We start from the raw sequence: 56,687 nt of genomic DNA, 5'->3' as shown, positions 1-56,687 counted from the left end.
AGGTCGAGGGCCCTTCGGCATTCAAAGATCACCTCGCGTCCGTCGCCACTCTGTTCACGGCGGCTAGCATCGGGCCGTGAGCACCTATGTCGCGGCCGAGGGCCGATACGAGAGCATCCCCTACCGCCGCACCGGGCGCAGCGGCCTGAAGCTGCCCGCGATCTCGCTGGGCCTGTGGCACAACTTCGGGAACGACAAGCCGCTGGGCACCCAGCGGGACATCGCGCGGCGCGCGTTCGACCTGGGCATCACCCACTTCGACCTCGCCAACAACTACGGCCCGCCCTACGGCTCGGCCGAGGAGAACTTCGGCAGGCTGCTGGCTTCGGACTTCAAGCCGTACCGCGACGAACTGGTCGTTTCGACCAAGGCGGGCTACGACATGTGGCCGGGCCCGTACGGCGAATGGGGTTCGCGCAAATACCTGCTGTCCTCTTTGGACCAGTCGCTCGGCCGGATGGGCCTGGACTACGTCGACATCTTCTACTCGCACCGCTTCGACCCCGAGACGCCGCTCGAAGAGACGGTCGGCGCGCTCGACACCGCCGTCCGCTCGGGGCGCGCGCTGTACGTCGGCATCTCGTCGTACTCGTCGGAGAAGACCGCCGAGGCCGCGCGGCTGCTGCGGGAACTGGGCACGCCGCTGCTGATTCACCAGCCGTCGTACTCGATGTTCAACCGCTGGCTCGAAGGCGACAAACTGCTCGACACGCTCGAAACAGAAGGCGCGGGCTGCATCGCCTTCTCGCCGCTGGCGCAGGGCCTGCTGACCAGCCGCTACCTCGACGGCGTCCCCGACAATTCCCGTGCGGCGCAAGGGAAGTCGCTCAACCCGGACACGATCACCGAGAACACCCTCGGCAAGATCCGGGCGCTGAACGAGATCGCCCGGCGGCGCGGCCAGACGCTGGCGCAGCTCGCCCTGGCGTGGGGTCTGCGCGACCCGCGGATGACCTCGGTGCTGATCGGCGCGAGCAGCGTCGCCCAGCTGGAGGACAACGTCGGCGCGCTGAAGAACCTGCACTTCACCAACGAAGAGCTGGCCGAGATCGACCGTTACGCCACCGAGGCCGACATCAACCTGTGGAAGCGTTCGACCGACGCCGGATAGGGGCCGGCGGACGCCTGAGGTCAGCGCATGACCGTGAAAGCCTCCTTACCTACCCTGACGGTAGCGAAGGGGCCCTTCACCACCCTGCGGTGTGATCTTGGGACGGCGGCGACCAGTCGCGGCCCGAAATCGCGTTGCCCCATCCGGCGGCGGGACCGAGACTGCGGACATGACGTTCGAAGAGCTGCTCGCCGAAGGAGAGGCCGTCCCGGTCGAAGGCTGGGACTTCTCGTGGTTCGAAGGCCGGGCCACGGAGGAACGGCCGCCGTGGGGTTACTCGCGGCTGCTCGGCGAACGCATGGCGGCGGCTTCGGCGGGGCTGGACCTGCAGACCGGCGGCGGTGAGGTGCTCGCGGGCATCCCGAAACCGCCGCCGGTCCTCGCCGCCACCGAAGGCTGGCCGCCGAACGTCGAGGTGGCGCGGAAAACCCTCGCGCCCCTTGGTGGCCAGGTAGTGGAGGCGGAGTACGACGCGCCTTTGCCCTTCCCGGACGAATCCTTCGATCTGGTGAGCAGCCGCCATCCGATCGAGAACCCGTGGCGGGAGATCGCCCGGGTGCTGCGACCGGGCGGAACCTTTCTGTCGCAACAGATCGGCGCCGGCACCGTCCGCGAACTGAAGGAGTTCTTCCTCGGTCCGCAGGACTACGGCGACTGGACGCCGGAGGTGCTGCGCGTCGAAGCGGAGGCCGTCGGGCTGCGGGTGGAGCGGCTCGAACCGGCGAAACTGCGGATGGAGTTCTTCGACCTCGCCGCGATCGTCCACTTCCTCCGTAAGGTGATCTGGATCGTGCCGGGGTTCGAAGTCGACAAATATCGCGACAAGCTCGCGGAACTCCATCGGATCATCGAGACCGACGGGATGTTCGTCGCGCATTCGCGGCGTGTGCTCGTGGAAGCGGTCAAGCCCGGCCACACGTTCGAGTGATCACCGGCTCGATGTCTTGAGCGGACGCGCTCGCGGGTGCGATACCTGCGGGCGTGTCCAGCTCCGCACCGCGCCAGCTGGCGCTCACCTCCGCCGCCCAGATCCTCGCCATGGGCTTGTGGTTCTCCGCTTCGAGCGTCGTCCCCGCCCTGCGCGCCGAATGGGCACTGTCCACTCAGGGCACCGTGCTGCTCACCGCGTCGGTGCAGGTCGGCTTCGCGGCGGGCGCGCTGGTCTCGGCCGTCGCCAACCTCGCGGACCGGCTCCGGCCCGAGCGACTGCTGGCCGCGAGCGCTGCGGCCGGTGCCCTGTTGACGTTGCTCTTTCCTTTGTGCGGCGACCAGTTCTGGCTCGCGGTACTGCTGCGGTTCGGCACCGGGATGGCGCTGGCCGGGGTCTATCCGGTCGGGATGAAGATCGTCGTCTCGTGGTTCCCGAACAGCCGTGGGCTCGCGCTCGGTGTCTTGCTGGCCGCGCTCGCGCTCGGCTCGGCGTCACCCCATCTGCTGGCCGGGAGCCTCCCGGAGTGGCGGACGGTGCTCGTCGTCGCGGCCCTTCTGGCTCTCGGCGCGGCGACATTGGCCGTGCTCTTCGTCCGCGTCGGGCCTGCCGCCCGGCGTTCGCCGCCGTGGGAACCGCGGTACCTGCTCACGATGGCGCGCGATCGGCGCCAGCGGCTGATCGCGTTCGGCTACTTCGGTCACATGTGGGAGCTCTACGCGTTCTGGACGTGGATCCCCGCCTACGCGGCGGCCGCGTCACAGCGTTCGGTGAGCCTGCTCGCGTTCACCGTCATCGGCGTCGGCGGGGCGATCGGCTGTCTGCTCGGCGGCGCGCTCTCGGACCGGTTCGGGCGGATCGACGTCGCGCTCGCGGCGCTGGCCGTCAGCGGGACGTGCTGCCTGATTTCGGCGGCCGTCTTCGGTGCGCACCCAGCGGTGCTGGGCACGCTGCTGTTCGTCTGGGGCCTCGCCGCGATCGCCGACTCCGGCCAGTTCTCCGCCGCGTTGAGCGAAGCCGCGGACGCTCGCTACGTCGGCACCGCGCTCACCGCGCAGACCGCGATCGGGTTCCTGCTCAGCGCGCTGACCATCCAGGGCCTGCCGGTGCTCGCCGACGCCGTGGGCTGGCGGGCCGCGGCTCCCGCGCTGGCCGTCGGGCCACTGCTGGGCGTGATCGCCATGGTGAGACTCCGCCGGACATCACTTGACCAGATTTCAAAATCAGTCATAAACTAGCCCAGTGACCGAAGACCGGCGGGAACGCGCCGAACGCATCCTCGACGCCGCCGCCGACCTGCTCCTGCGGCACGGCTACCGGCGGGTGACCGTGGAGGACGTCGCGGAGCACGCCGGCGTCGGCAAGGGAACCCTGTACCTGCACTGGAAGACCCGTGAACAGCTGTTCCTCGCGGTGATGCTGCGCGAGGCGGCCCGGTCCATCGAAGACCTGACACAGGCGTTCGAAGACGATCCAGAACTCACGTTGCTGCACCGCATGACCCGCACCCAGTTCCTCAACGTCGTGCGCAGGCCCCTGCTCCACGCGCCGTACCTCGCCGACTCCGGCGTGCTGGGCAAGCTCGCGGCGAAGCTCCACGACAACCAGGATCCCCGGCACCACGAGGCGTTCCTGGACTATCTGCGGTCGCAGGCCGAGCACGGGCTGATCCGCACCGATCTGAAGGTCGAAGACCTGGCGACGGCGTATCAAGCCGTCCTGCACGGTTTCCTGCTCGCCCCAGCGGCCGCGGATCCCGAAGCCGCGGCCGGACTGCTGGCCGACACCGTCGCTCGCGCGTTCCAGCCGACAGCCTCTCCGCCTGCCGCGAAGGTGCGCGCGGCGGCACCGGACGCCATCGCCCTCTTCCGCGCGACCGCGGAAATCGACCGCGCCAACCTCCGGCGCGCCTACTGACGGGAGCCGCGCATGCGGACCGGAATCCTCCTCGACGAAATCGGTGTCCCCTTAGGCGACGTCGTCGCGCAAGCGAAAGAAGCCGAGCGGCTGGGCTACGACGCGATCTGGCTCGCGCAACGCGGTGGCTGGGACGCGCTCACCGCGTTGACCGCGCTGGGCGTGGCCGCGCCGGGTCTCGCACTGGGCACTTCGGTGATCCCCACCTACCCGCGCCATCCGATCTCCTTGGCGGCACAGGCTTTGACGCTGCAAGCGGCCACCGGCGCCCCCGTCTCCCTCGGCGTCGGGCTGAGCCACCGGCCGATCATCGAAGACCAGTACGGCTACTCCTTCGACCGCCCGATCCGGCACCTGCGCGAGTACCTCCAGGCGCTGAACCCTTTGCTACACAAAGAAAAGGCCGACGTGTACGGCGAAACCCTGACCGCCGTCGGCACCATCGAGGCACCTGGCGCCGAGCCGCCTTCGGTCCTCGTCGGCGCGTTGAGCCCGCTGTCACTGAAGGTCACCGGGACCTACTCCGACGGCGTCGTGTCCACCTGGGCGGGCGCCCGTTCGCTGGCGGAGTACATCGTCCCGACGCTGCAGAAGGCCGCGTCCGACGCCGGACGCCCGGCGCCGCGGATCGTCAGCGGGCAGCTCATCTCCGTCACCGGCGATCCCGACGGACCGCGGAACTGGGTCGCCGAGAACTACGGCATGGCCGCGAACATCCCGGCTTACCAGGCTGTCTTCACTCGCGACCGGGTCGACGGCCCCGGCGGGACGGTGATCGCGGGCGACGAGGAGTTCGTGCGAGCGCGGGTCCGCGAACTCGAAGACGCCGGTGCGACGGAGCTGCTCCTGATGCCGGTGGGCACGCCCGAAGAGCAGGCGCGCACCCGGGAACTGTTCAGTTCCCCAGCAGCCGCAGGTGCTCGTCGGTCAGTTTGACCTCGACGGCGGCGAAGTTCTCCTCCAGATGCGGGATCTTCGCCGTCCCGGGGATCGGCAGGATCACCGGCGACCTCGCGAGCAACCACGCCAGCCCCACCTGCGCCGTGGTCACCCCGAGTTCCGCGGCGACGGCGGCGATCTCGTTGGTGGCGCCAGAAGCAGCGCCGAGCACCGGACGCCAAGGCAGGAAAGCGATCCCGGCCGCCTCGCACGCCTCCAGGACCGCTTCGTGCTCGCGGTCGAGAAGGCTGTAGCGGTTCTGCACGCTCGCGATGTCCACGATCTCCCGAGCCCGCGCGAGTTCGTCCACGGTGATCTCGGACAGCCCGATCCGGCCGATCTTGCCGGCGTCGCGCAGGCCCCGCAGGGCGCCGAGCTGGTCGGCCAGCGGGGTTTCCGGGTCGATGCGGTGCAGTTGCAGCAGCTCGATCCGCTCGACGCGCAGCCGCCTCAGCCCGTCGTCCACCTGCACGCGCAGGGACTCCGGTCGTGCGTCGTACTTCCAGTCGTCCCCGGTCCGCACGACGCCGACCTTCGTGGTGACCACCAGGTCGTCCGGGTACGGGTGGAGCGCTTCGGCGAGCAGTTCCTCGTTCGCTCCGCCGCCGTAGAGGTGCGCGGTGTCGATCAGCGTGACGCCGAGTTCGACAGCGCGCCGGGCGACGGCGATCGCGTTCTCGCGCGCTGGTCCGGCTTCGGTGGGCAGGTGCATGGCGCCGAAGCCGAGGCGGCGCACGGTCAGGTCTCCGCCGATGGCGAACTCGTTCATGACGGAAAACCTAGCGCAGCGGATCCCTCGGCGCGGGCAGATGCGAGGTGTCCGGGAACATGTGGAGCGCGCGCAAAGCGGCGCCGAGTTCGGCGATGTCGGACGGGTCGGTCAGCGAACGGCCCAGTTCCTCGGAGATCCGCTTCAGCCGGTGCCGGATCGTGTTGGGGTGACAGAACATCCGCTCCGACGTCAGTTTCGTGGAGCCCTGGCATTCGAACCACGCCCGCAACGTCAGCAGCAGCACGTTCCGGTCGTCGCCGGGCAGGTCCAGGATCGGCCGCAGCACGTGGTGCGCGAGCTGGACCGACGCCTCCGGCGCGCTGGCGACGAGCCCAGCGAGCGGGGATTCGTTGAACTGCACCATTCCCTTCGTCCCCGGCATCATGCTGGAGAGCGCGACCCGCGCGAGATGCAGGGCTCGGGAAGTGTTCCCGAGGCCGGTGAAGACCGGGCTGACGCCGATCCGGCCGGTCTGGTTCTCCCGCAGCAGCTCGATGATCACCTGGGAAGCCGAAGGATCCCGCATGGACACGACGCCGACCTGGAGGTCCGGGGTGAGCCGCCAGGCGGACGCGTGATGCCGGTCGCGGAGCCGGTTTTCGATCTGGGGCAACGGTTCGTGCCCGACGCGCGGGGTCTCCGCGGCGACGACCACATAGGTCCCGTCGAGCGAAAGTTCCAGCACCCGCGCGATGTCCCACAGCGTGCCCTCGGTGGCCGTGCCGCCGGCGAACAGCGCCTCGATCAACGCGGAGCGCCTGCTTTGGTGCGCCAGCAAGAGTTCGGCGGTGGTGTCGCGGTAGGTCGTCGTCAGCGCCTCGGCGTAGTCGTCGATCAGCGCCCAGATCGCCGACGTCGCGGCGACGAGACCGCGGAGGTCCTGATGGTCGTCCGAAGCGGTCAGTTCGACGAACCGGTTCCACACCTCGGTGAGCCCGATCCGGTACGCCCGCAGGAGTTCCGGCAACGGCGCGCCTTGCAGCGCCCGTGCGCGCCCGGTCGCCCGCGCCTGCGCGAGGTCGGGTTCCTCGGTGCCGCGCAGCGTCCGCATGACGTATTCGAGGTTGTTCCGCACCGACGTCCGCAGTTCGGCGAGAGTGACGAACTGCGCGTCGTGGTACACCGGCATTTCGGCGCGGATCTGCTCGACGGTGGTCTCGATGACCCCGGGCAGCTGCTTTTCGACCTCGACGGCCAGCTCGGCGACGAGCACGGCCGAGCCTTCGCGGAGCACGGTTCGATAGTGCATGGGCGCCCTCCGGGGCAGGGACACCTCGTCGAGCCCCTGGGGACGTCATCTAACACGACTTGCCCGGAAGTGGCCTGTCGAAACCGAAAGGCGCCGCCGGTGCGGCGAAAAATCGGGATTTTCGCCGCACCGGCGGGGTTTTCACATCTTCGCGGCCGCGCTCTTGATGGCTTCGCGGATCCGGAAGTAGGTGCCGCACCGGCAGACGTTCTGGATCGCGTCGATCTCGGCGTCCGTCGGGTTCTTCGTCTTCTTCAGCAACGCCACCGCGGCCATGATCTGCCCCGGCTGACAATAGCCGCACTGCGCGACGTCCTGCTCCAGCCACGCCTCCTGCACCGGGTGCAGATCCTCACCGTCGGCGAGGCCTTCGATGGTGGTGACGTCCTTGCCCGAGCAGTCGGACACCGGCGTCACGCACGGGTTGAACGCCTCGCCGTCGAGGTGACTGGTGCAGGCCTTGCAGACGTTGATCCCGCAGCCGTACTTCGGGCCGCGGACGCCGAGCTTGTCCCGCAGCGCCCACAGCATGGGCAGATCGGCGGGCGCGTCGACGGTGACGGTCTTCCCGTTCACCGTGAAGGTGTAATTGGGCATCGGAACTCCTTGGCGGGGAGGGAAAGTCAGCGGGGGAAGGGTTCGAAGTCGACCGGGAAGTTGATCGGGAAGCTGCGTGGCTTGATCCCGGTGGCCCGCGCGTAGGCGTTCCCGATCGCGCCGACCGGCGCGGGCACGCCGAGTTCCCCGGCGCCGCCGATCTCGCCCGTCTCCGGCATCACGTGCACCTTGACGTCCATCGGCGAGTTCTTCTGCCGCGCGTAGTGGAACTGCGAGTAGCTGCCCTCCAGCGGGAGCCCCTTGTCGATGTGCAGCCCGGCGGTCAGCGTCGTCGAGATGCCGTCGGTCAGGCCACCGAGCATCTGCGCCTCGATCCCGCGCGGGTTGACCGGCTTGCCGACGTCGACGGCGATGGTCGCCTTGGTGACGCGCGGGTTCTTCGGGTCGCGGGCGTCCATTTCGACCAGGCAGGCGGTGTACGACTTGTACTCGCCATGCACCGCGACACCCTGCGCGAAGCCCTTGGGCATCTTCTTGCCCCACTCGCCGAGTTCGGCGACCTTGTCCAGCACGGCGCGCTGCCGGTCGTTCTTGATGAACTCGCGCCGGAACGCCACCGGGTCCTTGCCGAGCTTCGCGGCGATCTCGTCGACCATGATCTCTTCCGCGCCGCGAGTGCTCGACGAGTACACCGACCGCCAGGCGCCGGTGTGGAAGTCCACCGGGACCTCGTTGAGCAGCTGCGTGGTGACACCGAAGTTGTACGGCGACTTCACCGTCAGCAGGAACACCGTCTGCGCGAAGCTCAGGTTGCCGCCGACCGGGAGCTCGGCGGCGAAGGCGGTCAGGACCTCGCCGAGCCCGTGGCCCCAGTCGGTCTCGACGCTGGCGACGCGGTGCTCGAAGGTGAGCACCTGGCCGAGCGCGAAGGTGGCGCGGATCTTGTGGTGGCTCGCGGCGCGGGCGCGGCCGTGGCGCATGTCGTCGATGCGGCTCCACATCAGCCGCACCGGCCGCTTCATCGCCTTCGAGATCCGCGCGGCTTCGATCGCGCCGTCGGAGAACAGGCGGCGGCCGAACGAGCCGCCCGCCTGCTGGACGTGCACGGTGACCTTGTTCGCCGGCAGCCCGAGCTCCTGCGCGATGTTCTGCTTCGCGAGGATCGGGACCTTCATACCCGACCAGATGGTCGCGCTGTCCTCACGGACGTCGGCGACCGCCGAGTTGGTCTCCAGCGGCGCGTGGCTGGCGAAGGCGAAGTCGAACTCGCCGTCGACGTACTGGGTCAGCAGCGGCGGCACGACGAACGGGAGCGCCGCGGCCTGGAGCTTCTTCTTGATCGTCGCGTTGTTCTCACCGTCGACGGTGCCGCTGTTCCAGGTGACGTCGAGGGCGTTCTTGCCGTCGAGCGCCTGGCCGAAGGTCTCGGCCAGCACCGCGACGCCGGTCTTGATGACGGCGATGTCGAGGATGCCCGGCATCGCGCGGACGGCGGCCTCGTTGTTGACCTTCTCGACCGTGCCGTTGATCGTCGGCGGGCGGCGGACCATGGCCGGCTTCGCACCGGGGATGTCCAGGTCGAGCGTGTACTTCAGCTGCCCGGTGACCATCGCGCGGGCGTCCTTGCGCGACTGCGGCGTGCCGACCAGCTTGTGCGCGGACTCGGCCTTCGGGGTGGCGGTGAGCTTCCCCAGGTCGGCGCGGGCGGCGGGCTTGGCCAGCGCGCCGTAGTCCATCCGGCGGCCGTCGGGCGCGATCACCGCGCCGTCCCTTGTGGACAGGCGGTCGGCCTTGGCGCCCCACTGCCGCGCGGCGGTGGCGACCAGGCGGGCGCGGGCGGCGGCGGCCGCGGTCCGCACCGGGGTGTAGAGCGAGCGCATCGTGTTGGAGCCGCCGGTCAGCTGGTTGAACAGCAGTTCCGGGCGGGCGTCGGAGAGCACGACGTCGACGCGGTCGAGCGGCAGGTCCAACTCCTCGGCGACCAGCATCGCGTTCGCGGTGGTGATGCCCTGGCCGACCTCGGTCCGCGGCAGCTCCAGCCGCACCCGGCCGTCTTCGCGGACCTCCAGCACGAGCAGCCCGGCGGTGGGGGCGTTCGACAGGGTCAGCACGTCGCCGAGGTCGAGGATCTCGGCCGGTCCGGGCGGGGTCGGGATGACGGCTTCGGCTTCTTCGGGCGCGACGGTGTCGATACCGATCTTCGTGGCGATCGTGAGGGTGGGCGCCGCGACGAGGAAGGTCAGGAACCGGCGGCGGCCGAGGCCGCCGGGGTCCTGCTCCTGGGTTCCAGTGGTGGGGCTGGCCATCGGGAAGATCCCTTCGAGAGCGCGCGGTGAAGGCGGGGACCCTCGCGCGGCCTGGGGTTGGATGGCGACACGCTAGGCATCGGCATTCGGCCTAGTCAACGCGGAGTAGTCGGGTCAGCCCATCTGTGTGACGAGGTGACAGCGAAGGGCCCGAAATGTGTGACGCGCCACAGTGCGCTTCGCATTTCGTCCTCTGAATGCGGTAGTTGCCAGCGCGAACCACCGCATTCAGAGGACGAAATGCGTCAGATGGAGTCGCGCTCCCGGCCCGCTTCGAGCAGGTCTTCGCGGGCGCGGGCGATCCGCGAGCGCACGGTGCCGACCGGGCAGCCGCAGATCTCGGCGGCCTCGGCGTAGGAAAGGCCCAGCACCTGGGTGAGGACGAGGACCTCGCGCCGTTCCGGGTCGAGCCCGTCGAGCAGCATCCGCAGCTCCACCAAATCCTCGAAGCCCGCGACACCCTCCGCCTGACGAGCGCCGCGACGCTCGGCGGTGGCCTCCCAGTCGACGTCGGCGAGCTTCGGGCGGGCCGAAGCAGCCCGGATGCGGTCGACGACCACCCGGCGCGCGATCGACAGGAGCCAGGTCCGCGAAGAGGACCGGCCGGCGAACCGGCGCAGGCTGCCGAACGCGCGCAGGTACGTCTCCTGGGTGAGATCGTCGGCGGCGCCGACGTCGGCGAGGTGCGCGACGAACCGCCAGACGTCCGCCTGGGTGGCGCGCACCCAGTCCTCCAGCGCCCGCCGGTCGCCGCGGGCGGCGGCGAGAGCGAGCTCGGTCACCCGCTCGTCGTCGTGGTTGCGCGGCCCGGCCATACGAGAAACGTAGCAGCGTCGCGGGAACCGGGGCAGGCCCGCGCCCGACAAGTGAGACGTGAAGTGCGAGACCTGCCGCGAGGCCCTGTCGGCCCGGCTCGACGGCGAAACCGAACCCGCTCCGCCCGAGGTGGTCGACCGGCACGTGGCAGGCTGCCCCGCCTGCCGGTCCTGGCTCGCCGGTGCCGAACGGCTGCACCGGACGATGCTGCTGCGCCCCGCTCCCCCGGTCCCGGACCTCACCGCCGTCATCCTGGAACGCACCCCCGCCCCGCCGAGCGAGGGCTGGACGGCCAGGATCGCCCTCGCCGTGGTCGCGATCGCGCAGCTCGGCCTCGCCTTCGCCCAGCTGCTGGGCGTCGAAGACCACACCGCGGGTCACGGCACGGAGTCACTGATCGGGCACCTTTCGCACGAAAGCAGCGCGTGGAACCTCGCCGTCGGCGTCGGGCTCGGCTGGGCCGCCGTCCGCACGAAGGCGGCGGCAGGGCAGCTGCCGGCGCTGACCGGTTTCGTCGCGCTGCTCCTGGCCCTGTCCGCGGGCGACCTCGTCACGGGACAGGTCAGCGCCGGTCGCGTGCTCACCCACGGCCTGGTCGTCGCCGGACTCCTGTTGCTGTACGTGGTGAACCGACAGCACCGGCTTCGCAACCGCCCCAGCCCGGCGACGACGGCGGACACCTCGGACGGCTACCCCGTGGAAGCGAGCCACGAAACCGGCGAAGCCCCCGAACGGCCCCGCCAGCACAGGGGATTCCGGCGCCCGGCGAGCCGTCACGTCGCCTGACCGGAAAGTTCACCGCCTTGGTCTAGACCATTTCCGGTCACTGGGAGCACGCGCGCGGACACCGGGTGAATCACCGGATTTCGCGCGCGCCCTGCGCGATTTGCGACCCGGACACGTTTACTGTCACCGGGAACCATCGAATGTAAACCTTCTTGCCCTTTTCGGGCCGGACCCGGCTAACTTTGGTGGAACACCTTGTTCGACAGGAGGCGAAGCTCGTGGTTGGCGCAGAAAGTCCGCCCGTCGGCACCCCCGCCGGGATGCGGAAGATCAATCAGCGCGCCGTGCTGGACCTCCTGCGCCGCAGCGGCCCCGCCACGCGGCCGCAAGTCGCCAAGGACACCGGTCTTTCCAAACCCACGGTGAGCCAAGCGTTACTGGCCCTCGAAGCGGCCGGGCTCGCCAGGGCGACCGGGCACACCTCGACCGGCACCGGCCGGTCCGCCGTCCTCTACGAAGCGGATCCCACCGCCGGTTACGTCCTGGGTGTCGACATCGGACGCGAGCACCTCCGTGTCGCCGTCTCGGATCTCGGCCACACCGTCGTCGCCCGCCGTGACGAGCGGAACACCTCGCGTTCGGGCACCGCTCTCGTCAGCGCCGTGGGCGCCCTCGCGGCGGCGACGGTACGCGAAGCGGGGCTGAGCCAGGCCGACATCGTCGTGCGCGTCCTCGGCTCGCCCGGTGTCGCGGATCCGGGCAAACGCTGCTTCCGGCACGCGCCGAACCTGCCCGGCTGGGGCAAGGCGGGCCTGCTCGACGAACTCGAAGGCGTCCTCGGCCCGGATCTGATGGTCGAGAACGACGCGAACCTCACCGCCGTCGGCGAGTGGGAACGCGGTGCCGCGCGCGGCGCGTCCGTGTTCGGCTGCATCACCATCGGCACCGGCGTCGGCATGGGCGTGATGGTCAACGGCCAGGTCTTCCGCGGCGCGACGGGCGCGGCGGGCGAGATCGGCTACCTGCCCTACGGCCAATCGCACGCGGCGGGCGAGGGCGAAGACGCCCCGCCGGTCCGCGGCCACCTCGAAGAGGCGACGGCGGCGCAGTCCGTCGTCCGCGGCGCGCGCGAACTCGGCCTCGGCACGGCGAAATCGGCCCGCGAGGTCTTCCGGCTCGCCCGCGACGGTGACGAACTCGCGATGCGCGCGGTCGAAGCGGAGGCGGACAGGCTCGCCTACACCGTGGCTTCGGTGGCGGCGGTGATCGATCCGGAACTGATCGTGCTCGGCGGCGGTATCGGCACCGCGGCCGATCTGCTGCTCGATCCGATCGACCGCGCCCTGCGTTCGTTCACCCCGCTCGTCCCTTCGGTCGTCCAGGGCGAACTGGGCGACGACGGCGTGCTGACCGGCGCGATCAGCGTCGGGCTGCGCGCCGCCGAGGGCTTGGTCTTCGAACGGAAGGTGGGCGCCTAAGAACGTCGCCAGGCCTTCCCGCCGGTGCTGACCCGCCACGGAGTCAGCCTCAGCACCGTGACGCCCGGGTCCAGCGGATCATCGCCGCCCATGATCTTCGGATCGAAACCCAGCGGCTCCGGCGTTTCCGACGCCAGCCGCCACAGGTGCCGCCGCGTTTCCTCGTCGTCGGCGTAGGCGGCTCCGCATTCGGCCACGGCGACCTCGTGCGCCGGATCCCAGTACGAGCACGAAACGAACGGCGTGCGCGCCAGATGCGCCTTCTTCAGCGGTGTCGGCCGGGTGAACAGGTGCCCGACGAGCTCGCCGTCCCGCGTCTCCCAGATCGGATGCACCACCCGTGACCTCGGCCTCCCCTGTCTGTCGACCGTCGCGAGCGTGCACCAGACCACACGGTGGGCGACGCGGACGAACTCCGCCACCAGCTCCGAAGGGACCGTGCTAGATTCCACAACCATGGTTGTGGATCCTACGCCGTCGAACCTCGACCTGTCACTCGTCTCGCTGTTCGCGGGCTGGGCGATGGGCGGTGAGGTCCAGCGGCGGCTGACCGCCGACGGGCTCGGCGAACTGCGGTTCAACGACGGCGTCGTGTTCCAGCACGTGCTCGCGGGGCCGCTGTCGATCTCCGCGCTCGCCGAACGGATGAGTGTGACTCAGCAGGCGGCTTCGAAGGCCGTCGCCGAGCTGGAAGGCCGGGGTCTGCTGCGCCGCGAACCCGACCCCGCCGACGCGCGGACCCGGCTGCTGCACCTCACGGACCAGGCGGAAAACGCGGTCGCGGCGGCACGGAAACACCGGGCCGCGCTGGAAAAGGAGCTCGCCGACGAATTCGGCGAAGAACGCGTCGCGGACGCGAAAGCCTTGCTGGCCGGGATTCTCGGCCGCTACGGCGAACCGGAAGCGATCCGCGGCCGCCGGGTATTACCTCCGCGGTAATCGACGGCGACCGGCCCTCGCGGAACGATGACCGCATGACCACAGCCAAGAAGATCGTCCTCGACTGCTTCGAGAACATGTTCGTGCACAAGGACTTCGACGCCGCGAGCACGAACGTGCACCCGGACTTCGTCACCCACAGCCCCGGCTTCCCGTCCGGCCGCGACGCTTTCGTCGAAGCGATGAAGAATTCCCCGATGGCCGGCGCGGACGTCTCCGTCAAACGCGTGATCGCCGACGAAGACCACGTCGTCGTGCACCTGCACGTCGTCCGGCCCGGCGAGGAACCGGGCGCGGCCGTCGTCGACATCGTCCGGGTGGCGGACGGGCTCATCGTCGAGCACTGGGACGTCAAGCAGCCGGTGCCGCCCGCCGCGGAAAACCCGAACGGGATGTTCTGAGGCTCGGCGATCGGGCAGGGGCGCGGGCCGGCCGGTCCGCGCCCCGAAAGCCGAGCGGCCACCGGCGAGCGGGGGTAGCGTGCGGAGGCATGATCGGTCTGCCCGACACCATCACGGCCTGCCTCTTCGACCTCGACGGCGTACTGACCGGAACCGCGGCCCAGCACCGCGAAGCGTGGAAGCGCACTTTCGACGACTTCCTGCGCGCCCGTGACGGCGACTCGTTCTCCCCCTTCACCGACACCGACTACGCGGCCTACGTCGACGGGCGGCCGAGGGCCGACGGCGTCCGCACGTTCCTCACCTCCCGCGGGATCGAACTGCCCGAGGGGAAGCCGGACGACGGCATCGACGCCGCCACCGTCAACGGCGTCGGGAACCGCAAGAACCAGCTGGTGCTGAAGATCATCGACGACGAGGGCGTCACCCGGTACCCGGGCTCAGTGCGGTACCTGGAGGCGGCGAAGGCCGCCGGGCTGCGGATCGGTGTCGTCACCTCGTCGGCCAACGGCGCGAAGGTGCTCGACGCAGCCGACCTGACGAAGTTCGTCGAGGCGCGGATCGACGGGATCGTGATCTCCGAGAAGGGTCTGCGCGGCAAGCCCGCTCCCGATTCGTTCCTCGCCGGTGCCGAGGCGTTCGACGTCGCGCCTGAGAACGCGGCCGTGTTCGAAGACGCGCTCGCGGGGGTGCGAGCCGGGAAAGAGGGCGGGTTCGGTTACGTGGTCGGGGTGAACCGCGCGCATCAAGCGGGAGAGCTCCTCGAACACGGCGCCGACGTCGTGGTGGACGACCTCGCCGAACTCCTGGAGGACCGCAAGTGACCGAATCGTTTCTCCGCGGCTACGAGGTCTCGCCCTGGGAGCTGCGCTGGCACGGCATGGACGTCGACGCGTTGCAGCGCACCGAATCGGCGTTCGCGGTGTCCAACGGGCACATCGGCCTGCGCGGCACGCTGGAGGAGGCCGAGCCCCGCGGCCTGCCGGGCACCTATCTCAACGGTTTCTACGAGCAGCACGACCTTCCCTACGCGGAAACCGGGTACGGCTACCCGGAAGAGGGCCAGACCGTCGTCAACGTGACCGACGGCAAGGTCATCCGGCTGCTGGTCGAGGACGAACCGCTCGACATGCGGTACGGGCAGGCGACCGACCACGACCGCGTGCTCGACTTCCGGAAGGGCACCCTCGCGCGCGACACCGTCTGGTCTTCGCCGACCGGGCGCCGTGTCCGGGTGAAGACCGAGCGCCTGGTCTCCTTCACCCAGCGCGCCGTCGCCGCGATCCGGTACGAGGTCGAACCGCTCGACGACGAACTCCAGCTGGTGGTGCAGTCGGATCTGCTGGCGAACGAACCGGTCGAGTCCGACACCCGCGATCCGCGGGTCGCGGCGGCGCTGGAGTCGCCGCTGATCGGGGAATACCACCACGCGGAGGAGTACCACGCGGTGCTGGTGCACCAGACCCGCAAGTCCGGGTTGCGGATGGCCGCCGCGATGGACCACAAGATCGACGTCTCCGACGGTGTCCGCACGCATATCGAGGCCGAGGAGGATCTGGCCCGGCTCACCATCGCCGTCGACGTGCCGAAGGGCGGACGGCTGCGGATCACGAAGTTCCTCGCCTACGGCTGGTCCGCGCAACGTTCGGTGCCCGCCGTGCGCGCCCAGGTCGAGGCCGCGCTCGCCGGGGCACGGCAGACCGGCTGGAAAGGCCTGCTCGCCGAGCAGAAGGAGTTCCTCGACGACTTCTGGCAGACCTCGGACATCGAGATCGACGGCGATCCGGAACTCCAGCAGGCGGTGCGGTTCGCGCTCTTCCACCTGTTGCAGGCCGGAGCCCGCGGCGAGACGAGGGCCTTGGCGGGCAAGGGATTGACCGGCCCCGGCTACGACGGGCACGCGTTCTGGGACACCGAGACCTTCGTCCTGCCCGTGCTCACCTACAGCATGCCGGACGCCGCGAGGGACGCGCTGCGCTGGCGTCACTCCACTTTGGACAAGGCGCGGGAAAGGGCGACCCAGCTGGGTCTACGCGGCGCGGCGTTCCCCTGGCGGTCCATCAACGGCGCGGAATGCTCGGCGTACTGGCCGGCGGGCACGGCGGCGTTCCACGTCAGCGCGGACATCTCCGACGCCGTCGTGCGCTATCTCAACGCCACCGGCGACGACGAGTTCATGCGGACCTGCGGGGCGGAACTGCTCCTCGAAACCGCGCGGATGTGGTTGTCACTGGGCCATTTCGACCGGCGGGGCCGGTTCCGGATCGACGGGGTCACCGGGCCGGACGAGTACTCCGCGGTAGCGGACAACAACGTCTACACGAACCTCATGGCGCGCCGGAACCTGTTCTACGCGGCCGAAATCGTCGGCCAGCACGACGACGTGGCCCGGCGGTTCGAGGTCGGCGAGGACGAGGTCGCGCTGTGGCGCAAAGCGGCCGACGCGATGCTGGTGCCCTACGACGAGGATCTCGGCGTCCACCCGCAGTCCGAAGGGTTCCTGGAACACGACGAGTGGGATTTCGAGGCCACGGACCCGGATTTCTACCCGCTGTTGCTGAACTTCCCGTACTTCGACCTGTACCGCAAACAGGTGGTGAAGCAGGCGGACCTGGTGCTCGCGCTGCATCTGTGCGGGGATTCCTTCACCCCGGAAGAAAAGGCGCGCGACTTCGCCTACTACGAGGCTCGGACGGTGCGGGATTCCTCGCTCTCGGCGGGCACTCAGGCCGTGGTGGCGGCGGAGGTCGGGCATCTCGAACTGGCTTACGACTACCTCGCCGAGGCGGCGCTCACCGACCTGCACGACGTGCACAACAACGTCCGCAACGGCCTGCACCTGGCCTCGCTGGCGGGCGCGTGGCAGGGCACCGTCGCCGGGTTCGGCGGGCTGCGCGACCATGGCGGGCGGCTGACCTTCGCGCCGCGCCTGCCGCCGCAGCTGCGGCGGATCGCGTTCCGGCTGACCTTCCGCGGCACCCGGTTCCAGGTCGAGATCGACAGCGAGGGCGCGACGTATCACGTGATCACCGGGGAGCCGCTGGAACTGGCGCACCACGGCGAGACCTTCACCGTGAACTCCGAGCCGGTGCGGCTGCCGATCCCGGCGGTGGATCCGGGTCCGGCCCCGGTGCAGCCCCAGGGCCGCGCTCCGGTGCGGAGGCGGCCGAAGGGCGCCTGACCGCTCCGCGAAGTGTCATGAGGGGTCCCCATGAGACGAAATCTGTCCCATGGGAACCCCTCATGACACGCGCGGCAAGGTCAGTCCGGCGGTTCGACCGGCACTTCCCCGCTGCCCGGGACGCCGTCGACCTCCTCGGTACCGTGCGGGCCGAGGTCACGGTTGGGCGCGCTCGGCACGTCGGTCTTCGGCTGGATCCCGCGAAGGTCGTCGAGGTCTTCTTCTTCGTCCTGCCCGAAGCTCTTCTTGCTTTCCCTCATATGTCCGGGGTACCCGTTCGCGGCCGGATACGCCAGTTTTCAGGCGGCTTTCGCCGGTTTGCCGTCCAGCGTGACCAGGCCGTCGAGCATGCCGAGCAGCAAACCGTCCCTGGTGGACCACGGGCAGATGGCGACCTGGCCGCCGGAAAGCGTCAGCAGCGCCTCGGCGACGATCGCGCCCGCGAGCGCCTGGTGCGAACGCTGCCGCGAGATGCCCGGCAGTTCGGCACGGCTCTTCGCCGGCAGTTTCGCCAGCCGCGGGATCCACGACCGGAGGTCGTCCAGGTGCAGTTCCCGTGACCGGGACGGCCGGTCTCCGGCGAGCCGGGCGAGTTGCCGCAGCACCTTGGAGCAGCCGACGGCGCGGTGGTCGCGGATCTGCGGCAGGACGTCCTGCATCGCGTCGCGGACCTCGTCGAGCACGTGCTCCCGCATCGCCCGCACGACCTTGGGTGACGGGCACTCGGTGGCGAACCAGTCGCGCGTCAGCGAGCGGGCACCGAGCGGCAGCGAATGCGCGAACCCGGCCTCCTCGGCTTTTCCGGCGGCGAGTTCGACCGTCCCGCCGCCGATGTCGAGCACCAGCAGCCCTCCGGCCGAAGCGCCGTACCACCGGCGCGCGCCGACATAGGCCAGTTCGGCCTCGCGGCGGCCCGTGAGGAACCGAAGTTCGACCCCGGTGGACTTCGCGACGTCGCAGACGACCTGCTTCACGTTGGCCGCGTCGCGGATCGACGAGGTGGCGAGCGGGTACACGTCCTCGACGCCGTGTTTGGCGGCCATGGTCATCCCCGCCTCGACGGCGGAAGAGACCGCGTCGATGCCGCGCCGGGTCAGCTTTCCGTCATCGTCGAGTTCCCGGTCGAGCCGCAGTCGCGTCTGGTGGCTCAGCACGGGTTCGAGCGGCGAACCGCCCTTGGCCAGAACCACCAGCCGTGCACTGAACGACCCGACGTCCAAGACCGCGGCGGACGGCTCGCCGATCTGCTTGCGCACGCGAGGCACCTCACCTTCGTCGCGAACGTATTCCCCCGAGGTCTCGCTTTCACTCCTGATAATGGCGGATTTTCCGCCCGTTCAGGCGTGGTTTACGTTCCCTTTCCACCGGGAGGCCGTTTTTTGACCACGAAGGGGGTACACCGGCGCAGTTCAAGTATACCGTATCGATACAGAGATGAGAGGTTGGACTCCTTGCGTGCCTAGTCGACGAGTTCGCGCAACTTCGAAACCTGCGCGACGCGGGCTTCCCGGCCCGGCAGCATCGGGTTGACCACCAGCGTGGTCGCACCGGCCTCGCGGAAGGCGGCCAGCCGCTCCTTGACGTAGCCCTCCGGACCGATCAGCGAGATCGCCCTGATCAGCTCCTTCGGGACCGCTGCGGCGGCTTCGTCCTTCTTCCCGTCCAGGTACAGGTCCTGGATGAGCTTGGCTTCGGCCTCGTAGCCGTAGCGCTGGGCAAGGCTGTTGTAGAAGTTCTTGCCGCGTGCGCCCATTCCGCCGATGTACAGCGCCAGCATCCCCCGCAGGTGGTCCAGCAACCCCTCGACGTCGTCACCGATCGCCAGCGCGGTGCCGACGAAGGTGTCCAGCTCGCCCAGCTCCGGATCGCGCTTCGCCTTGCCCTCGGCCAGCGACGCGCCCCAGACCTCGGAAGCCTTCTCGGGGTGGAAGAAGATCGGCTCCCAGCCCTCGGCGAGTTCGGCGGTGAGCGCCACGTTCTTCGGGCCGATCGAGGCCAGCAGGATCGGGATCCGCGAACGCACCGGGTGGTTGATCAGCTTCAGCGGCTTGCCGAGGCCGGTTCCCTGCTCGGGCGGCAACGGGATCGAGTAGTGCGTGCCGGAGTGCACGACCTTCTCCCGCCGCCAGACCTGACGGCAGATGTCGATGATCTCGCGGGTGCGGGCGAGCGGCGCGTCGTACTTCACACCATGGAAACCCTCGATGACCTGCGGACCGGACGCGCCGATGCCGAGGGTGAACCGGCCGTCGGAGACGAAGTCGAGTCCGGCGGCGGTCATCGCGGTCAGCGTCGGCGTCCGCGTGTAGATCTGGAAGATGCCGGAGGCGATCTCGACCCGCTCGGTCTTCGCCGCGACGTACCCGAGCTGGCTGACCGCGTCGAACGAGTAGGCCTCGGGGACGAAGACGATGTCGAGGCCGGCCTTCTCCAGCTCGACGATGTCCGCCACGCTCTCGGCGAACCCGCCGGCGTAGTTGATCGCGGTCCCGATCCTCATCGTCGTCTCCTAGCAAGTTACTGAGCGGTTGCTTAGTGACAGTGTCGCGTGAGACCCCCGCGAAGGCAAGACGGCGGGTGCCCGCGGGCACCCGCCGTCGTCACGTCACTGCCCGGAGACCCAGGCCTTCACCACGTCGTCCAGCACCCGCAGCGGCAGGATCCCGCTGCTCAGCACGACCTCGTGGAAGCCCTTGATGTCGAACCGGTCACCCAGGGCGGTTTCGGCCTCGGCCCGGATCCGCTCGATCTCCAGCCGTCCCACCATGTACGACAGCGCCTGCCCGGGGAACGCGGCGTAGCGGTCGATCTCGGCCTCGATCTCCACCTTGGCCATCGGCGTGTTCTCGGCGAGGTAGTCGACGGCCTGCTGACGGCTCCAGCCGAGCGCGTGCATCCCGGTGTCGACGACCAGGCGGCCGGCCCGCATCGAATCCTGGGTGAGCATGCCGAACCTGGTCAGGTCGCTGGAGTACAGGCCCATCTCGTCGGCGAGGCGCTCCGAGTAGAGCCCCCAGCCTTCGACGTAGGCGTTGACGTCGGCGTGCCCGCGCAGCATCGGCAGGCCCTTGAGCTTGTGCGCGATGCAGATCTGGAAGTGGTGTCCCGGAACGGCCTCGTGGAAGGCGATCGCCTCGCTCGTGTGCTTCGGGCGCAGCTCGGCCTCGTAGGTGTTCGCGTAGTAGGCACCCGGCCGCGAGCCGTCGAGCGACGGCTCGATGTAGTACGCCAGCGTGCCGCCGGGCGCCTCCGCCGGAGGGACCGGCTCGACCTGGCAGCGCTCCTCAGGGATGGTCGAGAACCACTGCGGGGCAACGGCTTCGGCGCGGGTGATGGCGTCACGCGCGGCGTCGAGCAGTTCGTCCCCGTCTCGCCAGCGCAGGGCCGGGTCGGTACGGAGCCGCTCGAAGATCTCGCCGAGATCCTTGGTACCGAAGATCTTGTCGCCCAGCTCGCGGTATTGGTCGGCCAGTTTCGCGATCATGTCGAGTCCGGTGTCGTGCAGTTCCCGCGCGGTGCGCTCGGTGGAGGTGTGCGCCCGGATCAGCGCGGCGTACTTCTCCTGCCCGCCGGGGAGGGCGCACAGACCCGGCTCCTTTTCGGACCTCGCGACGGGACGCAGTTCGGTGGCGAGGAAGTCGCGGTACCGGGTGTAGGCGGGCCGGACGACCTCGGCCAGCAGCCGGTCGCGTTCGGCTTCGTAGCCCTCCACGGAAACGGACGCGGTGAGCGCCAGCGGGTCACCCGCCTCGTCACCGAGATAGCGCTCCACGTAAGCGATTCCGCTGTCGACGAGGAAGTCCGGCGGGACCAGCCCTTCGGCCGCCGCCGCGCGCTGGCGCACGATCAGGGCGTCCAGATAGACGCCCATGCCGCCCAGCCGCTCCAGGTAACCCCGGACCCTCTCCTCGTCGTTCAGCGAGAGCACCGCGAGTTCGTTGAGCATGAACAGCGCGGGCGAAGCCAGCCCGTCACTGACCGAGAAATCTTCGGCTCGGGCGTCGGTCAAGTCGACCATCGCCTTCGCCTGCTGGATCACGACCTCGCGGGTGACCGCCTCGGCCGGGGAAAGGCCTTCGGTGTCCAGTGCTTCGGCCCGCTCGGCGATGGCGACCGCCGACGCGCGCCGGGCGGCCACGGCCTCCGCGCCGGGGTCCGGCATGGCGCCCTCGTCACCGGGAAGCCCGAGCAGCGAACGCCACAGCGGGAGCTCGTCGAATTTGAGCTCCATCAGCTCCTCGGCGAGGCTGTTCGGAGTGTCGCCGTGGCCGGCGACCCAGTCGCGGACCACGCCGTCGAGCACCGAGAGCGGAAGCGATCCGCCACCGAGGACGACGTCATGGAAGGCTTTGATGTCGAACCGGCTGCCCAGCGTCAGCTCGGCTTCGGAACGGATGCGCTGGATCTCCAGCCGTCCCACCATGTACGACAGCGCCTGGCCGGGGAAGGCGATGTAACGGTCCACTTCGGACTCGATCTCGACCAGCGCCATCGGCGTGTTCTCGGTGAGGAAGTCGATGGCCTGGCGGCGGCTCCAGCCCAGCGCGTGCAGGCCGGTGTCCACCACCAGTCGCCCGGCACGCATCGAGTCCATCGTCAGCATGCCGAGCTTCGCGACGTCGTCGGAGTACAGGCCCATCTCGTCGGCGAGGCGCTCGGTGTAGAGACCCCAGCCCTCCGCGTACGCGGTGAAGTCGCCGATGCGGCGCAGCAGCGGGAGTTCCGTGAGGCTCTGCGCGAGACTCAGCTGGAAATGGTGCCCCGGGATGGCCTCGTGGAACGCCGTCGCCTCGGCCGCGTGCCGGAACCGCTCCTCGGCCTTGTGGGTGTTGGCGAAGTAGATCCCGGGGCGGGAGCCATCGACCGCTGGCCACATGTAGTACGCGGCGGGCGCTCCGGGCGCGGATTCGGCGGGGACCGGCTCGACCGTCCACGGCTGCGGCGGGATCCGGCCGAACCACTTCGGCGCCTCGGCTTCGGCCCTGGTGATGGCCGCGCGGGCGGAGTCCAGCATCTCGTCGGCGCCGGACCAGCGCAGCGCCGGGTCGGTGCGGAGCCTGGAGAAGATCTCGGCGAGGTCGGTGGTACCGAAGACGCGGGAACCGTACTCGCGGTACTCGGCGGCGAGGTTCGCGATCACGTCAAGCCCGGTCTGGTGCAGCTCGCGCGGGGTGCGGACGGTCGTGGTGTGCATCTCGGCGAGCAGGGCGTAGATGCGCTCGCCGTCGGGCAGCCAGCAGACGCCGGGCTTGTCCTCGGGACGGCCGTGCGGCGCGATCTCGTTCGCGAGGACCTCGCGGTACTCGGCGATCGCGGGCCGGACGACGTCGCGCAGCAGGCCGGCGCGGCGCGTCTCGAAGTCGTCGTCGGGCGCGGGCTGGCGCAGCAGCGGGTCGGCCGACGGCTCGGCGAGATACCGGTCGAGGTACGCGATGGTGGCGTCGACCAGGTAGGCGACCGGGACCAGGCCGCGGGCGACGCCGTCCCGATGCCGCCGCGCGGCCTGGCGCAGGTACTCCGGGATCGCCGCGATGCGCCCGAGGTGCGCCTCCGCCTGCGCGCCCGTGCCGACCGACATCATCGGCAGCACGGTGAGCACCTCGGCGGCGGGCGAGATGAACAGGTCACTGACGGTGAACTCGACGAATCGCGAGTCCAGCAGCGCGATCTTCCCCCGCGCCGTCGCGATCAGGACGTCCCTGGTGGTCTTCTCCTCCGCGCTCAGCCCGTCGGTGCCGAGCGCCTCGGCCCGCTCGGCGAGGCCGGCCAGTTTCGCGCGGAAGGCGTCGCCCCCGGCCTCGCTGAGATCCGCGAGCCCGGTCGATTCGGGACGGAAGCCCTGCAAAGCGGGCGTGACCGGCTCGGCGTCGAACAGGACTTCGACGAACTCGTCGGCGAGGGCGGAGACTTCGCTCATGTTTCTTCCCCAGGGGTCGGTGGAGGCGGTGTCCCCGACCCTAACGGAGAGCGAGTACTACCGAAGCCGGGTTTTGCCGCACGCGGACGGCCACTCCCACGGCGCCGGGGGCGAGACGGTAGCGTTCCCGGACGTGGCCGTGACCGATCCCGTGGACATCCGCCTGCTCGCCGCCCTCGCGGACCTGGGCAAGGCGGCCGTGCACGAACTCGCGGCCAAGGTCGGCATGGATCCGCGAGAGGTCGCGTACCGCCTGGTCGCCCTCTCCGGCAGCGGGTTGCCGCTGCTCGTGGGCGTCGAGAGCGATCCGAACGGGCTGCGCGCGGCCATCGCGAGCTCGCCGCCTTCCTGGGCCCAGCAGCCTCAGCAGGCCCCACCGCCACAACAACCTCAGCAGCCTCAGCGTCCGCCGGGTCACTCCGGACCGCACAACGTCCAGGGCACCCCCTCCGGGCCGTACAACGTCCAAGGGACGCCGTCGGGCGCGTACAACGTGCACGGCACGCCGTCGGGCCGGTATCCCGGTCCGCCGTCGGCCCCGGTGCGGCAGCCGATGGCGCCGCCTCAGCAGCAGCCACGGCCGCCTGCCCCGCCGCAGTTCGCGCCGCCGCCGGCGCCCGCCGACCCGGTGATGAGCACCTGGGGTGTCCCGCAGACCGCGTCCTGGGCCCGCGGCGACGAGCAGCAGCCCGCGCCGCGGCAGGTCCCCGAGGGCAAGAAGGGCAAGACCGGCGACGTCATGGAGACCCAGGGGCTGGAGGGCGAGCAGCTCACCGTCCAGTTGCTCGAGGTCCAGGACCCGGCGGACTACCTGTTCAGCGCGGCGGGATACTCGCTGGAGGCCGGGGAACGGTCGGTCGTGGTGCACACCGAGATCACCAACCGCGGGAACATCCCGTTCGTGTCGCTGCCGGACAACTATCTCGAACTGCTCACCGCGGACGGCAAACCGATCGCGAAGGCGCCGGTCTCCCTCACCTCGCGGCCGCCGCACAAGATCGGCGTCCGGCCGGGCGAGACGCTCGGCGGGCACACCGTCTACGTGCTGCCGGACGCCACCCGCGTGGTCGCCGTGCGCTGGTCGCCGCGGCCGGAACCGGACGAACGCACCCTGACCTGGTCGATCGAGGACTGAGCGCGCAGCGGCTCTTCAAGTACATGAAGGGGTCCTTCACGGAGCCAGGCGCAAGCAAGGGGGCCTTCATGTACTCGGCACCGCGCCGCCGCGAGTAGACCAAGAGCGCATTTAGAGGACTAAATGCGCAGCAGCTAGTTCTCGTCCTGCAGGATCCGCAGGGCGTTCGCCAGGTCGTCCGGGTACTCCGACTCGAACTCGACCCAGCGCCCGTCCGACGGATGCGCGAAGCCGAGCGTCTTCGCGTGCAGCCACTGCCGCGAAAGCCCCAGCTTGCGCGCGAGCACCGGGTCGGCGCCGTAGGTGAGGTCGCCGACGCACGGGTGCTTGAGCGCCGAGAAGTGCACGCGGATCTGGTGCGTGCGGCCGGTCTCCAGTTTGATCTTGGCCAGCGACGCGGCACGGAAAGCCTCGACGACCTCGTAGTGCGTCACGCTGGGCCGCCCGCCCTGGACGACGGCGAACTTGTAGTCGTGCCGGGGATGCCGGTCGATCGGCGCGTCGATGGTGCCGCGCGTCGGGTCCGGGTGGCCCTGGACGATGGCGTGGTAGCCCTTGTCGACGGTGCGTTCCTTGAACGCCCGCTTCAGCACGGTGTACGCGTGCTCGCTCTTCGCGACGACCATCACGCCGGTGGTGCCGGCGTCCAGCCGGTGCACGACGCCCTGGCGTTCGGCCGCGCCCGACGTCGCGATCCGCAACCCGGCGGCGGCGAGCCCGCCGACGACGGTCGGGCCGGTCCAGCCAGGGCTCGGGTGCACGGCGACACCGACCGGCTTCGCGATCACCACGATGTCGTCGTCGTCGTGCAGGATCTTCATGCCCTCGACGGGTTCCGCGACCACTTCGATCGCCGAGGCCGGATCGGGCAGCGTCACTTCGAGCAGCCCGCCGGCGGACAGCCGGTCCGACTTCCCGGCAGGCCTGCCGTCGAGGAAGATCTCGCCGGATTCGGCCAGTTCCGCCACGACGGTGCGGGAAAGTCCCAGCAGTTTCGCCAATCCCGCGTCGACGCGCATGCCGTCGAGCCCGTCGGGAACGGGCAACATCCGCGCGCTCATTCGCTCGCCGCCTTCTTCTTGTCCTTCGTGGACGATCCGTCGTAGTCCTTGCCCAGCAAGGAGAGGATCACGATGAGCACGCCGCCGACGCAGATCGCGGAGTCGGCGACGTTGAAGATCGCCCAGCCCTGCCCGTTCGGCGCGAACGCGGAGATCATGTCGACCACGTGCCCCTGGAGCGGGCCGGGGGCGCGGAAGATCCGGTCGGTCAGGTTGCCGAGCGCGCCGGCCAGCACCAGGCCGAGGCCGATCGCCCAGCCGACCGAACGCAGCCGCCGGGCCAGCCAGACGATGGCGACCACGACGGCGACCGCGACCAGCGCGAGCACCCAGGTCAGCCCGGTCGCCATCGAGAAGGCGGCACCGGGGTTGCGCACCAGCTGGAAGTACACCAGCCCGCCGAGGAACTCGACCGGCTGCTTGCCCTCCAGCGTCGACACGGCGATCTGCTTGGTGAGGAGGTCGATCCCCCACAGCACCGCGGCGACGACGAACACGACGGCGACGCGCTTTTTGGGCAGCGGCGGCGCCGGTGGCGCGGTTTCGGGCTCTGTGCTCACTCCCCCATTGTCCACGGAGCGTGCTCAGGTCTCCTCGGCGGCCGCCTTCGGCCTGCTCAGCAGTGCCGCGAACGCCCCGGCGAGCGCGACCAGCGAAGACAGCACCAGCGCGAACTGCCCCCGCGCGAGCACGACGGCGCAGAGCACGAACGCGGCGGCCACAACCAGTACGAGCACGCTGCGGTCCAGCCAGGCGAGCGCGACCAGGCCCAGTGTCAGCAGGATCGCGCTCCGCGCGTCGCCGTCGATTTCGAATTCCCAGAAACCGACCAGATCCGCCAGCGGGATCGCGACCATTCCCCCGACAGCGATCAGGGCGACCTTCCACCACGGCGTGGTCTTCGCCCGGATCGCGTAGAACAGCACCGTGCCGAGGTAGACCGCGAGGACGGCGAACAGCCAGCCGTCGTTCCGGCCGAAGCCGGAGAACGACAGGTCGATCGCGGTCGCGGTCGCGCGGCTCATCTCCACGCCATAGAGCCCTTGATGCAGGCCCGGGCCGTGGTTGGGCGCGTAGGCGAACCATCCCCCGGGCGGGCCGGTGCCGACGGACGAGGCCACCACCACCAGCTGGGCGAATCCCAGCAACGCCAGCGGAAACCAGTAACGCGGTCGCTCGTTCCCCATGCGGGGTGAGGGTAGTGGGTCAGGCGCAGAACGGGGGAAGCTCCCGCGGATCGTTCTCCGGCACCCAGCGGCCCTCGGGCTTTTCGTACTGCCAGCGCGCGCCGCGGGCGACGATCTGGCGCAGCGCCAGGACGACCCGGTCCACGTGTTCGGTGGTGCTGCCGAGGCCGAGGCTGACCCGGACGGCCTGCTGCCCCGTCGAACCGGCGGCGGCGATCAGCCGCTTGGTCGCCACGTGCGCGCAGAAGGCACCGTCACGGACGCCGATGCCGTACTCCGCGGAAAGAACCGCGGCGAGCCAGCCCGGTTCGAAGCCATCGACGACGAAGCTGAGCGTGCCGACCCTGTCGACCGGGGCGTCGAACAGCCGAAGCTCGGCGAATCCGGGGATACCGGCGAGACCGCGACGCAGCCGCGCCAGCAGTTCGTCCTCGTGGGAGACGATCGCTTCCCAGTTTTCGGCGAGCGTCTCGCAGGCGACACCGAGCGCGTAGACACCGACGGTGTTGGGGGAACCGGCTTCGTGCCGCTCGGCGCCGGAGTTCCAGACCACGCCCAGATCTTCCGCGTCGCGGGTGACGAGCTTCGTCGCGCCACCACCGGCGAGGTACGGCTGGGCGGCGCGCAGCCAGTCGGCGCGGCCGATCAGCGCGCCGGCGCCGAAGGGCGCGTACAGCTTGTGGCCCGACAGTGCGACGTAATCGACGTCCAGTTCGCGAACAGAGATCTTGCGATGCGGCGCGAGCTGCGCCGCGTCGAGCGCGATCCGGGCGCCGTGCCGCCGCGCGACGGCGGCGATCTCCTTGACCGGCAACAGTTCCCCGGTCACGTTGGACGCGCCGGTGATGACGACCAGCCGCGGGCCCTGCGGGCAGTCCGCGAGAGCTTCGTCCACAGAGGACACAGCGGCGAGGCGGGTGCGCGGCGTCGAAATCCGGCGGACGTTCGGGCCCTTCCACGGCAGCAGCGCGGCGTGGTGGTCGGTGTCGAACACGACGACCGACGTGTGCTTCGGCAGGCTGCGGGCGAGAAGGTTGAAGGAATCGGTGGTGTTGCGGGTGAACACGACGGTGTCGGTCGACCGCGCGTCGACGAAGTCACGCAGGATCCCGCGCGTGCGCTCGTAAAGCTTGGTGGAGATCTGCGAGGCGAACCCGGCGCCGCGGTGGACGCTGGCGTACCAGGGGAGGAATTCGTCGACCGCGGCGCGGACCTTGTCCAGACAGGGAGCGCTCGCCGCGTGATCGAGGTTGGCGTACCCGATCTCGCCGCCGGTGACCAGCGGAACCCGCAGACCGGCACACGCCACCGTCGGAACTTCTTGCGAGACAACGGTTTCCGCGACGACGGCGGGGGCGTTCGTGCGTTCGAGAGCGAGAGTCATGGTCATCCTCCGGGCCAGGGGACCCGACAGAGGATCCCGCGCTTGCCCGTCGCACCACGCGACGAGCCAGGTCCTCACCCGGGGCACCCCACCGCGGAAGGAGGGTTGCCGGTCAGCTAGCCGGGGCTTGACGCTGACACTCGTGACCTACGAACGAAGTTAGCGGATGCACCGGCGATCAAGCCACCCCTTGTCCGGATGTTGAGACGCCGGTCACGCGTTCCGCAATCGAGGAGAACCGTTGCCCGGCGCCGCGCCGCGCCGGGCAACGGGAGGTCAGACGCGGAATCGGCCCGGCAACGGGACGACGGAACGCGAAGAGACCTCGGTCGCGGTACCGGAGTACTGATCGGTGCCCGCGGTGAACTGCCAGCCGCCGAAGGTCTTGCCGTCGACAGCTTCGCCGTAGGCCTCGGCGACCTTGGTCGAGACCTCGTCGTACGACATGCCGTTCCAATTGCCCGCGCCGACGCCGAAGTCGCGCGAGTCGCCGCCCTGCGCGGCGGCCGCGGGCAGGATCCACAGGGTGAAGTGCACGTGGGCGCCGGTGCTGCTCCCACCGCAGGGCAGCGCGTTGCCGGTCCGGCCGAGGGCGTCGCCGGGGGCGACCTTCTGGCCGTCGGCGACCGAAATGCGCTCCATGTGGTAGTAGCCGGTCCGCCAGCCGCCGTCGTGGTCGACGGTCACCCAGTCGCCGCCGTCGCAGTGCTGGATCCGGACGGTGCCGGCCAGCGGAGCGCGCACGGTCTTGTCGCCGGGACTGAAGTCGATGGCGTTCTTCACGCCGGAGTTCCCGTTGTCCGAGTGGATGCCCGCCGAGTAGACCGATTGGCCCGCGTCGAAGGGCAACCCGAACGCGGGGAAGGCGCCCGTCGCCGACGCCACCGGCGCGATGAGAACCACTCCGACGAGTGCGGCTGCGGCCCCCAGACCGGCGAACCGTGCAGGAAGTTTCGTCACCTTGCGTACTCCTTAACCCGTGACACTCACCCATTCGACGGAGTGGATTGCCGGGAAAGTAATCCAAAAGGAGTACAAAAGGGAAGAATTTTCTTAGATCAACCGACGAACAGCTGGTGCCGGTTCGTGACCTACTGGCCGGATTCGCCCTTCCACCTGGCGAGGCGTCCGGCGCGGTCGACGGCGCGGAGCCGTCGTTCGGCCGCGTCACGGGCGTCGGAGGTGGTCACGACGAGTAACTGGTCGCGTTCCTGGAGCCGGGTGTTCTTGTTGGGCGTGAAGCCGGCGCCGTCCCGGACGAGGAGGCTGATCGTCGCCCCCACCGGAAGCCGCAGTTCGGCCAGGTAGACGCCGTGCATCTTGGACCCGGCGTTGATCCGGACCTGGAGGAGTTCCGCGCCCATCTCGTCGAGGGGCGCGGAGTCGACGTCGATCTCGTGCGCTTCGGCGTGCTGAGCCAGGCCGAGCGCTTTCGCGAGCGGAGTCAGCGTCGCGCCCTGGAGCAGCGTCAGCACGATGACCAGCACGAACACCGCGTCGACCAGCTCCTGCGCGCCCGGCACCCCGGAAGACAACGGGATCAGCGCGAGCACGATCGGGACCGCCCCGCGCAAGCCCGCCCAGGACAGGAACACCTGTTCTCGCCAGGGGACCTTGAACGGCAGCGCCGAGAGCAGCACCGACAACGGCCGGGCCAGCAACAGCACGACCGCGCCCGCGACCAGGCCCTGGACCAGGCTTTCGAAGATCCTGCCCGGCGAGGCGAACAGGCCGAGCAGGACGAACAGCCCGATCTGCGCGAGCCACCCGAGCCCCTCGGCGAAGGACAGCGTGTCCGACCGGTGCGGCAGCTTCGAGTTCCCCAGCACCAGCGCCGCGACGTAGGTGGCGAGCAGACCCGAAGCGTGGGCGAGCTGCCCGCTCGAATACGCCACGACGCAGACCGCCATCGTGGCCAGCGGGTACAGACCGGTCGCCGGGAGCGCGGCCCGTCTCAGCGCCTGCGCCCCGATCCAGCCGAAGGCCAGGCCGATCACCAGACCGGCCGCGAGTTCGTAGACCACCAGCAGCGGCAGGGACCAGTCGATGGTCGTCCCCTCGGCGAGGACGACGACGGCGATGTAGGCCGGGGCGTCGTTGATCCCCGACTCGATCTCCAGCGCGCCGACGAGCCGCTTCCCGATCCCCGCCGATCTCAGCACCGAGAACACGGCGGCGGCGTCGGTCGAGGCCAGCACCGCGCCCCACAGCAACGCCATCCGCCAGTCCAGGCCCAGCAACCAGTGCAGCGCGGCGCCGGTGACCGCGATGCTCACCGCCACGGCCACTGTGGACAGTGCGATCCCGATACCCAGCGAGGGCTTCACAGCCGACCATCGGGTGGTGAGGCCACCTTCGGACAGGATCATCACCAGCGCGGCGAGGCCGAGGGACTGCGTGAGTTCGGGGTTGTCGTAATGGATGCCGAACCCGGCTTCGCCGAGCAGGACCCCCATCCCCAGGTACAGCAGCAGCGAGGGAAGGCCGACCCGGATCGACACCCGGACGGCGATCACGGCGACGAGAAGCACGGCACCGCCGGTACCGAGGATGAGCGGGAGCTGCTCCATGTCGCCTCCCGTCCGGTCGCCGTGAGGGCTCCAGAATAGTGAGGCGGCGGTCGTCACTCGATCGTGTACCGGTCGAAAACCGTCCGGTTGGCCTGTGTTACAGACTGTCCTTTACGGACGACGCAGGCCTGCCAGGTCGACACCGAGGTCCGCGAACGGTTTTTCCGCCGCAGGCAGGACTTTCACCGCGCGGTTGCCCTCACGCGACAACCAGCCGGCGCTCACTCCGTGAGACAGTAACGCCGCGGGGACACGACCCGCCAAATGATCACGGCGCACTGTCCAATCGAGACAGTCACGCAACATCGCCCGGCGGCCGTCGGCGATCTCCACCCCGAGCGCCCCGAGCACCTCGCGTCCGCGGGCGGTCAGCGTCAAGCCGTCGGCCTCGTCGATCAGCCCGGTGGTGAGCATCCCGTCCCGCAGCGCGACGCCGACCGTGCCGGCGAGGTGGTCGTAGCAGGTCCGGGCGAATTCGAGCCGCTTCACCCGGACCGACGAGCGCAATCCCTTCACCGGACGGTGTTCGGCGTGCTGCGCCAGATGCTCGATCAGTTCCGCCACCCGGGGGTCGGCTATCCGGACGTAGCTGTGCCTCCCCTGCTTGACCCGGACGACGAACCCCGCCTCGGTCAGTTTCGTCACGTGTTCGCTCGCCGTCGACGCCGCGACTTCGGCCGCCCCGGCCAGTTCGGTCACCGTCCAGGCACGCCCGTCGAGCAGCGCGAGGCACATCGACGCGCGACTCGGGTCGGCGAGCACGGCCGCGACCTCGGCCAAGGCGATCGTTTCCATGCGTCCACCGTAGAAGACCCACGGTTCGGCGAGCACCGAAACGTCAGCCTGCCAGGAACTTCGCCGCCAGCTGGACCGCGGGTTTGGAGTCGTTGGAACCTTCGAGCATGACGGCGAAAGCGACGTCCCCGCGATAGCCGACGAACCAGCCGTTGGCGTCGGCGCCCGAGCCGAACTGTGCCGTCCCTGTCTTGCCGAAGACGGCTCCGCTGCTCTTCAGCGCCTTCGCGGTCCCTGTCGTGCAGACCTCGCGCATCATCGCCCGGACCTGGTTCAGCACCCCGGCGGGCGGGGCCTGGTATCCGGCGTTGACCTTGGTCTCCAGCCCCTGCCACAGCTTCGGCACCACCGGCTTCCCGGTGGCGACCGTGGCCGCCATGAGCGCCGCGCCCAGCGGGCTGACCTGCACCTTCCCCTGCCCGATGCCGGCTTCGACCTTCTCGTCGCCGCTGCTCGACGGTTCCACCTTCCCGGTCTCGGTGGCCAGCCCCGGGATCTCGAAGTCCGCGTTGAGGCCGAGCTGCGTCGCCGCCTTCGCGAGACCGTCCGCGGGCAACTGCCCGGCGAGCCGTCCGAAGGTCGTGTTGCACGACGCGGCGAACGCGGTCTTCAGCGAAACGGTCCCCAGGTCGAACGCGTTCTCGTTCTTGAGCGTGCGGGTCCCGATCTGCTCACTGCCCGGGCAGGCCACCTGGGAGTCGGCGGAGACCCCGCCCTGCTGCAACGCCGCGGTCGCCGTGGCTATCTTGAAGGCCGAACCCGGCGAGTAGAGGCCGTTGAGCGCCTTCGGCTGATTCCCGGCCGCGCCGTTCTGCGCGACCGCCAGCAGTTCGCCCGAAGTCTTCATCGCGACGATGATCGCGGGCCCCTGGAAACCGTCGACGGCTTTCTGCGCGGCGGTCTGGGAGGCCACACTCAAGGTCGAGACCAGCGGTTTGTCGGTCTCCGTGGCCTGCCCGAAGAGCGTTTCGACCGGCTTGCCGGAGGCGTCGACGCGGGACACGCTGACGGTGGCCGGTGTCCCGGTGCCGCCGTTCTGCCCGGACGCGACCGTGGACAGCGCCCCCTGCAGGATCGGCGCGACACCGGCCGCGTCACCGCCGACGAGGGCTTTGCCGTCCCGGTCCGCCACGACCGGCTTGGCCGAAGCGCGGGCGACGGCGAGCTGCTGGCCGGCTTCGAGCTTCGGGTGGATCACCGACATCGCCCAGCGGACCACCCATTTCCCGGCGTTGCGGACCAGCTCCAGTTTGCCTTCGTACCGCCAGACGCTGTCGCCGGGGAAGGACCACGCGGCGTGAAAGGTGGCCGACGTCGTGGTCGCGTCCCCCGCCGTCGTCGGGACCTCGCCCAGGGAGGTCTTGACCGGCGCCGAGCCGAGCGCGCCGCGTGTCGCGGACAGGGCGGCCGTGGCCGCCGCCGGGTCGTCGACCGGCGCACCGGTCAGGTCACCGGTGTCGAACTGCCGCAGGAAGCGGGCCGCGACCTGGGCGGGGCTTTCCCTCGCGCTCTCGGTGGACTCCCCCGGGCCGCCCGAGGCGGCGGGCGCCTGCTCCTCCCTGATCAGCAGCACCACCGCGGCCACCACGATGGCGACGACCGCCAGCGCGGCACCGATCAGGATCCCTCTTTTCCGGGCAGGACTCATCGATTCGCTCTCCCCCAGTACGGCACGCGCCCTCGCGCGCCCCCGGGCGCCAGCCTGCCGATTTCTCGCGCGCAAGGCGGGTAGGCGGCGAGAAAGCGACGGTTCCGAATCCTTTTCGTGATCCCGGTGATCGGGACCTTCCGGGGTGCAATGAAAGGCCCCTTCATTGCAAATTTTGCAATGAAGGGGCCTTTCATGTCACTCGCGAGGTCAGGCCTTGGCGACCGCCACGGTCACCTTCGTGCCCTCCCCGACCGTCCCGGCCGAGCCGTCGGCGACGTCACCGTAGGTCACCGAAGTGGCCAGCGTCTCCGAGGCGATGAACTCCTCGTGCGTCTTCGCCGCGGTGACCACGTCTTCCGGCGCGTCGACCGTCAGCGCGATCCGGTCGGCGACGTCGAGCCCGGCGTCACGGCGAGCCTGCTGCACGACCCGGACCAGGTCACGGGCCAGGCCCTCGGCCGCCAGCTCGTCGGTCACCTCGGTGTCGAGCAGGACCAGTCCGGCACCGCCCGGCAGTTCCGCGGCCGCGCCGCCGCCCTTGGCGACCAGACGCCGGTCGTACTCGCCTTCGACGAGCTCGATCCCGGCGGCCACGACGGCGCCGCTCTCGGACGTCGTCCACTCGCCCGCCTTGACGGCCTTGATCACCGTCTGGACGTCCTTGCCCAGCCGCGGCCCGGCGGCACGGGCGTTCACCGCGACCTCGAAACCGCCGTGCGCGGCGACGTCCGTGGTCAGCTCGACGGACTTGACGTTGACCTCGTCGCGCAGGATGTCGGTGAACTCGCGCAGCGTTTCGGCCTCGTGCGCGGCGACGACCAGCTTGGCCAGCGGCAGCCGCACCCGCAGCTTGTTCGACTTCCGCAGCGAAAGCGCCGAAGACGCCACCTGGCGCACCCGGTCCATCGCCGTCACCAGCGCCGCGTCGGCGGGCAGGTCGAGCGCGTTCGGCCAGTCGGCCAGGTGCACCGAACGGCCGCCGGTCAGCCCGCGCCAGACGACCTCGGTGGTCAGCGGCAGCAGCGGCGCCACCACCCGCGACGTCACCTCCAGCACGGTGTGCAGGGTGTCGATCGCGTCCTGCTCACCCGCCCAGAACCGGTCGCGCGACCGGCGCACGTACCAGTTCGTCAGCACCTCGAGGAAGTCGCGGACGGTCGAACAGGCACCGGCGACGTCGTAGGTGTCGAGCGCGTGCTCGACGTCGGTCACCAGTTCGTGCGTCTTCGCCAGCACGTACCGGTCGAGGACGTGCTTCGAATCCGTGCGCCACTGGCCTTCCACGCCCTCGGCGTTCGCGTAGAGCGCGAGGAAGTAGTACGAGTTCCACAGCGGCAGCACGGCCTGGCGGACGGCGTCGCGGATGCCCTTGTCGGTGACGACCAGGTTCCCGCCGCGCAGGATCGGGCTCGCCATCAGGTACCAGCGCATCGCGTCGGAGCCGTCGCGGTCGAAGACCTCGTTGACGTCCGGGTAGTTGCGCAGCGACTTGGACATCTTCTGGCCGTCCGAGCCGAGCACGATCCCGTGGGAGATGCAGGTGCGGAACGCCGGCCTGTCGAACAGCGCGGTCGCCAGCACGTGCAGCAGGTAGAACCAGCCGCGGGTCTGCCCGATGTACTCGACGATGAAGTCGCCCGGGTAGTGGTGCTCGAACCACTCGGTGTTCTCGAACGGGTAGTGCACCTGGGCGTACGGCATCGAGCCCGAGTCGAACCAGACGTCGAACACGTCCTCGATCCGGCGCATGGTGGACTTCCCGGTCGGGTCGTCCGGGTTGGGCCGGGTCAGCTCGTCGATGAAGGGCCGGTGCAGGTTCTCCAGCCGGACACCGAAGTCGCGCTCCAGTTCGTCGAGCGAGCCGTAGACGTCGGTGCGCGGGTACGCCGGGTCGTCCGACTGCCACACCGGGATCGGCGTGCCGAAGTACCGGTTGCGGGAGACCGACCAGTCGCGGGCGTTCTCCAGCCACTTGCCGAACTGGCCGTCCTTGACGTTCTCCGGGTACCAGGTGATCTGCTGGTTCAGCTCGACCATCCGGTCCTTGAACTCGGTCACCGCCACGAACCACGACGAGACGGCGCGATAGATCAGCGGGTTCCGGCAGCGCCAGCAGTGCGGGTACGGGTGCTCGTAGGTCTCGTGGCGCAGCAGCACCGCGCCCTGACGGCCGGCGGAACCGGTGCCGTTCTTGAGGTCCTTGATGATGTTCGGGTTGGCGTCGAACACCTGCTGGCCCGCGTAGTCCGAGACGGTCGCGTCGAACTTGCCCTGCGCGTCGACCGGGGTGACCGGGACGATGCCGACCGCGTCGGTGACGACCTTGTCCTCTTCACCGTAGGCGGGAGCGATGTGGACGACACCGGTGCCGTCCTCGGTGGTGACGTAGTCCGCGGACAGCACACGATGCGCGTTCTCGTGCCCGGCGAAGTACGGGAACGGTGGGGCGTAACGGGTTCCGAGCAGTTCGGTCCCGGTGTAGTGCCCGACGACCGTCGGCTCTTCACCGAGCTCGCGAGCGTAGGAGGCGACGCGCGCTTCGGCGAGCAGGAATCGCTTGCCTTCCTGCTCCGCCGACTCCACCACGACGTACCGCACGTCGGGGTGCACCGCGGTCGCGAGGTTGGACGGCAGCGTCCACGGGGTCGTGGTCCAGATCAGCAGATAGGTGCCGTCGAGCTCGTTGTCGTTGCCCTCCAGGCGGAAACCGACCGTGACGGCCGGGTCCTGGCGGCTGGCGTAGACGTCGTCGTCCATGCGCAGCTCGTGGTTGGACAGCGGGGTCTCGTCGCGCCAGCAGTAGGGCAGGACGCGGTAGCCCTCGTAGACCAGGCCCTTGTCCCACAGCTGCTTGAACGCCCAGATGACCGACTCCATGTAGGAAAGGTCGAGCGTCTTGTAGTCGTTGTCGAAGTCGACCCAGCGGGCTTGGCGGGTGACGTAGTCCTGCCATTCGCCGGTATAGCGCAACACGGACTCGCGGCAGGCGTCGTTGAAGACGTCGATACCCATCGCGTCGATCTCGGACTTCTCTGTGATCCCGAGCTGGCGCATCGCCTCGAGTTCGGCGGGCAGGCCGTGAGTGTCCCAGCCGAAGCGGCGCTCGACGCGCTTGCCCTTCATGGTCTGGTAACGCGGCACCAGGTCCTTCACGTACCCGGTGAGCAGGTGGCCGTAGTGCGGGAGGCCGTTGGCGAACGGCGGGCCGTCGTAGAAGACGTACTCGTTCGAACCGTTGACCCCGGGGTCGCGGGCGTCGATGGAGGCCTGGAAGGTCCGATCGGATTCCCAGTACGCGAGGACGCGCTTTTCCGACTCGGGGAACGAAGGCTGGGACGGGACGCCGGTCTCGCCGTCCACCTGTGCCTTGGGATACATCTTCGGTGCTCCTCGCGGTTCGTCTCTCGTACGGGCTTTCACCCACACGGGGACGAGACGGCCGTTTCCGGCGCGTTCCGCGGTACCACCCCGCTTGCCCAGCCGGTTGGTGTTCCGGCTGGGCCGCTCATTCGACGGCTGTGACGGGCCGTACCCGTCCGGTTCTACTGAGGGCGCGGGCCCTGTTCTTCCGGAGGCTCCCCGGTGATGGCCGGATCGGTGCCAGTTGATTCAAGGGTAGCGCGCGACGGCAACCGGATTGTCCGGGGTGGGTGGAAACCCGGAGGCGGCGGGCGAGGGCCGCGATCAGGCTGCCGCCCGGCGGGAGGGTGATGGACGCCGAAGAGCGGTTATGGCGCCAGATCCGCGTCACCGACCGGATCTAGGAGGGCGACTGAGGTGCCCGACGACGCGGTGAACGCTGGCTCCTGCCTCGTCGCGGGCGCGTGAGTCACTGGAACGGGCTCACCTGTCGTGGGCTTGGCTTTCAGGGATCAAGCGGATCAGCCCGACCCAGGCTGCTTCGCCTCTCGTGTGGATGGCGCGAACAACGAACCGGCCTTTCTCGATCTCGGCGTACGCCTGCTCCGGCTTTCCGCCGGCGGGGTACTCGACGCCCAGTTCCTCGCCCGCGGTCACCGAGTCCATGAGAACCGCGGGGCCGTCGGTTTCCCACAGGCCGCAGTCTTCCCACGGCGTAGCGGGATCGGCGAGGAGTCGCTCGGCTTCAGCGAGCAGGTCGCCCTCGGAATCGGCCGCGAGCCAACGGAGGAAAGCGCGGTGCTCCGGGAGGTAGCAAGTTGTGGCGGGTTCATCACCGAGGACCAGGCCTGTCGCCTCGCCGATGGAGAGAGTGCCCGCCAGCGCGTTCACCGCGCAGGCACGGTCATAGTCGTCGTCACCTCCTTCGATACTTCCTTTCCAGCGCGACAAGGCGGAGACAGGCACCACGATGAGCGGGCCGCCGAGGGATTCGACCCAGGTTTGAGTCCCTGTGATGGTCATGGTGACGAGTGTCCCTTGAGGGTCCGACAGTTCCGGTATCCAGGCGCAGCCGTGTAGGTCGTTATACAGTCAGTAGATCGGCCTATGTCCTGAGGTGCATCGTGTTGCGTCTCGGTTCCCCGGTGGGGTCGAGGTAAGCGGGGGCGGTGAATTCGGGTAACCCGTCTTGGGCGATCTGGACTTTCCATTCGCTGTGGTGGATCAGCCGGTGGTGTTTGGTGCAGAGCAGGACGAGGTTGTCGATCTTCGTTTCGCCGTGGTGCCGCCAGAAAACAATGTGGTGCGCGGTGCAGCGGGGTACGGGCATGTCGCAGCCGGGGAAGGCGCAGCCGCCGTCGCGGATCGTCAACGCGTACTTCTGTGCCAGCGACACTGTCCGTTTGGAGCGGCCGATGTCGAGTGGTTCGCCTGCGGTGCCGAGAACACCCGGCCTCACGCGAGCATCGCAGGCGAGGATCCGGGCGTCGGTCGCGCTGATCGGGCCGACCAGGTCCAGGTGAGCTTCGCCGATATCCCGGATCAGGTCCTCATACGACATGGTGACCAGGATGTGGGTGGCTTCCCCTGCCTGGCCGGGAAGGTTCCGGCTGGTCGTCTTCAACCGGACATAGTCGGTGAAGGCATCCCCGTAGCGTTCGTCCTGGGTGCGGGAGTCCCTAATCCCGTCGATGGCCTTGTGTGGTTTGGCCAGCGGGTCGAGGTCGGACTTCAACCGCGCGTAGGTTTCCAGATCAAGGGTGGCTTTCAAACCGAGCGTCCCGTCGCGGTGTTTGACGAACCGCAACTCCGGCCGCACATCCCTCGGATCCTCATCGCGCGGCTCTTTCCCATCAGGATCGAGCTTGTCCAGCAGCCGCCGTCCGGCCCGGGCGATCGCACGAGGACCGGCACGGCGGGCCAGATCGACCAGGATCTTCTCCCCACCCCGCACCTCCTCCTCCGGCACGCTCGACGGGATCCGCGCCAGGGTGCGGATGATCGCGTCGATCTGCGAGCCACCGACCGCACCCTCCGCAGCGGCCTCGGCGGTCAATGGTGCCAACGGAGGCTCCGGATCCCCGCCGATGGACGGACCGGGATACAACGCCAGCACCCGATCCGCACGATCCCTGGCTTCCTTGTCCGACACCAGGAAATCCTCGAAAATCATCGCCGCCAACGTCGAATGACCAGAACACCCACGAACACCGCGAGCATTGATCTCCGCGAGGATCGCGTTCTGCTCCGCATCCACCCGACGCTTGACGACCTCTAGTTCCTGTTTGCGGGCATGCAACGCAGCCGTGTCGACACGCCACCACTCGGTGCGCGTCGTCTCGGGTCTCTCGCTGCCGGCCACGAAATCAATGGTACTCCTGTTCGAACACCTGTGCTATCAAATATGGGGGGTAACTGTTCAGGCCCTTTGTTCGCTGTTGGTGCTGATATGGGATGATCTTGTTGTGGGAGAAGGGGTTCGGCCGTCGTATGACGAGCTTGCGGCGTTGGTTGCCGCGCAGGCGGTGGAGCTTGCTCGCGCCCGTGAGGAGATCGCTCAGCTGCGAGGCGAGGTTGCTGAGCTGAAGCGTCGTCTGGGGATGAACTCCGGCAACTCGTCGATGCCGCCCTCGTCGGACAGGTTCAGCAAGCCGGCGCCGAAGTCGTTGCGTGGCAGGACCGGCCGCAGACAGGGCAAGCAGCCGGGAGCGCCGGGAGCGAGCCTGTCCATGGTGGACGATCCAGATCGGATCGTTGATCACGTGCCGTCCTCCTGCGGCGGCTGCGGGACGGCGCTGCGCCGATGTGACAAGGTCGGCGTGGCGTCGCGCCGTCAGGTGATCGACCTGCCGGAAGTGCGCCCGTCGGTAACCGAGCATCGACTGCATCGGCGACGTTGTGCTGGTTGCCGTCAGGTGACCACGGCGATCGGCCCCCGCGAAGCGACCGCGCCGGTATGTTACGGGCCGAACGTGACCGCCTTGGCGGCGTATCTGTTGACCTATCAGCACATTCCGGTTTCCCGGACCGCGCAGTTGCTGGGCGACCTGATGGGTCTTCCGGTCTCGACCGACTGGGTCGCAGGAGTCCTCACACCCGTCGCGGCCGAGTTGGCCGGGTTCGAGCAGCAGGTCGCCGACGCGTTGCGGGCGGCGCCGGTGGCGCATTTCGACGAGACCGGCATCCGGGTCGAGGCCAAGACCTGGTGGCTGCACACCGCCTGCACCCCCACCCTCACCGCCTACTTCGCCCACAAGCTACGCGGCACGGAAGCGATGGACGAATTCGGGATCCTGCCACGATTCCGGGGCGTCGCGGTCCACGACGGCTGGATCCCTTACCAGTACTACGGTCCCACCCACGCCCGCTGCAACGCCCACCACCTGCGTGAACTCGTCGCAGCCGGCGAAGAACACCCCGAGCACGCCTGGCCATCGATCGCCATCAAAACCCTGGAAGATCTCAACACCGCCGCCCACAACGCACGCGACGCCGGCCTGACCGCCATCCCCGCTTCCATCGCGGATCCCCTGCTCTCACGATTCATCCGCACCGTCAACGTCGGACTATTCCTGCACCCACCCGAAAAAGGCCACAAAGGCAAAGCCCGCCGCCTGCTGGTACGCCTGCGCGACTACCAGCACGACGTGCTGCGCTTCGCACACGACCTCACCGTCCCGTTCACCAATAACCAAGCCGAACGCGACCTACGCATGATCAAAGCCCAGATGAAAATCTCCGGCGGCTGGCGCACCCGACACGGCGCCCACACCTGGCTCCGCGTCCGCGCCTACATCTCCACCCTCCGCAAAAACCGTATCCACATCCTCACCGCACTACGCGACACCATCACCGGAAACCCTTGGCTGCCAACAATAACCAAAATAGCCTGAACAGTTACTATGGGGGTAAATGGCGGATCAAAGGTCCGGTTAATCACCCAAGTCCAGCAGGAGCTTTCTGAATATTCCGGCAGGTTTGAGCCAGCCCAGGGTCTCACAGGGGCGGTTCTTTTGGTTTTCTCATTGCTGCGCGTTGCCACGGCGAGTGCGGGTCCTCGACCTGTGTCGCGATCCGCGAATCCCTTCCCCAACACGATCAACCCACGCTCAATCCCGAAACGCGACGGCACGCCTATCCGGCATCCGCCTTGCCGAACGGAGAGCCCTCGGAGGGCTTCTTCTCCCTCAGCAGGAAAACTCCGTAGAACAGCACCGTGAGCCCGAAAGAACAGAGCAGCAAGCCGCCGATCCCCGCCTCGACGTCGGTGTCCACGCTGCGCCCCGTGTTCGAGGAACGGGCGATGACTGCGTCCGGATCGACGAGCGCCTGGATCCCGCCGAACAACAGGACCAACGCGACAAGGATCAGCACGATGCCGAAGATGACGCGCTTGGCGGTACGGCGCGGCGGACCAGCGTCTTCGCCGTGATCAGAGGCAGGAGACTCCGGCATGACCGCAACGTATCAGCGGCCGTCCGGCAAGCCACCTTCTCGCGGCCAGGCGGGTGATCGTGAGCCGCCGGGGCCCGAGTTGCCGTCCCGGCAATCGCCTCTAGGTTGACGGGTATGTCGATCTACGGGGCCCGATGAAAGGGCCCGGACTCCTCGTCGTGCTGCTGGTGGTCCTCGGCGGTGTCAGCGGGCTCGGGTTCCTGCTGGGACTGGGCAACGCGGCCGTCCTGGCGGCCCTCACGGCGCTCTTCTGCCTCATGGCGGCGGTCGGCGGGCCACTTTGGGCGGATCTGCGGCTGCTGGCGTGGTTCGCGCCCGCGTTGATCCTCGCGGTCGGGGTGCCGCGGCTACTGGGAGCGGTGTCGCAGTGGGCGGCGATCGGGCTGCTCGTGGTGATCGTGGTCGTCGCCGGGCTGTTGCCCGCGTTCGGGGCGCGGTTCGTCACCGTCGGGCTGGGGCTCGGGATGGCATCACTGTTCGGGTACGGCTTCCAGCTGACGGGGACGGCGTCGGCGGGACAGATCCTGGGCGCGCCGGCGCTCGCGGTGGGCGTCGTGCTCCTGCTGCGGATCCTGATGGGTGCGAAGGATCCGGCGAAGCAGACCCGTGAGGCACTGGCGGACGCACTCGTCGAGGGAACACAGGAGCATGCGGCGAAACTGTGGCTCGCGGACCGGCCCCGGCGCTGGACCGGCCGGGTCCTCGGCGGCGTGCTCCGCTATCGCGCGGCCACCGGGTTGCTGGAGATCCGCCGGAAACGAGTGAACCACCGCGAAATCGGCCAAACGCTTGCCGCGGCCGCGGAAGAAGCCGCCAGACTCGCCGAGGCCGTCCGAAACCCGGTGGCAACGGACGATGTCGAACCGGTGCGGCGCGAGGAACCCGCCGGGCTGCCCGGCGCCACGGCCAGGCTGGTCACCGCGCTCTGGGATTCTCTCGAAACCATCCGGACCGCGGCGGCGGAACGCGACGAGTCGCGTGTGGACGTCCCGAAAGGACTCCGGAAGGAACTGCGCCGGATCGAGTTGAGCGGTGCGTTTTCCTGGCAGTCGCCGCAGTTCCGGCACGCGCTCCGCTGCGGGCTCGGCCTGGCGCTGGCGCTCGTGGTCGCGAGTTTCCGGCCCGGCGACCCGCTCACCGTTTCCTTCCTGCTCGGCACGTTCGCCATCATGCAGCCGGAATGGCGGGACAGTCTCGGCAAGGCCTGGCAGCGCATCGGCGGCTCACTCGGCGGCGCCGTCGTGCTCACCCTCGTCCTTTGGCTTCTGCCACAAGGGTTTCTGCTGCCGATCGGGCTGGTCGCGTTGCTCGGCGGGTTCTCGTTCATGCAGACGCGTCCGGCGGTGTTCAACGGCTGCATGGTCCTGATGTCGGTCGGCATGAACGCGACCACCAGGCATCTCGACCCGCGTTACGTACTCGTCGAGTACCTGCTCCTGATGGTTCTCGCCGGTGCCATCGCCCTGCTGTTCGGCTTCGCCGCGATCCCCGGCGTGCCGAAACCCGGCCCGGTGGAACGATTCGAGAGCGCCGTCGGCGCCACTCGCGTGCTGCTCGGCTCGGTGGGGCGCAAACTGCGCGGCGAGGACGTCGACCCGCGAACGCTCGGCCGCGATTTCCGCGCCGCCACCGTCGCGCACCAAGGCCTGCTCGCCGCGGAGCCGGGCACGAAGGAACCCGCGCCCGGGCAACGGGACGCGCTGGAAAACGCCGCCGAGGCCTTGCGAGGCCTGTCCATCACGTCGTCGTCGCTCTTGCTGCTGTCCGGACCGGCCGACGTCGCGGACGCCGTCGACGAGGCGGCGCGCACGCTCGGCACCGACGAGGCCGCGGAAATCCCGGTGCCTCCGAACGCCGACGACGAACAGCGCCTGGTACTCGACACCATCGCCGCCGACCTGGTCATCGTCGGCGAAGCGGCACGGACGCTTGGAAACGCCTAGGTCGTGGTCTTGTCGCGGTGCTGCCCGGCGATCTCCGCGTCGGGCGTGCACAGTGCGCACGGGGTGAACCCGAGCTGCCGCGCTTCCCCGATACCGAGCGGGATCGTGTCCCGGGTTTCGAGCCACTCGCACGATGTCACGTGGTAGCGCGGGTACTCGTCGACGACGACGACCTCGGTCTCGAGTTCGGAGACGACCGCCACATCGGCGGGGTCGCTCTTCTCCTCACCGGGATCACCGTTGCGCTGAGGCTCCGGGACGTCTTCCGTGTCGTCGAGTTCACCGGCGGCGGGTATCAAGGCCGTCTGCTCGGCGTCCTCGGGTTTCTTCTCTTCGTCCGCGTCGCTCTCTTCGACCGAAGGCGAATCCTCGGAGTCTTCCGGCTCTTCGGCCTCTTCGGAATCGGCGTCGGCTTCGGCCGCGCGCTTCTTCCGGCGGCGCAGCCAGTCGAAGACGAGCAGCAACCCGGCGACGACGGAGAGACCGATGGAGATCCAGGCCCACAGGGAGTTCGCGGTGATGAGCGCCGCGACGAGCAGCCCCAGAGCCGCCAGTACCAGTACCAGGACGATGTAGAGCACGGTGAATTACAACACGAGCGGCAAGCGAAACGGCCTCGACCCTCCGGAGAGTGCCGAGGCCGTTCCACTGTGTAGAAACTTTGAGCAGGGCAGAAATCAGCCCGCTTCGGCCCGGGGGCCGAACGAGTAGCCCTGTCCGCCGCCCGAGGACGACGCCGACTGCCCCGAGTTCGTCGAGGACGCCGACGCGGGAGCGGCCGACCCGCGGTCGTCGAGCTCACGCAGCTGGGACTCGAGGAACCCGCGCAGCCTCGTGCGGTACTCCCGCTCGATCGTGCGCAGCTCTTCGATCTTCTTGCCCAGCGAGCCCTTCTCCGCGTTCATGTTGTTCATGGTCTCGGTGTACTTGCGCTGAGCCTCGCGCTCCATGGTCGTGGCCTTGTCGCGCGCCTGGCGCTCCAAGGTCTCGGCACGGGTCCGGGCGTCGTTCAGCATGGTCTCGGCGCGGGTGCGCGCCTCGTTCACCATCGAGTCCGACTTCGACCGCGCGTCCGACAGCAGCTGCTCGGACTTGGTCCGGGCTTCGGCGAGCATGCCGTCCGACTCGGTCTTGGCCTCGGCGGTGAGCCGGTCGGCCATTTCCTGCGCCAACCCGAGCACCTTCGCGGCCTGGACGTTGGGCTCCCCGTTGTCCGGCACCATCGAGTGGGCCTGGGTCTGCTCCATCGCCGACTGCGGCGGCGGCACCGGCGCCAGGCGGCGCGACGGCTCGTCGCGTACCTGCGGCGGCGGGCCGACGGCGCCGGCCTTGGCGTTTTCGAGCTCACCACGCGTGGTCTCGAGCTCGTTGTCGAGCTGCTCGACCTGCTGCCGCAGCTCGTTGTTGTCCTCGATCAACCGGGCAAGCTCGGTCTCCACCAGGTCGAGGAACGCGTCCACCTCGTCCTCGTTGTAGCCCCTTTTGCCTATGGGCGGCTTGCTGAACGCGACGTTATGCACGTCAGCGGGGGTCAACGACATCAGATCACCTCACGCACTCCATGGCCTGCAGGTCCACCGGGGCTTCCCCGAAAATCACCCTGGCGTTGCCAGCTGCATCGCGAAGAACACAACCAACAGCAGCACCATAATCGATAAGTCCAGTCCGACGCCGCCGATTCGTACGGTCGGGATGATTCGTCTGAACAGACGAACCGGTGGGTCGGTCACTGTGTAGATGGTCTCGAGCGTTACCGCAACCCCTCCGGCAGGACGCCACTCGCGAGCGAAAGCACGCACGAGTTCGACGACGATCCGTGCCGTCAGCAGGAGCCAGAAGGCGAACAGCACGTACCAGACGACCAGCAACACAGCATTCACGTAACCACTCTGCCATGCCCCGCGTCAAAAGACGCAGTTGACGGGCCTCGGATGCCGATGAGTCGACAAAATCACATCCGGCTGCGCTCAGCGGTCACCGGGTGATCAGCCGCGCAGGAATAATCCGCCTTCGGCAATCCGCCGACGGTCCTCCGCGGTGACGTCCACATCGGGCGGTGAGAGAAGGAACACCTTGTTGGTGACCTTGTCCATCGAGCCGCGCAACGCGAAAGCGAGCCCCGCGGCGAAGTCGACGAGACGCTTCGCGTCCGCGTTCTCCATCTCCGTGAGGTTCATGATCACCGGGATGCCTTCCCGGTAGTGCTCCCCGATCGCGCGCGCCTCGGCGTAGCTCGTCGGGTGCAGTGTCGTGATCCGGCTCAACGGGTCACGCACCGCGGCACGGACCGGCTCGGTGACCGGACGCAGGCGTGCGACCGGTTCCGGCTGGCGATCGATCGCCAGCGCGCCGTGGACGGCAGGCTCCGGACTGGCCACGGAGCGTGACCGAGGCCGGGGCGCGGGCTCGTCATAAGTGTCGTCGACGTCCCGGTAACGTCCACCCCGCGACCGGGCCGGTGGCTCATCGTCGTAGTCGTACTCGTCTTCGGCATATTCCTTCGGGGCGTACCCTCGCCGGTAGTCGTCCTCGACGTCGTAGCCGTCTTCGTCCGCGGGCACCATCCCGAAGTAGGCCTTCAGCTTCTGCAGCGCGCTCATGCCTCTCCCTAGCCTTAGCCGCGTCCCGCACCGTGCTCCCCCGCCCTCGCCGCCACTCCCCGTAACGACGAGACGGTATTCCCTAGGGCGAGGCTAAACCGCGTCCACCGAGCAACGCGGTTCCGACACGCACACAGGTCGAGCCGTGCGCGATCGCCTGCTCGAGATCATTGCTCATTCCGGCGGAGATCTCACGGGCATTTGGGTGTTCTTCCCGTAGACGCTCCGACGCACGAGCGAGCTTCTCGAACGCCTCTGCGGGATCAGTACCCAGCGGAGCCACCGCCATAAGCCCCCGGAGGCGAATATCACCCACATGGGCTATCCGCTCCGCCAACTGGCTTATTTCGCTCACCCGAGTGCCCCCGCGTTTCGGATCGTCATCGAGACTTACTTGAATGAGGACGTCCAACGGGTGATCGCGTTGCCCGGAATCGAGCGCCGACCTGGTGGCTTTCGCGAGCGCGTCGGCCAGGCGCTCGGAGTCGACGGACTGGATCTCGTCGGCCCAGCGCACGACCGATTTGGCCTTGTTCCGCTGGAGACTGCCGACCATGTGCCAGCGAATCGATGCGTCGGGACGCAACCCGGCGACCTCTTCGGCCTTCGCCCCCGCCTCCTGATCACGGTTCTCGGCGAGGTCGAGCGCGCCGAGGTCGGCGAGCAGCGCGGCGTCCAGCGCCGGGAAGGTCTTGGTGACCGCGAGAAGTTTGACCTCGTCGCGCGCCCGGCCTGCCGCCTTGCACGCGGCGCCGATCCGCTCTTCCACTTCGGCGAGGGAAGCGGCGAGTTCCCCCTTGCGGGTGTCACTCACGACGCGTCCAGCCAGGTGATCCCCGCGATCCGGCCGGTCGTACCGTCGCGGCGGAAGCTGAACAGGGTCTTGTCTTCGTTGGTACAGCGGGGATCGACGCCGATCTTGCCGACGCCGAGATCGGCCAGTTGCCGCCAGAGGCCGGCGCGCAGGTCGAGACCGGGCGTGCCCTTGCGGGTTTTGCAGGCACTGCCGGGCACGTGCTTTTCGACGTCGGCGGCCATGTCGGCGGGGACTTCGTAGCAGTCGCCGCAGATCGCGGGGCCGAGCAGCGCTTCGGTCCGGGCCGGTTCGGCACCGAGCGAACGCATCGCCTCGATCGCGGCGGGAACGACGCCGACCCTGGCGCCGACGCGGCCCGCGTGGACGGCGGCGACGACACCGGCTTCGGCGTCGGCCAGCATCAGGGGCACGCAGTCGGCGACGAGCACCACGAGCGCGAGACCCGTCTGGGCGGTCACGAGCGCGTCGGTCGCTTCGGCGGCGGAGGTCTCCGAGCCGTCGACGACGGTAGCGGTCCGGCCGTGGACCTGCTCCATCCACGCCAGCCTGTCCTCGGTGAGGCCGAGTTCGGTGGCGAGACGTTTGCGGTTGGCGTAGACGTCGCCCGCGTCGTCACCGACGTGATCGCCGAGGTTGAAGGTGTCGTAAGGCGGCCGGGAAGCCCCGCCCGCCCTTGTCGTGACAACCCGCCGTACCCGCACGAAATCCTCCTAGACCTGAGTGAAGGCCCCCTCGACTGTAGTCAAGGAGGCCTTCACGGAACGTACTGGCGAGCTACCGCCGCATGAACGGGGGAACGTCGACCTCGTCGTCCGACGGGTCGTCATGCACCGGGGTGGCGCGGCCGGGCAGGCTGCCGTGGGTCGAGTTCGACCCGATCGGCGAGTACCCGCGCGAACCGCCGCCGGGCTGCGGAAGCCCTCCGCTCAGCGAGCCGTTGCCCTCGGTGCGGGCGGGCGGCATCGACGAGTGCGGGCGCGGCGGCGCGACCGGGTAGCCGTTGGACCCGGTCGACGGGACCGGCGTGGCACCCGAAGGCGGGCTCTGCACCGGCGTCGCCCCGCCCCCGTTGACCTGGCCCGCCTGGGCGGACGCGGTCGAGTTCGCCCGGGAGCCGAAGGTCGACGGGTCGAGCTTCTTGTGGGTCGGGGTGCCGGCGTCGAAACCGGCCGCGATCACGGTGACCCGGACCTCGTCGCCGAGCGAGTCGTCGATGATCGTCCCGAAGATGATGTTGGCGTCGGGGTGCGCGGATTCCTGCACCAGCGACGCGGCCTCGTTGATCTCGAACAGGCCGAGGTCCGACCCGCCCGCGATCGACAGCAGCGCGCCGTGCGCCCCGTCCATCGACGCTTCGAGCAGCGGCGAGTTGATCGCCTTCTCCGCCGCCTGGATCGCCCTGCCCTCGCCGCGCGCCGAGCCGATGCCCATCAGCGCGGAGCCCGCGCCGGACATGACGCTCTTGACGTCGGCGAAGTCCAGGTTGATCAGACCCGGCGTGGTGATCAGGTCGGTGATGCCCTGGACACCCGAAAGCAGCACCTCGTCGGCCGAGCGGAACGCGTCCATCAGCGAGACGCCGATGTCGCCCAGCTGCAACAGCCGGTCGTTCGGGATGACGATGAGGGTGTCGCACTCGTTGCGCAGCTGCTGGATGCCTTCTTCGGCCTGCTTGCTGCGGCGCTTGCCCTCGAAGGTGAACGGGCGGGTGACGACGCCGATGGTCAGCGCGCCGAGCTTCCGCGCGATCTGGGCGACGACGGGCGCGCCACCGGTGCCGGTGCCACCACCCTCACCCGCGGTCACGAACACCATGTCGGCGCCCTTGATGACCTCTTCGATCTCTTCGCGGTGGTCCTCGGCGGCCTTCTGCCCCACCTCGGGGGCGGCGCCGGCACCGAGGCCGCGGGTCAGTTCCCGGCCGATGTCGAGCTTGACGTCGGCGTCGGACATGAGCAGTGCCTGAGCGTCGGTGTTCACCGCGATGAACTCGACGCCCTTGAGGCCGACCTCGATCATGCGGTTGACGGCGTTCACTCCGCCGCCGCCGATACCGACGACCTTGATCACCGCAAGGTAGTTGTGCGGGGGCGTCATCGGGGCCGCCTTCCTGATCGTGTGTGCCCGTGCTGCCCGCCGGTCGCTGAGCCTGTGCCGAACCCTCGAGCTGAAGTTCAGATCGAGAGTTATGTCAACTGCCGACGTTGAAGCAGGACGGTATGCACCAGGCAGGCTCGAATCCAGTAGCCACGCCGTGTGTCGCAAAGGTGTTTTGCCACAACATGTTCCCGGGCGCAAGAGCGCGACCCGGTCGCAGCGGCGAACGGCGGCCTGGTAAAAGCGAAGATCAGGTCGGCATGGACATGACCATGACGACGTCCTTCGACGGCGATCCGGTCGGTGATCCGCCCGCCTGTTCGACGCTGAGCGCGAACTTCTCGGCCCCGCCGAGCCCCTCGGCGACCAGTAGCGCACCGTCCTGACCACCGGAAATGAGCCCGGCGGGCTTCGGCGCGGTGCCCGGGTACATCAGCCACGCCTGGTAGGTCCGGCCCGGATCGTTCTTCGGCAGCTGCGCCGCCATGAAGACGAGCCGGTCCTTCGCGCGCGACATCATCACGGTGCCGCCGCCACCGGCCGAGGTCTCGGCGTGCCCGGTCCGGAGATCGGCGGCCGCGAGGACTTCGGCGACCGGGGCGTACCGGGCCGAGTACTGCGCGGCGCGTTCCCGCGCGGCGGTCAGCTGCGTGTGGTTCTCGTAGGCGAGGCCGCCGAACACGGCGGTACCCGCCAGCCCGACGACGGCCGCCGCGGCCGCCGCGATCGCCCAGCGCGGGGCGCGGCGCCGGTCCTTGAAGCGCTCCCCTGCCTCGGCGCGGGTCTTCGGCGGCAGCTGCCTGGTCGCCATCGCTTCCGCGAGCACCCGGCGCTTGAGCTCCGGCGGCGGGTCTTCGGCCAGCGCGGCCCCGAGCCGGGTCGCGGTCATCTGGAGTTCGAGGACCTCCTGGGCGCACGGAGCGCACTCCCCGAGGTGCCGCTGGAACTGGGCACGCTCCACTTCGGACAGCGCGTCGACGGCGTAAGCCCCCGTGAGCGTGTGCATTTCGGGCATGGTCATGCCGTCACCCCCAAACAGTCCCGGAGCCTGATCAGGCCGTCCCGGAGACGGGTCTTGATTGTTCCGTGCGGGGTCTGCAGCACTTCTGAGACCTCGCGATAGGTGTAGCCCTGGTAGTACGCGAGCACCACGGACTCCCGTTGCAGCTCGGTGAGGCTCGTCAGGCATCGCCGGACCTGCGAACGTTCCCAGCGCGCCGCGACGGCCTCCGACACCTCGTCGAAGGGCCGGGCGCGGGCGGCCTCGAAGGTCGCCTTGACCTCGCGGTCCGAACTGGCTCGTGCCGAGCGGACGCGGTCGACGGCCCGGCGGTGCGCGAGCGTCATGGCCCAGTTCAGCGCGCTCCCGCGCTCCGGGGAGTAGCGCGTGGCCGTGCGCCACAGCTCCACCATGACCTCCTGTGTGACCTCTTCGGACTGTGCGACGTCACGGAGGATCCGCCGCACCAGGCCGAGGACGGGGCCGGCGAGCCGGTCGTACAAGGCGTCGAAGGCCCGCTCGTCCCCCTTGGCGACCCGGACGAGCAGGTCCTCGGCGGTCGGGCCCTGCGGTTCGCCGTCGGGTGCGGGAACGGGCTCCATCCGGCGGGGACGTGCTGATTCATCCATCAAGTCTGCCTCCGGCCGTCTGCGGCGTCCGCGGGGTCATCGGCGCCCTCTTCACCCACAGTTTGATCCCATGCCGCCGGATCAGCGCGGAGACCCGGTGCGGCATGAGCGGACGGGTGATCAGCAGGTGCACCAGCCATCGGGTGGTGGCGGGCCGCCGCACCCCGCGCAACGACGCGGTCAGCGGGGTCGTCTCCCCCTGGCGGAGGGCGATCTTGACCGAGAGCAGCGACTCCGGCATCGGCACCTCCATCCGGTACTCGCCGTCCATCGACTGGAACGGCGACACGTAGAACTCCTTGTCCGCGAAAGCGTTCCCGGCCGCGTCGGGGCGTAGGAGGTACGCGTGCCTTCCCCGGTAGGTGTTGTGGACCTCGGCGACGACGCATTCGAGTCCGCCGTCCGGCCGATGGCACCAGTAGAGGGTGATCGGGTTGAAGTTGTGCCCGAGCACCCGCGCGCCGGCGAGCATCAGCACCCGGCCGCCCTGGAGATCGACGCCCCGATCGGCGAGCCAGTGGTCCACTTTGGACCGGATGCTGGAGGTGTCCTCGGGTGCGAAGTGGTCCCGCGGGTCGAAGCGAGCGAAGGGGCGAAGCCACCACGGCAGCTTCGGCAGCCTGTCGAGGTCGACGAACCACAGATAGACGCGGTGGGCGAACGAGATCGGCGGATCGTTGCGCCGGACGTGCGCCACCGTCGAGTCGTAGAGAACGGCCATGGGGGTCACCATCGCACTCCGAAGCTCTCGGCCGCGCGGACACCGGACGCGCAACCGTCCTCGTGGAATCCCCAGCCGTGATACGCGCCGGCGAAGGCGACCGTGCCGTCGTTGAGTTCGGGCAGACGGCGCTGGGCGGCCACGGAACCGGGCGTGTAGACGGGGTGTTCGTAGGTCATCCTGGCCAGCACCGAACCGTCGTCGGGGGCGGTGCCGGGGTTGAGCGTGACGACGTAGCCGGTCGGCTCGTCGAGCCGCATCAGGCGGTTCATGTCGTAGGAGACCTGGACCGCGCCCGCGTTCGCGCCGCAGGCGGGGGTGGCGTAGTTCCAGCCCGCCCGCGCGGACTCCGCCGTCGGGAGCACGCCGGTGTCGGTGTGCAGCCATGCCTCGTTGCTGGAATACCGGAACGAGCCGAGGACTTCGCGTTCGGCGTCGGTCGGCGCCGCGAGCAGGTCGAGCGCCTGGTCGGCGTGCGTGGCCAGGACGACCTTGTCGAGGCGATGCCGGGTGTCGGCGTCGTCGCGGACCTCGATCCCCCGCCCGGTGCGCTTGACCGAGCGGACCGGTGTCGACAGGTGCACGGCTGTCAGCTGCTTGGCGGCGAGGTCGACGTACTCGCGGGAGCCGCCGACGACGGTGCGCCAGCTCGGCGACCCGCCGACCGACAGCATCCCGTGGTTGCGCAGGAACTCGAACAGGTAGCGCGCGGGGTACTGGAGCGTGTCGGTCCGGTCGGCCGACCAGACGGTCGAAACCACCGGGAGCATGAAGTGGTCGACGAAGTACTTCGTGTAGCCGCCGATCGCGAGGAACGCGCCGAGCGTGACGTCGCCTGCCTCGGGCGATTCGAGGACGCGCTTCGCGTGCCGGTGGAAGCGCTTGACGTCGGCGAGCATCCGCAGGTAGCGCCCGCGGGTGACGTTGCGAGGCTGCGCGAACAGGCCTTTCAGTCCCTTGGCCCCGGCGTACTGGAGACCGCAGCCGTCGCAGCGGATGCTCATGGACATCTCGGTGTCGCGGGTGGTGACGCCGAGCTCGCCGAACAGGCGGAGCAGATTCGGGTAGGTGCGCTCGTTGTGCACGATGAACCCGGAGTCGACGCCGACGGTGCCGCCGTGCGCGCTCGGGACGTCGTGGGTGTGCGCGTGCCCGCCCAGCCTGTCGTCGGCTTCGAACAACAGCACTTCATAACGACGTTGCAGCAGGTAGGCGGCCGTGAGGCCGGCCACGCCGCTGCCGATGACTCCGATGCGTAGACCCTTGGTGTGCACGAACGGGATTCGGAACAGGGGCCGGACCGGATTGGACCGGGTGAACCGGGGCATCACACGACCCATCCTTTTCCTGTCCGGGGTCGAATGACGACTATGCCGAACAGTCCCGCGTCTCGCCTAGTGCCGTTCGTCGAGCGGCTCCTCGGTGGCTCCCTGCCGGTCGGTCTCCGTACCTGGGACGGCGTACGCGCCGGTCCCCCGGATGCCCCGACCGTGGTGCTCCGCAACCGCCGTGCCCTGCGCCGTCTCCTCTACGCGCCCGGGGAATTGGGCCTGGCCAGGGCGTATGTCTCGGGCGATCTCGACGTCGAGGGCGACCTCGCCGAGGGATTCCGCCGGATCTGGGCGCTGAGCCGGTCGGGTGCCGCGCGCGGCGCGAAGCTCGGCCCGCGCGAGTGGGCCGAGGCGCTGCGGATCGCGGTGGGCCTCGGCGTCGTCGGGCCGCCGCCCAAACCGCCCGCCGAGGAGGCCCGGCTGTCCGGGAAGCTGCACACCTTGCTTCGCGACAAGTCCGCCATCGCACACCACTATGACCTCAGCAACGCCTTCTACCAGCTGCTGATGGACGAATCGATGGCCTATTCGTCGGCGTACTGGACGTCCGACGAGGACGGTTACGACCTCGAACAAGCCCAGTGGGACAAACTCGAACTCATCTGCCGCAAGCTCGGGCTCCGGCCGGGGATGCGACTGCTCGACGTCGGCTGCGGCTGGGGATCGCTCCTGGTGCACGCGGCGAAGCACCACGGGGTCCAGGCCGTCGGCATCACCCTGTCGGCGGAACAGCTGCAGCACATCCGCGGCCGTCTCGCCCAGCACGACCTGGAGGATCGCGTCGAGGTCCGCAGGCAGGACTACCGCGAGCTGACCGACGAGCCCTTCGACGCCGTCGCCACCATCGAGATGGGCGAGCACGTCGGCGAGGAGAACTACCCCGAGTACACACGGACGCTCTACCGGATGCTCAAGCCCACCGGACGGCTGGTGCTCCAGCAGATGTCCCGCGGCGCGGTGGCGCCGGGCGGCGGCGCGTTCATCGAGCGCTACATCGCCCCCGACATGACGATGCGGCCGCTGAGCCGCACGCTCGGGCATCTGGAGACCGCCGGTTTCGAGATCCGCGACGTCCACGCGCTGCGTGAGCATTACGTGCGTACGGTCCGGGCATGGGAGAAAACGCTCGAAAGCAACTGGGACGACGTCGTGGCGCTGATCGGTGAGTCCGGCGCCCGGGTCTGGCGGCTCTATCTGGTCGGCGGCGCGCTCGCGTTCGAGGAGAACCGGATGGGTGTCGACCAGATCCTCGCGGTCCGCTCGTCCAGCTCCGGCTTGAGCGCCCTGCCCGCCACCCGGGAGTGGTCCTGATGCCGCTCGGAGGGACCCTCGCGGTCACGGCGGGCGCGACGCTCGTGGCTTTCGTCGTCACCTTCGGCATCGCCCGGTGGCGCAAGCGGTACGACACCGTCGACACGCTCTGGGGGCCTGGCTTCGCGCTCGTCGCGGTGGTCGCGGCCCCGCTCGGGGACGGGTCGGCGGCGCTGCGCGTGGTCACCGCGCTGCTGACCGCGGTCTGGGGTGTGCGCCTCGGCGTCCACCTCCACCTGCGCAACCACAAGCTGCCCGAAGACCCGCGCTACGTGCGGATGGCGGAGAACGCCGGCCCGAATCCGGCGCTCAAGCTGTTCATCCGCGTTTACCTGGTCCAGGCGGTGGTGCTCTGGTTCGTCTCGCTGCCGGTCCAGTTCGCGATGTACGGCGACCCCTTCGGAGTGACGGCCTGGCTCGGCGTCGCGGTGTGGCTGGTCGGCTTCGGGTTCGAGACGATCGGCGACGACCAGCTGCGCCGATTCAAGGCCGATCCGGACAACAAGGGGAAGGTCCTCGACAGCGGGCTGTGGCGCTACACCCGGCATCCCAACTACTTCGGGGACGCGTGCGTGTGGTGGGGCCTGTACCTGCTGGCGTGTTCGAGCTGGGTGGGGGCGGCGACGATCCTGTCGCCGATCGCGATGACGTACACGCTGGCCAAGGGAACCGGAAAACCTTTGCTGGAGAAGGGTTTGCAGCGGTCCCGGCCGGGATACGCGACGTACGTCGAGCGGACCAGCGGGTTCTTCCCGCTGCCCCCTCGCCGCCGACCTGTCTCCTGAGGTGGGCCGGCCAGGTGAGAAACGCGCGCGCGTTTCTTGTCGGCCGAAGGCCTCGGATTTTCGGAGGCGGGCCGCCGACAAGGCTGAGTGAGTGACCACCCGTACCGCGGCCCGGCTACGGAAATCCGACAGCGCGCTCAGAGAGACACTGCAAGCTCACTCCCCGGTGAGACCGTCGAGCATTTCCCGCAACAGGTCGAGGTGGCCGGCGTGCCTGCCGGTCTCCTCGACCATGTGCGCGACCACGAACCGGACGTTGACCTCGCGATCCCCGCGGAAGGGGACCTTGTCGTCCAAGTCCATCCCCGCGACGACCTTGCGGCTCCGCTCGCACTCGGCCTCGTAGACGGCGATCAGCTGCTCGATCGGGGTCTGCATGGCGACCCGGAACTCGGCGTCGGGGTCGGCTTCGAGGGCCTCCTTCCAGAGGTCCTCCTGCCCGTTGAGCACCACGTTGAACCAGTACTGCTCGACCAGGGTCAGATGCCCGAGGAGACCGGCGACGGTGGTCAGCTCGCTGGGCACGAGCGGCCGCCGGGCCTGCTCGTCGGTGAGGCCGGAGCACTTCCACACGACTGTGGCGCGAAGGAAGTCGAGAAAGCCGTTCAGCTGGGTGCGCTCGTCGCCGGTGAGCGGCGGTTCGGGACGCTTGGGTTCTTCGGTCATGGTCGTGCAGTCTGCCGGTTTCCTCCGATGATCCGCCATCGAGATACCGCCGGGCACCCTGTCCACCATCTGCCGCACAGCCGTGGTCCATGTCCGAACGTGATCCCATCGTTCGAGTGAAACCAGCGGTAGTTAGCGCCCCGGAAACATGACGACCACCCGCCCGTCATGTCAGGCTGGTGCAGTTGTGCCCCTAGCCGGAGCGTCAAGGAAAGGCAGATGATGTCAGGCCTGCAGCTGAGCGCACTCGATGTCGCTTTCCTTTGCATGGAAAGCGAAACGACGCCCATGCACATGGGCGCGGTGGTCACCTTCCGTCCGCACGGGCAGGTGCACGCGCGCAAGCTGACCGCGCTGCTCGCAGAACGGGCCGCGGTGCTCCCGAAGCTGCGTCAGCGCCCTCGCACCGCGCTGTTCCCGCCCGGCTCCGCCATCTGGGCCGAGGACCCGGATTTCGTTGCCAGTGAACATATTTCACATCACCACCTGAGCTCCCTGTACGAACCGGACCCACTCTCCGCCTACGCGTCGCGATGGATGGGACGGCCGCTCGACACCGGAAAACCCTTGTGGGACTTGCATCTCGTCACCGGCCTGCCGGACGGCGAATTCGCGTTGCTGCTGAAACTGCACCACGCGCTCACCGACGGGGCGGGCGCGTACGCCGTCGCCGTGGGCCTGCTCGACGGGCTCCCGCGGGCGACGAAGCGCACGCACAGCGGCGCCGAACCGCCTGCCCCACGCTCCCCTGTGGACGCTGTCAAGGACGCCCTCGGCACCACTCTGGCCCAGGCCGGGAAATCCGCCGGGATCGCCTCGTCCGTCGTCCGCGCGACCCGGTCGCCGCTGTCCCCGATCAGCGCGCCGCCGTCGACCGAACGACGGCTCGGCTTCGTACGGCTGGACACCGCCGAGATCCGGCGGATCCGCCGGGCGCACGGCGGGACCGCCAACGATGTCGTACTGGCGGTACTCAGCGGCGCGCTACGCGAATGGATGATCAACCGCGGCCAGCGCGCCGACGACCGGACGCTGCGGGCGCTCATCCCGGTCAGCGTGCGCGGGCGGGCCGCCGAGCAGCTCGGCGGCAACAAGCTGTCCGGTTATCTCTGTGACCTGCCGGTCGGCCTCGACGATCCGGTGGAGCGGCTGCTCGCCGTCCAGCGCGAGATGAGCCGGAACAAGGCCGCGGGCCCCGGCCGGGGCGCCGGCGCGTTCCCGCTGCTCGCCGACCGGATGCCGCCGATGCTGCACCGGCTCGGCAGCAAGGCGGCCGGGCTGGCCGCGCCGCTGCTGTTCGACCTCGTGGTGACCACGGTGCCGGTGCCGCCCAACCGGCTCAGCCTCGACGGGACGAAGATCGAAGGCGTGTACCCGTTCGTGCCGCTGGCGCCGCGGCAGGCGATCGGCATCGCGGTGGCGACCTACCGCGACTCCGTCCACATCGGACTTCAGGCGAACGGGGCGGCGGTTTCGGACGTGGGCTCGCTGCGGGACGGCGTGCTCAAGTCGGCCGCGAGGTTGCTGGACACCGCTTAGCGCGCGACATGAAAGGCCCCTTCATTGCGAAATTTGCCATGAAGGGGCCTTTCATGTCGCCTTGGGCCTTGGTGTTGCTGACGTGATGCGTCGCGAAAGCCACTTTCGCGACACCTCTAGGTCTGGGTCTCGGTGATCGCCGGTGCTGCGGGGCTACGGTCGGGCGGTTTCGCGTGACTGGTGGGACGACACTCGTGATTGCGTGGACGGCACGTGTGCTTGGACGGACGACACGCGGTGGACTCGACCGCCGTCGAGTGTCGTCCGGCTGATCACACGTGCCGTCCACCTGGACACGGGTGTCGTCCGTCTGATCACACGTGCCGTCCCATCGGTCATGCGAGTACCGGTACGGGTCGGCGGGTCGGCGGTGTCGCGAAAGCCACTTTCGCAACGTTGAAGGTTGCGAAAG

General features: G+C 69.1%; 52 protein-coding genes and 1 riboswitch (1 of these 53 running past the window's edge). Of the genes, 18 read left to right on the top strand and 34 right to left on the bottom strand.

Going from position 1 to position 56,687, the window contains the following annotated elements; genetic code table 11:
* The 6 genes from ACFWMR_RS14380 to ACFWMR_RS14355 all read left to right on the top strand — a co-directional run.
* Positions 1–80: the 3' portion of a helix-turn-helix transcriptional regulator gene (locus tag ACFWMR_RS14380; RefSeq protein ID WP_244199815.1), read on the top strand. 880 nt of this gene lie to the left of the window's left edge; 80 of the gene's 960 nt are visible here — the last part of the coding sequence; its start codon lies off the left edge, out of view; the stop codon is at positions 78–80.
* Positions 77–1,111, top strand: a complete 1,035-nt coding sequence (gene mgrA, locus ACFWMR_RS14375) for an L-glyceraldehyde 3-phosphate reductase (RefSeq protein WP_378277339.1) — start codon at positions 77–79, stop codon at positions 1,109–1,111. The genes ACFWMR_RS14380 and mgrA overlap by 4 nt, the downstream gene beginning before the upstream one ends.
* Positions 1,112–1,280: 169 nt before the next feature.
* Positions 1,281–2,039, top strand: a complete 759-nt coding sequence (locus tag ACFWMR_RS14370) for a class I SAM-dependent methyltransferase (RefSeq protein WP_378378658.1) — start codon at positions 1,281–1,283, stop codon at positions 2,037–2,039.
* A gap of 53 nt (positions 2,040–2,092) precedes the next feature.
* A complete protein-coding gene (locus tag ACFWMR_RS14365; protein WP_378378657.1) occupies positions 2,093–3,277 on the top strand; it encodes an MFS transporter in 1,185 nt (394 codons plus the stop codon).
* Positions 3,278–3,281: 4 nt separating this feature from the next.
* The gene (locus tag ACFWMR_RS14360) at positions 3,282–3,956 is read left to right on the top strand and encodes a TetR/AcrR family transcriptional regulator (protein WP_378378656.1); all 675 of its coding nucleotides are present in this window, start codon (positions 3,282–3,284) and stop codon (positions 3,954–3,956) included.
* 12 nt (positions 3,957–3,968) lie between these two features.
* On the top strand, positions 3,969–4,892 hold the full coding sequence (locus tag ACFWMR_RS14355) for a TIGR03564 family F420-dependent LLM class oxidoreductase (protein ID WP_378378655.1): 924 nt from the start codon (positions 3,969–3,971) through the stop codon (positions 4,890–4,892).
* Here the strand turns inward: ACFWMR_RS14355 and ACFWMR_RS14350 are convergent.
* From ACFWMR_RS14350 to sigC, 5 genes are all read right to left on the bottom strand, one after another.
* Positions 4,852–5,664, bottom strand: a complete 813-nt coding sequence (locus ACFWMR_RS14350; RefSeq protein WP_378378654.1) for an aldo/keto reductase — start codon at positions 5,662–5,664, stop codon at positions 4,852–4,854. The two genes, ACFWMR_RS14355 and ACFWMR_RS14350, sit on opposite strands and share 41 nt — an antisense overlap.
* 10 nt (positions 5,665–5,674) lie before the next feature.
* The gene (locus ACFWMR_RS14345; protein WP_378378653.1) at positions 5,675–6,916 is read right to left on the bottom strand and encodes a PucR family transcriptional regulator; all 1,242 of its coding nucleotides are present in this window, start codon (positions 6,914–6,916) and stop codon (positions 5,675–5,677) included.
* A gap of 141 nt (positions 6,917–7,057) precedes the next feature.
* Positions 7,058–7,513, bottom strand: a complete 456-nt coding sequence (locus ACFWMR_RS14340) for a (2Fe-2S)-binding protein (protein ID WP_005155104.1) — start codon at positions 7,511–7,513, stop codon at positions 7,058–7,060.
* Positions 7,514–7,539: 26 nt separating this feature from the next.
* Positions 7,540–9,780, bottom strand: coding sequence for a xanthine dehydrogenase family protein molybdopterin-binding subunit (locus ACFWMR_RS14335; protein WP_378378652.1), 2,241 nt, complete (start codon positions 9,778–9,780; stop codon positions 7,540–7,542).
* A 245-nt stretch (positions 9,781–10,025) separates the two neighbouring features.
* Positions 10,026–10,595: an RNA polymerase sigma factor SigC gene (gene sigC, locus ACFWMR_RS14330; protein ID WP_093936321.1), complete on the bottom strand. Its 570-nt coding sequence runs from the start codon at positions 10,593–10,595 to the stop codon at positions 10,026–10,028.
* A 58-nt stretch (positions 10,596–10,653) separates the two neighbouring features.
* Between sigC and ACFWMR_RS14325 the strand changes: the two genes are divergently transcribed.
* Both ACFWMR_RS14325 and ACFWMR_RS14320 read left to right on the top strand, forming a co-directional pair.
* Positions 10,654–11,382, top strand: coding sequence for a zf-HC2 domain-containing protein (locus ACFWMR_RS14325; RefSeq protein ID WP_093936322.1), 729 nt, complete (start codon positions 10,654–10,656; stop codon positions 11,380–11,382).
* Positions 11,383–11,600: 218 nt separating this feature from the next.
* Positions 11,601–12,800: an ROK family transcriptional regulator gene (locus ACFWMR_RS14320; protein WP_378378651.1), complete on the top strand. Its 1,200-nt coding sequence runs from the start codon at positions 11,601–11,603 to the stop codon at positions 12,798–12,800.
* Here the strand turns inward: ACFWMR_RS14320 and ACFWMR_RS14315 are convergent.
* A complete protein-coding gene (locus ACFWMR_RS14315) occupies positions 12,797–13,258 on the bottom strand; it encodes a pyridoxamine 5'-phosphate oxidase family protein (protein WP_378378650.1) in 462 nt (153 codons plus the stop codon). The two genes, ACFWMR_RS14320 and ACFWMR_RS14315, sit on opposite strands and share 4 nt — an antisense overlap.
* Here ACFWMR_RS14315 and ACFWMR_RS14310 point away from each other — a divergent pair.
* The 4 genes from ACFWMR_RS14310 (at position 13,257) to ACFWMR_RS14295 (ending at position 17,321) form a co-directional block, all read left to right on the top strand.
* The gene (locus tag ACFWMR_RS14310) at positions 13,257–13,739 is read left to right on the top strand and encodes a MarR family winged helix-turn-helix transcriptional regulator (protein ID WP_378378649.1); all 483 of its coding nucleotides are present in this window, start codon (positions 13,257–13,259) and stop codon (positions 13,737–13,739) included. The two genes, ACFWMR_RS14315 and ACFWMR_RS14310, sit on opposite strands and share 2 nt — an antisense overlap.
* Before the next feature lie 35 nt (positions 13,740–13,774).
* Positions 13,775–14,140 (top strand): nuclear transport factor 2 family protein, encoded by a 366-nt coding sequence (locus ACFWMR_RS14305; RefSeq protein WP_378378648.1) that lies wholly within the window; start codon positions 13,775–13,777, stop codon positions 14,138–14,140.
* Between the two features lie 89 nt (positions 14,141–14,229).
* Positions 14,230–14,964 (top strand): HAD family hydrolase, encoded by a 735-nt coding sequence (locus tag ACFWMR_RS14300; protein WP_378378647.1) that lies wholly within the window; start codon positions 14,230–14,232, stop codon positions 14,962–14,964.
* A gap of 56 nt (positions 14,965–15,020) precedes the next feature.
* On the top strand, positions 15,021–17,321 hold the full coding sequence (locus ACFWMR_RS14295; RefSeq protein ID WP_378378678.1) for a glycoside hydrolase family 65 protein: 2,301 nt from the start codon (positions 15,021–15,023) through the stop codon (positions 17,319–17,321).
* Positions 17,322–17,401: 80 nt separating this feature from the next.
* On the opposite strand, the gene ACFWMR_RS14290 is transcribed toward ACFWMR_RS14295, so the two are convergent.
* From ACFWMR_RS14290 to ACFWMR_RS14275, 4 genes are all read right to left on the bottom strand, one after another.
* Entirely contained in the window at positions 17,402–17,581 is a 180-nt protein-coding gene (locus ACFWMR_RS14290; RefSeq protein WP_093936327.1) for a hypothetical protein, read from the bottom strand.
* A gap of 39 nt (positions 17,582–17,620) precedes the next feature.
* On the bottom strand, positions 17,621–18,577 hold the full coding sequence (locus tag ACFWMR_RS14285; protein WP_378278022.1) for a Ppx/GppA phosphatase family protein: 957 nt from the start codon (positions 18,575–18,577) through the stop codon (positions 17,621–17,623).
* A gap of 203 nt (positions 18,578–18,780) precedes the next feature.
* Positions 18,781–19,821, bottom strand: coding sequence for an LLM class F420-dependent oxidoreductase (locus ACFWMR_RS14280; protein ID WP_093936329.1), 1,041 nt, complete (start codon positions 19,819–19,821; stop codon positions 18,781–18,783).
* A gap of 105 nt (positions 19,822–19,926) precedes the next feature.
* Positions 19,927–23,238, bottom strand: a complete 3,312-nt coding sequence (locus ACFWMR_RS14275) for a DUF885 domain-containing protein (RefSeq protein WP_378378646.1) — start codon at positions 23,236–23,238, stop codon at positions 19,927–19,929.
* A gap of 133 nt (positions 23,239–23,371) precedes the next feature.
* On the opposite strand from ACFWMR_RS14275, the gene ACFWMR_RS14270 reads away from it, so the two are divergent.
* A complete protein-coding gene (locus ACFWMR_RS14270; protein ID WP_378378645.1) occupies positions 23,372–24,373 on the top strand; it encodes an AsnC family protein in 1,002 nt (333 codons plus the stop codon).
* Positions 24,374–24,507: 134 nt separating this feature from the next.
* Here the strand turns inward: ACFWMR_RS14270 and ACFWMR_RS14265 are convergent, their stop codons facing one another.
* The 11 genes from ACFWMR_RS14265 to ACFWMR_RS14215 form a co-directional block, all read right to left on the bottom strand.
* Entirely contained in the window at positions 24,508–25,434 is a 927-nt protein-coding gene (locus tag ACFWMR_RS14265) for an RluA family pseudouridine synthase (protein ID WP_093933904.1), read from the bottom strand.
* Positions 25,431–25,994 (bottom strand): signal peptidase II, encoded by a 564-nt coding sequence (lspA, locus tag ACFWMR_RS14260; RefSeq protein ID WP_191257560.1) that lies wholly within the window; start codon positions 25,992–25,994, stop codon positions 25,431–25,433. The genes ACFWMR_RS14265 and lspA overlap by 4 nt, the downstream gene beginning before the upstream one ends.
* A 24-nt stretch (positions 25,995–26,018) precedes the next feature.
* Entirely contained in the window at positions 26,019–26,621 is a 603-nt protein-coding gene (locus tag ACFWMR_RS14255; protein WP_378378644.1) for a hypothetical protein, read from the bottom strand.
* Positions 26,622–26,640: 19 nt separating this feature from the next.
* On the bottom strand, positions 26,641–28,005 hold the full coding sequence (locus tag ACFWMR_RS14250) for an aminotransferase class V-fold PLP-dependent enzyme (protein WP_378378643.1): 1,365 nt from the start codon (positions 28,003–28,005) through the stop codon (positions 26,641–26,643).
* 33 nt (positions 28,006–28,038) lie between these two features.
* A riboswitch (SAM riboswitch) is annotated at positions 28,039–28,153 on the bottom strand.
* Between the two features lie 128 nt (positions 28,154–28,281).
* A complete protein-coding gene (locus tag ACFWMR_RS14245; protein ID WP_378378642.1) occupies positions 28,282–28,965 on the bottom strand; it encodes a M23 family metallopeptidase in 684 nt (227 codons plus the stop codon).
* Positions 28,966–29,096: 131 nt separating this feature from the next.
* Entirely contained in the window at positions 29,097–30,575 is a 1,479-nt protein-coding gene (locus ACFWMR_RS14240; RefSeq protein ID WP_378378641.1) for a potassium/proton antiporter, read from the bottom strand.
* 111 nt (positions 30,576–30,686) lie between these two features.
* Positions 30,687–31,370 (bottom strand): ArsR/SmtB family transcription factor, encoded by a 684-nt coding sequence (locus ACFWMR_RS14235; protein ID WP_093933909.1) that lies wholly within the window; start codon positions 31,368–31,370, stop codon positions 30,687–30,689.
* Between the two features lie 43 nt (positions 31,371–31,413).
* Complete coding sequence (locus tag ACFWMR_RS14230; protein WP_378378640.1) at positions 31,414–33,018, bottom strand: penicillin-binding transpeptidase domain-containing protein; 1,605 nt, start codon at positions 33,016–33,018, stop codon at positions 31,414–31,416.
* Positions 33,019–33,228: 210 nt separating this feature from the next.
* Positions 33,229–36,399, bottom strand: a complete 3,171-nt coding sequence (gene ileS / locus ACFWMR_RS14225) for an isoleucine--tRNA ligase (RefSeq protein ID WP_378275799.1) — start codon at positions 36,397–36,399, stop codon at positions 33,229–33,231.
* 465 nt (positions 36,400–36,864) lie between these two features.
* A complete protein-coding gene (locus tag ACFWMR_RS14220) occupies positions 36,865–37,404 on the bottom strand; it encodes an Imm21 family immunity protein (RefSeq protein ID WP_378378639.1) in 540 nt (179 codons plus the stop codon).
* A gap of 82 nt (positions 37,405–37,486) precedes the next feature.
* Positions 37,487–38,752, bottom strand: coding sequence for an HNH endonuclease signature motif containing protein (locus tag ACFWMR_RS14215; RefSeq protein ID WP_378378677.1), 1,266 nt, complete (start codon positions 38,750–38,752; stop codon positions 37,487–37,489).
* 94 nt (positions 38,753–38,846) lie between these two features.
* Here ACFWMR_RS14215 and tnpC point away from each other — a divergent pair, with 94 nt between their 5' ends.
* Positions 38,847–40,274, top strand: coding sequence for an IS66 family transposase (tnpC, locus tag ACFWMR_RS14210; RefSeq protein ID WP_378378638.1), 1,428 nt, complete (start codon positions 38,847–38,849; stop codon positions 40,272–40,274).
* 241 nt (positions 40,275–40,515) lie between these two features.
* Here the strand turns inward: tnpC and ACFWMR_RS14205 are convergent, their stop codons facing one another.
* Positions 40,516–40,836, bottom strand: a complete 321-nt coding sequence (locus ACFWMR_RS14205; RefSeq protein WP_378378637.1) for a hypothetical protein — start codon at positions 40,834–40,836, stop codon at positions 40,516–40,518.
* A gap of 134 nt (positions 40,837–40,970) precedes the next feature.
* On the opposite strand from ACFWMR_RS14205, the gene ACFWMR_RS14200 reads away from it, so the two are divergent.
* Complete coding sequence (locus ACFWMR_RS14200) at positions 40,971–42,779, top strand: FUSC family protein (RefSeq protein ID WP_378378636.1); 1,809 nt, start codon at positions 40,971–40,973, stop codon at positions 42,777–42,779.
* On the opposite strand, the gene ACFWMR_RS14195 is transcribed toward ACFWMR_RS14200, so the two are convergent.
* From ACFWMR_RS14195 to ACFWMR_RS14145, 11 genes are all read right to left on the bottom strand, one after another.
* Positions 42,776–43,360: a hypothetical protein gene (locus ACFWMR_RS14195; RefSeq protein WP_378378635.1), complete on the bottom strand. Its 585-nt coding sequence runs from the start codon at positions 43,358–43,360 to the stop codon at positions 42,776–42,778. The two genes, ACFWMR_RS14200 and ACFWMR_RS14195, sit on opposite strands and share 4 nt — an antisense overlap.
* A gap of 96 nt (positions 43,361–43,456) precedes the next feature.
* The gene (gene wag31, locus ACFWMR_RS14190) at positions 43,457–44,320 is read right to left on the bottom strand and encodes a DivIVA-like cell division protein Wag31 (protein WP_093933892.1); all 864 of its coding nucleotides are present in this window, start codon (positions 44,318–44,320) and stop codon (positions 43,457–43,459) included.
* A gap of 54 nt (positions 44,321–44,374) precedes the next feature.
* Entirely contained in the window at positions 44,375–44,650 is a 276-nt protein-coding gene (locus ACFWMR_RS14185) for a YggT family protein (protein ID WP_005155180.1), read from the bottom strand.
* 114 nt (positions 44,651–44,764) lie between these two features.
* Positions 44,765–45,379, bottom strand: a complete 615-nt coding sequence (locus ACFWMR_RS14180) for a cell division protein SepF (protein ID WP_093933891.1) — start codon at positions 45,377–45,379, stop codon at positions 44,765–44,767.
* A gap of 82 nt (positions 45,380–45,461) precedes the next feature.
* Positions 45,462–46,193 (bottom strand): YggS family pyridoxal phosphate-dependent enzyme, encoded by a 732-nt coding sequence (locus ACFWMR_RS14175; protein ID WP_093933890.1) that lies wholly within the window; start codon positions 46,191–46,193, stop codon positions 45,462–45,464.
* Complete coding sequence (pgeF, locus tag ACFWMR_RS14170) at positions 46,190–46,897, bottom strand: peptidoglycan editing factor PgeF (RefSeq protein WP_093933889.1); 708 nt, start codon at positions 46,895–46,897, stop codon at positions 46,190–46,192. Before pgeF ends, ACFWMR_RS14175 begins: the two co-directional genes overlap by 4 nt.
* Before the next feature lie 73 nt (positions 46,898–46,970).
* Positions 46,971–48,293: a cell division protein FtsZ gene (ftsZ, locus tag ACFWMR_RS14165; protein WP_093933888.1), complete on the bottom strand. Its 1,323-nt coding sequence runs from the start codon at positions 48,291–48,293 to the stop codon at positions 46,971–46,973.
* Between the two features lie 250 nt (positions 48,294–48,543).
* Positions 48,544–49,314, bottom strand: a complete 771-nt coding sequence (locus ACFWMR_RS14160) for an anti-sigma factor (protein WP_378378634.1) — start codon at positions 49,312–49,314, stop codon at positions 48,544–48,546.
* Positions 49,311–49,922, bottom strand: coding sequence for an ECF RNA polymerase sigma factor SigK (gene sigK / locus ACFWMR_RS14155; protein WP_378378633.1), 612 nt, complete (start codon positions 49,920–49,922; stop codon positions 49,311–49,313). Before sigK ends, ACFWMR_RS14160 begins: the two co-directional genes overlap by 4 nt.
* The gene (locus tag ACFWMR_RS14150) at positions 49,915–50,655 is read right to left on the bottom strand and encodes a DUF1365 domain-containing protein (protein WP_378378632.1); all 741 of its coding nucleotides are present in this window, start codon (positions 50,653–50,655) and stop codon (positions 49,915–49,917) included. The genes sigK and ACFWMR_RS14150 overlap by 8 nt, the downstream gene beginning before the upstream one ends.
* Entirely contained in the window at positions 50,649–51,971 is a 1,323-nt protein-coding gene (locus tag ACFWMR_RS14145; protein WP_378378631.1) for an NAD(P)/FAD-dependent oxidoreductase, read from the bottom strand. Before ACFWMR_RS14145 ends, ACFWMR_RS14150 begins: the two co-directional genes overlap by 7 nt.
* Positions 51,972–52,013: 42 nt before the next feature.
* Here ACFWMR_RS14145 and ACFWMR_RS14140 point away from each other — a divergent pair, with 42 nt between their 5' ends.
* Positions 52,014–53,285, top strand: coding sequence for a class I SAM-dependent methyltransferase (locus ACFWMR_RS14140; protein ID WP_378378630.1), 1,272 nt, complete (start codon positions 52,014–52,016; stop codon positions 53,283–53,285).
* Positions 53,285–54,070, top strand: coding sequence for a DUF1295 domain-containing protein (locus tag ACFWMR_RS14135; protein ID WP_378378629.1), 786 nt, complete (start codon positions 53,285–53,287; stop codon positions 54,068–54,070). The genes ACFWMR_RS14140 and ACFWMR_RS14135 overlap by 1 nt, the downstream gene beginning before the upstream one ends.
* Before the next feature lie 156 nt (positions 54,071–54,226).
* On the opposite strand, the gene ACFWMR_RS14130 is transcribed toward ACFWMR_RS14135, so the two are convergent.
* Positions 54,227–54,736 (bottom strand): DinB family protein, encoded by a 510-nt coding sequence (locus tag ACFWMR_RS14130; protein ID WP_378378628.1) that lies wholly within the window; start codon positions 54,734–54,736, stop codon positions 54,227–54,229.
* 219 nt (positions 54,737–54,955) lie between these two features.
* On the opposite strand from ACFWMR_RS14130, the gene ACFWMR_RS14125 reads away from it, so the two are divergent.
* Positions 54,956–56,275, top strand: coding sequence for a wax ester/triacylglycerol synthase family O-acyltransferase (locus ACFWMR_RS14125; protein WP_378378627.1), 1,320 nt, complete (start codon positions 54,956–54,958; stop codon positions 56,273–56,275).
* The last annotated feature ends 412 nt before the right edge of the window (positions 56,276–56,687 follow it).

Source organism: Amycolatopsis thailandensis (assembly GCF_042723255.1).
GTDB lineage: Bacteria > Actinomycetota > Actinomycetes > Mycobacteriales > Pseudonocardiaceae > Amycolatopsis > Amycolatopsis thailandensis.
This window is presented reverse-complemented; position numbering and strand designations above follow the sequence as displayed.

Excerpts from the sequence above, each read along its gene's own strand:
- ACFWMR_RS14370 (WP_378378658.1), top strand. The coding sequence starts at position 1,281 with ATGACGTTCGAAGAGCTGCTCGCCGAAGGAGAGGCCGTCCCGGTCGAA.
- ACFWMR_RS14355 (WP_378378655.1), top strand. The coding sequence starts at position 3,969 with ATGCGGACCGGAATCCTCCTCGACGAAATCGGTGTCCCCTTAGGCGAC.
- ACFWMR_RS14350 (WP_378378654.1), bottom strand. The coding sequence starts at position 5,664 with ATGAACGAGTTCGCCATCGGCGGAGACCTGACCGTGCGCCGCCTCGGC.
- ACFWMR_RS14345 (WP_378378653.1), bottom strand. The coding sequence starts at position 6,916 with ATGCACTATCGAACCGTGCTCCGCGAAGGCTCGGCCGTGCTCGTCGCC.
- ACFWMR_RS14340 (WP_005155104.1), bottom strand. The coding sequence starts at position 7,513 with ATGCCCAATTACACCTTCACGGTGAACGGGAAGACCGTCACCGTCGAC.
- ACFWMR_RS14335 (WP_378378652.1), bottom strand. The coding sequence starts at position 9,780 with ATGGCCAGCCCCACCACTGGAACCCAGGAGCAGGACCCCGGCGGCCTC.
- sigC (WP_093936321.1), bottom strand. The coding sequence starts at position 10,595 with ATGGCCGGGCCGCGCAACCACGACGACGAGCGGGTGACCGAGCTCGCT.
- ACFWMR_RS14310 (WP_378378649.1), top strand. The coding sequence starts at position 13,257 with ATGGTTGTGGATCCTACGCCGTCGAACCTCGACCTGTCACTCGTCTCG.
- ACFWMR_RS14315 (WP_378378650.1), bottom strand. The coding sequence starts at position 13,258 with ATGGTTGTGGAATCTAGCACGGTCCCTTCGGAGCTGGTGGCGGAGTTC.
- ACFWMR_RS14305 (WP_378378648.1), top strand. The coding sequence starts at position 13,775 with ATGACCACAGCCAAGAAGATCGTCCTCGACTGCTTCGAGAACATGTTC.
- ACFWMR_RS14300 (WP_378378647.1), top strand. The coding sequence starts at position 14,230 with ATGATCGGTCTGCCCGACACCATCACGGCCTGCCTCTTCGACCTCGAC.
- ACFWMR_RS14295 (WP_378378678.1), top strand. The coding sequence starts at position 15,021 with ATGGACGTCGACGCGTTGCAGCGCACCGAATCGGCGTTCGCGGTGTCC.
- ACFWMR_RS14290 (WP_093936327.1), bottom strand. The coding sequence starts at position 17,581 with ATGAGGGAAAGCAAGAAGAGCTTCGGGCAGGACGAAGAAGAAGACCTC.
- ACFWMR_RS14280 (WP_093936329.1), bottom strand. The coding sequence starts at position 19,821 with ATGAGGATCGGGACCGCGATCAACTACGCCGGCGGGTTCGCCGAGAGC.
- ACFWMR_RS14275 (WP_378378646.1), bottom strand. The coding sequence starts at position 23,238 with ATGAGCGAAGTCTCCGCCCTCGCCGACGAGTTCGTCGAAGTCCTGTTC.
- ACFWMR_RS14265 (WP_093933904.1), bottom strand. The coding sequence starts at position 25,434 with ATGAGCGCGCGGATGTTGCCCGTTCCCGACGGGCTCGACGGCATGCGC.
- ACFWMR_RS14255 (WP_378378644.1), bottom strand. The coding sequence starts at position 26,621 with ATGGGGAACGAGCGACCGCGTTACTGGTTTCCGCTGGCGTTGCTGGGA.
- ACFWMR_RS14250 (WP_378378643.1), bottom strand. The coding sequence starts at position 28,005 with ATGACTCTCGCTCTCGAACGCACGAACGCCCCCGCCGTCGTCGCGGAA.
- ACFWMR_RS14240 (WP_378378641.1), bottom strand. The coding sequence starts at position 30,575 with ATGGAGCAGCTCCCGCTCATCCTCGGTACCGGCGGTGCCGTGCTTCTC.
- ACFWMR_RS14235 (WP_093933909.1), bottom strand. The coding sequence starts at position 31,370 with ATGGAAACGATCGCCTTGGCCGAGGTCGCGGCCGTGCTCGCCGACCCG.
- ACFWMR_RS14230 (WP_378378640.1), bottom strand. The coding sequence starts at position 33,018 with ATGAGTCCTGCCCGGAAAAGAGGGATCCTGATCGGTGCCGCGCTGGCG.
- ileS (WP_378275799.1), bottom strand. The coding sequence starts at position 36,399 with ATGTATCCCAAGGCACAGGTGGACGGCGAGACCGGCGTCCCGTCCCAG.
- ACFWMR_RS14220 (WP_378378639.1), bottom strand. The coding sequence starts at position 37,404 with ATGACCATCACAGGGACTCAAACCTGGGTCGAATCCCTCGGCGGCCCG.
- ACFWMR_RS14205 (WP_378378637.1), bottom strand. The coding sequence starts at position 40,836 with ATGCCGGAGTCTCCTGCCTCTGATCACGGCGAAGACGCTGGTCCGCCG.
- ACFWMR_RS14200 (WP_378378636.1), top strand. The coding sequence starts at position 40,971 with ATGAAAGGGCCCGGACTCCTCGTCGTGCTGCTGGTGGTCCTCGGCGGT.
- wag31 (WP_093933892.1), bottom strand. The coding sequence starts at position 44,320 with ATGTCGTTGACCCCCGCTGACGTGCATAACGTCGCGTTCAGCAAGCCG.
- ACFWMR_RS14180 (WP_093933891.1), bottom strand. The coding sequence starts at position 45,379 with ATGAGCGCGCTGCAGAAGCTGAAGGCCTACTTCGGGATGGTGCCCGCG.
- ftsZ (WP_093933888.1), bottom strand. The coding sequence starts at position 48,293 with ATGACGCCCCCGCACAACTACCTTGCGGTGATCAAGGTCGTCGGTATC.
- ACFWMR_RS14160 (WP_378378634.1), bottom strand. The coding sequence starts at position 49,314 with ATGACCATGCCCGAAATGCACACGCTCACGGGGGCTTACGCCGTCGAC.
- sigK (WP_378378633.1), bottom strand. The coding sequence starts at position 49,922 with ATGGATGAATCAGCACGTCCCCGCCGGATGGAGCCCGTTCCCGCACCC.
- ACFWMR_RS14150 (WP_378378632.1), bottom strand. The coding sequence starts at position 50,655 with ATGGTGACCCCCATGGCCGTTCTCTACGACTCGACGGTGGCGCACGTC.
- ACFWMR_RS14145 (WP_378378631.1), bottom strand. The coding sequence starts at position 51,971 with ATGCCCCGGTTCACCCGGTCCAATCCGGTCCGGCCCCTGTTCCGAATC.
- ACFWMR_RS14140 (WP_378378630.1), top strand. The coding sequence starts at position 52,014 with ATGCCGAACAGTCCCGCGTCTCGCCTAGTGCCGTTCGTCGAGCGGCTC.
- ACFWMR_RS14135 (WP_378378629.1), top strand. The coding sequence starts at position 53,285 with ATGCCGCTCGGAGGGACCCTCGCGGTCACGGCGGGCGCGACGCTCGTG.
- ACFWMR_RS14130 (WP_378378628.1), bottom strand. The coding sequence starts at position 54,736 with ATGACCGAAGAACCCAAGCGTCCCGAACCGCCGCTCACCGGCGACGAG.
- ACFWMR_RS14125 (WP_378378627.1), top strand. The coding sequence starts at position 54,956 with ATGATGTCAGGCCTGCAGCTGAGCGCACTCGATGTCGCTTTCCTTTGC.